Below are 53,846 nucleotides of genomic sequence, written 5' to 3'. Positions count from 1 at the left end.
CTGCTTGTGGTCGCCCTCGGGCAGGAGGTCGAACTCGTAGAGCTCAGTTTCACCACGGAAGACGCGGCCCTTCTGCCAGGTGACGCCCTTCTCCACCATCGCCTGCGCCAGTCCGAGCCGGTCGAAGATCTCTAGCGTGCGCTTGGCGAAGCAGATGGCGCGCGAGCCCTCGCCGATCCTGTCGGCATCGTCGATCAGCACAACCGGAACCTGCCGGCGCGCCAGGTCGAGCGCCAGCGTCAGCCCGACGGGGCCGGCACCGACGATGACCACCGGATGGCGGGCGGGGGTGGCCGCGTCCTGGTCCTGGCTGCGGCGATAGGCGAACTGGCGGAAGGGCTGCATCAAATCAGCTCCTTGACTGGTACGCGATACGTATCATAACTTAAGTTATGATCCTGGGCTTTGCCGACAGGGATACGGAGCGCTTGTTTCGCGGCGAAGCCTGCGCTGCCCGCTGGCGAGCGATCGAAAGGATCGCACTGCGCAAGCTCGATATGCTCGACGCCGCCGTGACAGTCAGCGATCTGCGCTCGCCGCCAGGCAACCGGCTGGAAGCGCTGAAAGGCGACCGCAAGGGGCAGTGGAGCATCCGGATCAACGACCAATGGCGGCTCTGCTTCCGCTGGAGCGGCGACGGCCCTGAGGCGGTCCAGATCGTCGACTATCATTGAGAGGAGATCGTCATGGCGCGAGTGAGGACCCATCCCGGCGAAATCCTGCGCGAGGAATACCTTGAGCCGCTCGGAATGAGCGCACGAGCGCTCGCCAAGGCGCTCGACGTGCCCGGCAACCGGATCAGTGACATCCTGCGCCAACGGCGTGACGTCTCCGCCGATACCGCAATCCGGCTCGGCCGCTTTTTCGGAACTGATCCGCGCTTCTGGCTCAACCTGCAAACCGCTCACGACCTGTCCAAAGCCGAGACCGAGCAGGACTATTCCGCGATCCATCCCCACGCTGCCTGACCCGCCTCAGCCGCGCAGGTCCAGCCACATCTGGCGGTCGCGCTCATCGGTCCAGATGCGCGGATGGTCGAGGCCGCCGGCTTCGTCATAGGCGCGGGTGACATTGAAGGGCAGGCAGTGCTCGAAGATCACCCAGTCGCCATAGGACGGCTTCAGCGTCTCATGGACACGCTCGAAGGTCTCGCGCAGCGAGCGGCCTTCGGCGACATGGCCCTTCACCGCCTCATAGAGATCCGAGAGGAAGGCGCGCGTGCCCTTGATGCCGTCAGCGACCATTCCCCGGTTGGTCAGCGCCGCGCCGCGCCCCGGCACCATCGCGGCGGGCGCGAAGGCGGCGAGCGCGTCGAGCGTCGTCGGCCAGTCGGTGAAGTGCGCGTCGCCGCAATAGGGCGTGGCGCCGTATTCGACGAGGTCGCCGGCGAAGATCACATTGGTGTCCGGCGTCCAGGCGACGATGTCGCCGGCGGTGTGGCCGCGGCCGAGCTTCATCAGCCTGACCTCGCGGCTGCCCAGCCAGATCGAGGCATTGTGCGAGAAGGTCGTGGTCGGCCAGGTCAGGCCAGGGCGGATGGAGTCGGCACCTTGAAAGAGCCGCGGAAAGCGGCCGATCTCGCTTGCCTTGTCCTCCTCGCCGCGCTCGACGATCATGGCGCGCGCCGCATCCGAGCAGACGATCTCTTTCGCGCCATAAGCCGGCGCGCCGAGCACGCGCACGGCATGGTAATGCGAGAGCACGACATGGCTGACCGGCTTGTCGGTGACCTCACGGACCCTCGCGATCACCCGCTCGGCCATGGTCGGCGTCGCCTGCGCATCGAAGACCAGGACGCTGTCGTCGCCGATGACGACGCCGCTATTGGGGTCGCCCTCGGCGGTATAGGCGTAGACGCCCTTGCCGACCTCCTCGAAGGAGACGGTCTTCTCGCCGAGATCGGCAGTGGAGGCGAAAGCGGGGGAGGACATGGAGCAACCTCGTAAACGTGTCGATACTGACGTCATGCTCGGGGCTTGACCCGAGCATCTCAGGCCGCGAGAGGCTCCGGTGGGTGCCCTACTCGTCCTGAGAATCTCGAGTCTGCGCTTCGCTTCGCCCGAGAATGACGGTGCGGCCTACGGCGCATAGGGCAGGATTTCCTGCTCGATCGCGCCGAAGATCGAATGGCCGGCGGCGTCCTTCATCTCGATGCGGACGCTGTCGCCGAAGCGCAGGAAGGGCGTCTGCGGCGAACCGTGCCGGATGGTCTCGACCATGCGCTGCTCGGCGATGCAGGCATAACCGAGCCCGCCCTCCGCAACCGGCCTGCCCGGCCCGCCATCGGCATCGCGGTTCGAGACCGTGCCAGAGCCGACGATTGTGCCGGCGACGAGCGGGCGGGTCTTGGCGGCATGGGCGATCAGCACGCCGAAGTCGAAGGTCATGTCGACGCCGGCCCCAGGCTTGCCGAAGGGCTTGCCGTTGATCTGGGCGAGCAATGGCAGGCTGAGCTTGCCGTCCTTCCAGGCGGGGCCGAGCTCATCCGGCGTCACTGCCGCCGGCGAGAAGGCGGAAGACGGCTTTGCTTGAAGGAAACCAAAGCCTTTCGCCAACTCGTTGGGAATCAGATTCCGCAAGCTCACATCGTTGACGAGCATGACGAGGCGGATCAGTCCGCGCGCCGCCTCGGGGCTGACGCCCATCGGCACGTCGCCAGTGACGACCGCGATCTCGGCTTCGAGATCGATGCCGTAATCCTCGCTGGCGAGCCTGACCGCCTCACGCGGGCCGAGGAAGGAATCGGAGCCGCCCTGGTACATCAGCGGGTCGGTCCAGAAGCTCTCGGGCATCTCGGCCCCCCGCGCCTTCCTGACCAGCTCGACATGGTTCACATAGGCCGAGCCGTCGACCCATTGATAGGCGCGCGGCAGAGGCGAGGCGCAGTGATGCTCGTGGAAGCGGAAGGACGGCACCGAGCCGTGCTCGAGGCTCTCGGCGAGGTCGGCGAGCCGCGGCGCGCAGCGGCTCCAGTCGTCGAGCGCGCCTTGCAGCGTCGCCACGACCGGAAAGGCGTCGGTCGCGCGGGTCAGGTCGTTCGAGACCACGACGAGGCGGCCATCCCGGCCATGCATGAGGGATGCGACTTTCATCTCTTTTCAATCCTCGCCGAACAGTGATGATGGCAGCAAATCCGTCCCGGGGAGGAAAGTCCATGCAACGCCGTACGTTTTTGAAGACGGGCGCGCTCGCCGCGGCCGCGGCGCCGATCGCGATGCCCGCGATCGCGCAGTCCAGCCCTGAGGTGAAATGGCGTCTGACCTCGAGCTTCCCGAAGCAGCTCGACACGATCTACGGCACCGCCCAGCAGTTCGCGAAGTTCATGTCGGACGCCACCGACGGCAGGTTCCAGATCCAGACCTTCTCGGCCGGCGAGATCGTGCCCGGCCTGCAGGCGCTCGACGCGGTCACCTCCGGCACGGTCGAATGCGCGCATACGCCGACCTATTTCTACGTCGGCAAGGAGCCGGCGCTCGGGCTCGGCACCGGCATTCCCTTCGGCCTCAACGCCCGCCAGCAGCACAGCTGGTGGTATTTCGGCGGCGGCGAGCAGATCGTCAACGAGGCGCTCGCCAAGTTCAACGCCTACTCGATCCCCTGCGGCAATTCCGGCTGCCAGATGGGCGGCTTCTTCCGCAAGGAATTGAAGACCCTCGACGACCTCAAGGGCCTGAAGTTCCGCATCGGCGGCATGGGCGGGGCGGTGCTGGCCAAGCTCGGCGTGGTGCCGACGCAGATCGCGGCGGGCGATGTCTACCCTGCGCTGGAGCGCGGCACGATCGACGCGGCCGAGTTCGTCGGTCCCTATGACGACGAGAAGCTCGGCTTCGTGAAGGTCGCGCCCTATTACTACTATCCCGGCTGGTGGGAGGGCGGCGCCATGCTGCACCTCGTCATCAACCAGGAGCAGTGGAACAAGCTGCCCAAGCACTACCAGGCGATCATGCAGAACGCCTGCGAAGCCGCCAACAACTGGATGCTGGCGAAGTACGACTTCGTCAATCCGGGCGGCCTGCGCAAGCTGATCGCCCAGGGCGCGCAGCTCAAGGCCTTCCCGCAGCCGATCATGGAAGCCTCGCTCAAGGCGGCCGAGGAGTACTACGCCGAGACTTCCGCCAAGAGCGAAGCCTTCAAGAAGGGCTATGAGTCGATGGTCGCCTTCCGCGGCGAGAACCTGCTCTGGTGGCAGGTCGCGGAACTCTCCTACGACGCCTTCATGAACCGGCTGCGGTCGCGCTGAGGCGCCCGACATCCAGACAAGCAGGCATGCGAGGCCGGCACCATCCGCGCGCTCTTCCTTCTCCCGAATGGGAGAAGGTGGCGCGGAGCGCCGGATGAGGGCCTGCCCTTTCCGGATAAGGCGAAGGTGGCGACGCTGCGACACCAATAGTCGATGGCGGGCCCTCATCCCTGCCCTTCTCCCATACGGGAGAAGGGTTCCCCGCGCCTGATCGACAGAATGCGCCTTCGGGAAGCCGGCCCGTGTGATCACGGCACGCAAGCGCGAGCGCCTCACCAGGCCTCGGGCTTGTTCGGGTCGAAGCGCTTCTTCAGCTCGCTCCAGCAGTCGCTGTAATTGTCCTGCAACTCGGGCAGGCCGGCGGCATAGCCGGTGACGCGCTGGGCGAATCTCGTCTCGAACATGAAGGCCATGGTGCCAGTGAGCTTGACCGGCTTCAGCTCGACCGTGCTGGCATGCTCGAAGGCCTGCGCGTCCGGGCCGTGCGGCAGCATCATGTTGTGCAGGCTGAAGCCGCCGGGCGTGAAGCCCTCGGGCTTGGCGTCGTAGACGCCGTAGATCAGCCCCATGAACTCCGACATGATGTTGCGATGGTACCAGGGCGGGCGGAAGGTGTTCTCCGCCACCAGCCAGCGCTCAGGGAAGATGACGAAGTCGATATTGGCGGTGCCGGGCGTCTCGGAAGGCGCCGTCAGCACGGTGAAGATCGACGGGTCGGGATGGTCGAAGGAGATGGCGCCGACCGGCGAATAATGGCGCAGATCGTATTTGTAGGGCGCGTAGTTGCCGTGCCAGGCGACGACGTCAAGCGGCGACTGGTCGACCCTGGTCGAGAACAGCTCCCCGCCCCATTTGGCATAAAGCGTCGAGGGTTCCTCGATGTCCTCATAGGCGGCCACAGGGGTGAGGAAATCGCGCGGATTGGCGAGGCAGTTGGCGCCGATCGGCCCGCGGTCGGGCAGCGTGAATGCGCCGCCATAGTTCTCGCAGACATAGGCGCGCGCCGGCCCGTCCATCAACTCGACGCGGAAGACGACGCCACGCGGGATGATGCAGATCTCGCCCGGCTCGATCTCGATGATGCCGAATTCGGTGAAGAAACGGAGCTTCCCCTCCTGCGCGACGACAAGATACTCGCCATCGGCGTTGAAGACGTATTCCTTCTCCATCGAGGCGGTGACGAAGAGCATATGGGCCGCCATGCCGGCCTGGCTGTCGGCATCGCCGGCCGTGGTCAGGGTGCGCAGGCCGGTCAGGAAGGTGAGTTTCTCCTCCGGGACCGGGATCGGACTCCAGCGCAACTGCCCGAGCGAAGGCTTCGTCTCGTCGCGGCAGGGCGCGGTCCGCATCAGCCCCTTGTCGACCAGCGTCCAGCGGCCGCCATGCTTGACGCTCGGGCGGATGCGATAGAGCCAGGAGCGCTCATTGGTGGAGCGCGGCGCCGTGAAGGGCGAACCGGAGAGCTGCTCGGCATAGAGGCCATAGGCTGCCTTCTGTGGCGAGTTGCGACCGACCGGCAGCGCGCCCGGCAGGCTCTCGGTCTCGAAGGAATTGCCGAAGCCGGACATGTAGCGGCGCCCGCCGCGGACCTGCTCGCCGAAGCTCGACTGAACCGTGGTCTGCACGTTCATGACTGGGCCTCCTCCTGATCCGATGCTAGCCGCTTTGACAGGCGCTGCCGTTGCGCAATGATCGCGGGCGCGGCCTTGAGCGGCCTTGGTCCCACCCTAATTAGTTACATGTGAAACTAATGTCAACGAAGCCGAAGCCGCCCTCCGCCGATCGCACCCTGCATCTCGAGCAGTTCCTGCCCTACAGGCTGAACGTGGTCGGCTTCTTCGCCAGCCGCGGGCTCGGCCGGGTCTATGGCACGCGCTTCGGCATCGGCATTCCGGAATGGCGGGTGATCGCGCAGCTCGGCGAGTTCGGGCAGTTGACCTCGCGCGACATCGGCGAGCTCTCGCAGATGCACAAGACCAAGGTCTCGCGCGCCGTGGCCGAGCTCGACAAGCGCGGCCTGGTGACGCGAGCCGAGAACCGGGCCGATCGGCGCGAGGCCTTCGTCGCCCTCAGCGCCGCCGGCCAACGCCTCTACGCCCAGATCGTGCCGCTCGCCCTCGCCTTCGAGGAGCGCTGGATCGAGGGGATCTCGCCGGAGGAGCTACGGGTGTTCGAGCGCGTGCTGGCGGTGCTGACCGAACGCGGCCGCCACCTCGCCGGCGCCTACCAGACCGAGGAGGCGTGACCTCAAAAGACCGTGATCGGCGTGGTTGCTGTCTCAGTTTGAACCTCGCGCCGTTGACGCGCTCGACGCCTGCCCGGCTCGCCAACGGCAAGACAAGGCCATGCAGGCGCAGGCGCGCCGAAACCATGAACGCCGAGCGCCGAATCGAGATTGCAACGGCAAAACCACCAAGGATTCTTAGCAAGCACGTTCGCTTTTGTTCCAATCGAATGCTTGCCTATCTGCCAGTAAGCATGATACCGCTCCTTGCCAGCAAGCAAGGAGTGATTCTGATGAATGACACCCCGCAGAGCCTTGGCGGAAAGAACCGCGCAAAGAACCTCTCGCCAGAGGAGCGAAGGAGCATTGCGCGGCGCGGCGCATTAGCGCGCTGGCAGAAGTTTGACGTGCCGGAAGGCACGGTAATCCCAAAAGCAATCGTGTCGGGCGTGTTGCCGCTCGGGGGAATACCGTGCGCTGTTCTAGACGATGCGGAGAACACACGTGTCCTCAGCCAAGCTGGGTTCCTGGAAGCCCTTGGTAGGACGCGAACACCGAACAGTGCTGGCGGGAACGAGGCGATCGCCAACTTACCGGTCTTTCTGCGCGCAAAGAACCTAGAGCCCTTTATTCCCAGCGACTTAGTGCGGTCGTCGTCTCCAATTATCTTCGAGACCGAGAAAGGCGGTGGACTAGGTGGCAGCCTTGGCTTTGGGTATCGCGCACAACTGCTTCCGGCCGTTTGCTGGGTGTATCACGAAGCTAAAATGGCGAGAAAGTTGCTGCCGTCTCAGGAGCATATAGCTGACGCGGCCACGCGGCTCCTAAAAGGTCTAACAAATGTAGCGATTGATGCGCTGGTTGATGAAGCGACTGGGTATCAAGATATTAGAGCAAAGAATGCACTTATTAAACTACTTGAGAAATACGTTTCTCAAGACGCATTGCCTTGGGTTAAGACATTCGATGACGATTTTTACAAAGAATTATTTCGACTTCATGGATATACATACGATCCGAAGAGTGTAAAACGCCCACTTATCTTCGCAAAAAGGACCGAGGACATATACGATCGGTTGGCGCCGGGCGTCAGGACCAAATTGCAGGAGGTTGTGCGGCGCGGGGCGTCTGGCCGCCCTAACGAAAAACTCTTCCAGCATCTTACCGAAAGCGAAGGCTACCGCCACATGCAGCAGCATCTTGCTGGCGTGAAGGCGATCATGAAACTGTCCACCGACGTGAAGGACTACCTGAGGAAGTTGGACAAGGTCTTTCCCCGCTTCGGTGACACGATGCAATTGCCTTACGACGATTGACTGAACTGTCATGCTTGACGCTACGCCGTGCGCTACAATTTCCTGCGCATCCACGAGACGCTTCGCATTACAGGGCATCACAGGCTGGCCATGGCAGCGAACCTGTCTGGCACGCTGTCGAACTGGACCGATATCGTAGAAGTGATGGACGCCGCCGTTCCGGCCAAAGCGCGGGCTTACAAAAAGGCGCAGGCTCAAATTTCAATCTGAGACACTACCTCCGCGTAGCGCGATTTGCCGCCCGCGGCGCGATATGCGATGCGCAAAGTCGTCCGGGCGATGCATCGAATCGGCTTTCGCGGACGGTTCGACACGCGCCTCCTTAGTTCCGTCGCGTTTCTAGCATGTGCTTTGCCGGTGCAGGCGGTCGCCGCTGGCATGGGATGAGTCACAGGGATAGCAACTCTGCCTTCGATGATTTTCGCTTCGCTCCGACGCGCGCTCGCTCCGGCGCTGGCTTTTGCCGCGCTCTCGGGCGCAGCCTTGGCGCAGTCGCCGGCTTGTGACAACTGGCGCGCCGAATATGCCAACCTGCAGGGCCAGCGCGGCGGCGATGCACGCGCCGCCCAGGCGGCGCAGCGCGTTGCCGGCCAGCTGGCGCAACTCTCCAACCAGTATCGCGCCATGGGCTGCGACCGCGGCGGCGGCTTTCTGTTCTTCGGCGAGGCGCCACCGCCGCAATGCGGCGGCATCCGCGCCCAGCTCGGAGCGCTGCAGTCGCAATATGGCCAGCTCCAGCAGCAGGCGCAGGGCGGCGGCGTCGAACAGCGGCGCGCCCAGCTCGCGGCGCTGATCAACAACAACTGCCGGACGCAGCAGCGCGGCTTCTTCGAGACGATCTTCGGGATCGAGCCGCGCCGCGGCGAGATCGATTCGACCCTGCCCGAGCTCGACCCCCGATCAGCCGACCGAGCCGACGGAAGGCGGAGCACGCCAGGGCGGACCCTATTCGGTCTGCGTGCGCAGCTGCGATGGCTACTTCTTCCCGCTCGCCAACAGCCCGGGCGGACGCGAGAGCCAGGACGAGATGTGCCAGTCGCTCTGCCCCGGCAGCGAGACGCTGGCCTATGGCATGAGCAGCGGTGGCGACATCCAGAACGCGGTTGCGCGCAGCAGCGGGCAGCCCTACTCGTCGCTGCCGAACGCGCTGAAATACACCCGCAGCTTCGACGCCGCCTGCACCTGCCGGGGACAGGGCCAGAGCTGGGCTCAGGCGCTGCAGAACGCCGAGCAGATGCTCGACCAGCGCAAGGGCGACATCATCGTCACCGAGCAGCGCTCGCAGGAAATGTCGCGGCCGAAGCCGGAGCAGCCGCAGCGCGGCAAGAAGGGCGCTGCCAATGTGCCGGAAGCCAAGCCGGCCACCCCGGCCGGCCCGGCGCCGACCGTGCTCCAGGCCGCGCCGGGCGACGAGCCGACGCCTGACACCAACGTGCCGACCGCCAGCACCGAATCCGCCGGCGTCGGCCCGCAGCGGATCGACGGCGAGAAGACACTGCAGCAGGGCGACGGGCTGAAGCGCGAGAGCAAGAGCGTCACCGGCGAGCGGCGCACGGTACGGATCGTCGCGCCGAACCTCGCGCCCAATCTCGGGGTCGGGGCGACGGCGCGGCCCTGAGCGCGCTCCAGATCACGCCGTCAGCTTGGCGAGCAACTGTCCGTAGTCGTCGAAGATCATGTCGGGCCCGTGCGCTCGCAGAGACGCACCGGTATTGTAGCCGAAGGTCACCGCGCCGGACGTGATGCCGGCTCGCCGCGCCGCATCGATGTCGCGGATCTCGTCTCCGATCGCTATGGTACGCTGCCTGGGAGCACCGGCCCGCCGGATGACGGCCTTGAACTTGGCACTCTTGCCCCAGAGCGATGCGCCGCAGCTGAAATGGCTCACATGAGCTGCGGCTTGGCCAAGTGTGCGGCGGATGACCTCTTCGCTGTTCGAGCTGACGATCGCAATCGCGACGTCGCTGGCGGCCAGGCCGGCGAGCATCGGCTCGGCACCCGGAAAGAGCGCCACCGTATCTCCGGCCTCGGCGCTCAGCTTGCGCATATGCATCGCGATTGCCGGCATCTTCCATAAGGGAACGCCAAGGCGGGCGATGATCTGGCGCGAATCAAGCCCGCGAAGCTCATCGGCCTCGCCTTCCGCAACCTCGCGGAAGCCAAACTGCCGCGCGGTCTGGTTGAGCACCGAGCAGAACCACGGAAAGCTGTCAGCCAGCGTGCCGTCGTAGTCGAATATCGCAAGAGAGAAGGCAGGCATCGCAGTGACCGGTCTCGTGGGCTGCGGTGATTGCCGCACGCTCATGCAGCCGTCAACGCGGGGCGGGAGCGATGCACGGCCGTAGGCGCGCCTGTCATGCGCCAGAAGCAACTCCGACCAAATCTCTCCTCGCTGACTGGCCCGGAACGCAAGGCGTAAACCTGCGTATAGCTGCCGGCGCTGGCCTCTCCCGCGTCGCATCGATGCGCGGAGCGAGCCATGTCGGATCCAGCAATCTCCACCCCCGCCCCCATGGCATGGACGTCGCCGATACGGCGCGGCGCCTGAAGGCGATCTTCATCGGCTCGGTCGGCAATCTGGTCGAGTGGTACGATTTTTACGCCTACACTGCCTTCGCGCTCTATTTCGCGCCCAAGTTCTTCCCCTCGCATGATCCGGTGGTGGTGCAGCTCAACGCGGCGACCCTGTTCGCCGCCGGCTTCATCGTGCGCCCGATCGGCGGCTGGCTGTTCGGCCATATCGCCGACCGCTATGGGCGGCGGCTGTCATTGACGGTCTCGGTGCTGATGATGTGCTTCGGCTCGCTGATCATCGCAGTGACGCCGACCTATGAAACAATCGGCTTCGCTGCCCCGATCCTGCTGGCGGTCGCACGGATCATCGAGGGCCTGAGCCTCGGCGGCGAATACGGGGCGAGCGCGACCTATCTCACCGAGATCGCCCATCCCGACCATCGCGGCTTCTATTCGAGCTTCCAGTATGTGACGCTGATCGGCGGGCAGCTCACCGCGATCCTGGTGCTGCTTTTGCTGCAGAACGTCTTCCTGACGCATGAGCAGCTGGTCGACTGGGGCTGGCGCATCCCCTTCGTGATCGGCGCGATGCTGGCGGTCACCGCCATGTTCATGCGCCGGAACATGCACGAGACCGATGCCTTCAACGAAGCCAAGAAGGCCGGCCCAGCGAAGGAAAGCTCGCTACGCGGCCTGCTGAAATACCCGCGCGAGGTCGCCATCGTGGTCGGCCTGACGGCGGGCGGCACTGCCGCCTTCTACACCTTCACCACCTACATGCAGACCTTCGTGAAGCAGACGGTCGGCCTCTCCGACATCACCACCACCTATGTCATCGCCGGCTCGCTGATCTTCGCCTCGATCCTGCAGCCGCTCTACGGCATGCTGTCCGACCGGATCGGCCGCAAGCCCTTGCTGATCTTCTTCGGCGTCGCCGGGACGCTGCTGACCGTGCCGATCCTGTCGGCGCTGGAGCAGACCAAGTCGCCCTGGGTCGCCTTCCTGTTGATCTCCGGCGCCTGGATCTTCGTCGCCGGCTACACCTCGATCAACGCCGTGGTGAAGGCCGAACTGTTCCCGACCTCGATCCGTGCCACCGGCGTCGCCGTGCCCTATGCTCTGACCGTCTCGATCTTCGGCGGCACGGCCCCGGCGATCGCCCTGTTCTTCAAGCAGCAGGGCCACGAACAGTGGTTCTATTACTACCTCTCGGGCGTGATCTTCATCTCGCTGCTGGTCTATTCGACCATGCGCGACACCAAGCACGACTCGGCGATGCACCGGCACGAGTGAAGGGGAACCGTCCTGGCCGGGCCTGACCCGGACATCTCGGAAACCAGCGGCCCTTTCGTCAGGAGATTCCCGGGTCTGCGCTTCGCTTCGCCCGAGAATGACGCCGTACCGCTCACGCCGCCTCGCCGTTCAGCCGCCTGAGCGCCTTCTCCCGCCCGATCAGCGGCAGCAGCGCTGCCAGCTCAGGCCCGTGGTCGAGGCCGGTCAGCGCCTGGCGCAACGGCATGAACAAGGCCTTGCCCTTCGCCCCCGTCGCGGCCGCCACGCTTTGCGTCCAGCTCTTCCAGGTCGTCTGGTCGAATGGCTCGGCCGGCAAGAGCTCCGCCGCCTGTGCCATGAAGGCCTTGTCGGCGACGTGCGGCTCAAGCGGCCCCTCGATCACCGTCCACCAGTCCTTCGCGCCCGAGAGCCGGGCGAGATTGCCGCGCACGGCGAGCCAGAACGGCTCGCTCGCCGGAATGCCGAGCTGCTTCAGTCGCTCCTCGACCGCCGCGAAATCCAGCTGGTGCAGGGTGCGGGCCGAGAGCGTCTCCAGCTCGTGCTCGTCGAACTTGGCCGGAGCGCGCGAGACATGGGCGAGATCGACCAGCCCGGCGAGTTCGTCGAGGCTCGAAACCGGCCGCACAGCGTCGGATGATCCGGTCAGAACGGCGAGCGACGCGACCGCCAGCGACTCGATGCCGGATTCGCGCAGGCCCCGGAGCGAGAGATGGCCTAGGCGCTTCGACAGCCCCTCGCCGCTCGCGGTGGTCAGGAGGTTGTGATGGCCGAAGGTGGGCAGCGTGCCGCCGAGCGCCTGCATGATCTGGATCTGCACGGCGGTGTTGGTGACGTGGTCCTCGCCGCGGATGACATGGGTGATGCCCATGTCGAGATCGTCGACCACCGAGGGCAGCGTATAGGGATAGGTGCCGTCCTCGCGCACCAGCACCGTGTCGGAGAGCGAGGCGCAGTCGACGTGCGACGGGCCGCGGACGAGATCGTCCCAGCCGATCTCCTCCCAGTCGAGCAGGAAGCGCCAATGCGGCTTGCGGCCTTCCGCTTCCAGCTTGGCGCGCTCCTCGGCCGTCAGCTTCAGGCCGGCACGGTCATAGACCGGCGGCAGACCGCGGGCGAGCTGGCGCTTGCGCTTGCGGTCGAGCTCGTCGGCACTCTCATAGCAGGGATAGAGACGGCCCGCGGCGCGCAGCTTGTCGGCCGCCGCATCGTAAAGCGCGATCCGCTCCGACTGCTTGATGCTGGCGTCAGGCAGGACGCCGAGCCAGCCGAGGTCCTCGGCGATGGCATCGGCGAATTCCGGCTTCGAGCGCGCCTGGTCGGTGTCGTCATAACGCAGCAGGAAGCGTCCGCCATGCCGCCTGGCGAAGAGCCAGTTGAACATCAGCGAGCGGGCATTGCCGATGTGGAGATAGCCGGTCGGCGACGGGGCGGTGCGGACGAAGGGTGTGGTCATGACCGGCCGCTTGTCGCGCGGGAACGGCGCGAGGGCAAGGGCATCGCACGGGCCTCGCGGAAGGAGATCGACAACAGCCCAGATTGACGCAAGGTTAGAAGGCGACGGGGATGTCGATATCTACGCTCGGAGGCGAGGATGAGCATCACGGCTTCAGTCGGTCTCGGCGGCAAGAACACGGTTCCGGACACCCGCCTGATCCAGGCGAGCATCAACCCCCATGTCAAAGCGCTGGGTGTCGACCTGCTCGAGGTCGACGGGCTCTGCGGGCCGCTGACCCGTAGCGCGATAAAGCGCTACCAGCAGGTCTTCCTGAAGATGACCAGCCCGGATTCGCGGGTTGACCCGGGCGGCAAGACCGTCCAGCACATTGCCAGCAATCCGGCGCCGGCCGACGCGGTCTTCACCGCCTCGCGCAGCCCCAGCAAGCTCAAGATCGGCGACTTCACGCAGGTGCCGGTGGTCATGGATCCCGCCGATGGCACCGTGCAGGACGCCTACACCGCCTTCGCCTTCGATATCCCCGACCATGGCGTGCGCATGGCCGGCACCGACTATGCGCTCGGGGTCCCCAACGAGATCGACATCTGGCCAGCCGCGCAACTCAAGATCGGCGTGACGCTGACGCCGGCGCTGCTGGCCCATGAGCAGTTCCACTACGATGTCGGCTTCGTCATCGCCCGCCAGCTGGCGCGTGAGCTGACGGCGCTGCGGGCCGCCAGCATCGCCGCGCTGGTCCAGGCCTATGTCGCCCTCGCCGACTTGCATTTCCAGCGGCGCGCCGGGCTGATCCAAGCGCGCTACGACAAGGACACCCAGCACAGCGCCAACGCGAAATACCAGCGCATCTGGCTCGACCGGATGACCGCCTGCCTCGGCAATGAGAAGGCGAACCAGATCGGCGGATTCTGGCTGTAGGCGACGACGCCACCGTCGCCTACAGCCTCATCCTGAGGAGCCGCGTCAGCGGCGTCTCGGATGCTTCAGGAGGCTCCGGAACCAACTGGAATCCTTCGAGACGCGGGCTGTGCCCGCTGCTCAGGATGAGGGCTGCGCGGGGACGCAACCTTCAAAAATCGAAGCTCTCGCCGCCGGCCTTGCCGACGCCCTTGACCAGAGCGCGGTCCGGCTCATGCGCCGGCGCGCCGGAATCGCGGAAGCGGTTGACGATCGGGTAGCGCCGGTCGCGGCCGAAGTTCTTGCGGGTGACCTTGACGCCCGGCGCCGCCTGCCGGCGCTTGTACTCGGCGAGATAGAGCAGGCGCTCGACCTTCTGCACCGTCTCGAGATCGTGGCCGCGGGCGACGATGTCGGCGAGGCGCATCTCATGCTCGATCAGGCAAGCGAGGATGTCGTCGAGCACCTCATAGGCCGGCAGCGAATCCTGGTCCTTCTGGTTTTCGCGCAATTCGGCTGAAGGCGGCTTGACGATGATGTTCTCGGGGATGACCTCGCCGTCCGGCCCGAGTGCACCGGCCGGCTTCCAACGGTTGCGCAGGGCCGAGAGCCGGAAGACCTCGGTCTTGTAGAGATCCTTGATCGGGTTGTAGCCGCCGTTCATGTCGCCATAAAGCGTGGCGTAGCCGCAGGACATCTCGGACTTGTTGCCGGTCGTCACCACCATCGGCCCGAACTTGTTCGAGATCGACATCAGCAGCGTGCCGCGCACCCGGCTCTGCAGGTTCTCCTCGGTGATGCCGCGATTGGTGCCGGCGAAGAGCTCGGCCAAAGCGTGCTCGAAGCCCTCGACCGGCTCGGCGATCGGCACGATCTCGTAGCGTACGCCGAGGGCATCGGCGCACCGCTTCGCGTCGTCGAGGCTCTCCTGCGAGGTGAAGCGGTAGGGCATCATCACGCAGCGCACGCGTTCCGAGCCCAGCGCATCGACCGCGATCGCAGCGCAGATGGCGGAATCGATGCCGCCGGAGAGGCCGAGCACGACGCCGGGGAAGCGGTTCTTTTCGACATAGTCACGCAAGCCCAGCACACAGGCTGCATAGTCGGCGTCATCGCCGCTCTCGACCGGGGCGACCTCACCCGGCAGGCAGCGCCAGCCATCGGGCCCGCGCTCCCAGTGCGTGATCGCGATCGCCTCACGGAAGGCTGGCAGCTGGTGCGCGAAGCTGCGGTCGGCATTGAGGACGAAGGAGGCGCCCTCGAAGACGAGCTCATCCTGGCCGCCGAGCTGGTTGAGGTAGACGATCGGCAGACCGCTCTCGACGACGCGGGCAACGGCGACGTTGAGCCGCTCCTCGATCACGCCGCGGCGGAAGGGCGAGCCGTTCGGAACGAGCAGGATCTCGCCGCCGGTCTCGGCGATGCACTCGACGACCTCCTCGCCCCAGATGTCCTCGCAGATCGGAATGCCGAGGCGAACATGATTGCGGAAGACGACCGGGCCGGGCAGCGGGCCGGGCTCGAACACCCGCTTCTCGTCGAAGACGCCGTAATTCGGCAGGTCGACCTTGAAGCGCACCGACTGGATCAGCCCGCCGTCGAGCAGGGCATAGGCGTTGTAGAGCTTGCCGTCCTCGAGCCAGGGCAGGCCGACGAGCACGGCCGGGCCGCCATCGGCGGTCTCGCGGGCGAGCTCCTCGCAGGCCTTGCGGCAGGCGTCCTGGAAGGCCGGCTTCAGCACCAGGTCCTCCGGCGGATAGGCCGAGAGGAAGAGCTCCGGGAACATGACGAGCTCGGCGCCGCCGGCTGCCGCCTCGCGGCGAGCCGCGCGCACCTTGTCGGCATTGCCGGCGACGTCGCCGACGATCGGGTTGAGCTGGGCGAGCGCCAGGCGGAGAGAGGTCGCGGTCATGATCTGGATGTAGCTTGCGGCCCGCGCGCCAGCAACGGGCCGGTGTCCCGCCCGCCCCTGCGTTTTCGCAAGGACAGGTCAGCGCAGTGACGAGCGGAAGTCGGCCGAGTAGCGCAATTCGCGCAAGGGGCGCACCGCTTGCGTCGTCTCGTCATAGATCGGATGAGCCTTCCAGGCGGCGAGCGCGGCCTCATCGGCGAACTCGCCGTAGACGACGATATCGATCTCATTTCCGATCGGATCGATCCTGGCGTTGGCGGCGACCTCGAAGGCGAGCGCGTGCGGGATCTCGCCGAGCCGGCCGAGCAGGCGCTGGACCATGCCGACATCCTCGGCACGCTTGACCGTGAAGAATACGATGTGCCGGATCATGCGCCCTCTCCTCGCAGCCGGGAATCGCGCGTCCTGACCACGGGCGGATGTCTGATCGAGGATGATCGGACCGGCAATCCATTAACCCGACATTAGGGTTAACCCGGCATGAATCATCTTCGGGCCGGCTCAACCAATGCCCTGGCTTTCGTTCGGAGAGACACGCGATGCGTGCTGGATCTATCGCCGCCCTCGCCCCCGTCGTCGGGATGGCCTGCGCGCTGGCGCTGCCTCAGGCCGCGCAGGGCGCCGACTACCTCCGGGGATCGCAGATCGAGCAACCGATGGAGCCGCCACCGATGTTCGGAGGTGGGCGCTTCGACTGGTCCGGCTTCTATTTCGGCGGCGGCGCCGGGGTGAGCGAAACCAAGTTCAAGCCGGGCGAAGGCCTGCGGGCCTTGGCCAACTCCGCCTTCCGCAATACCGACCTGGCCGCCGAGCGTGACATGGGCTCGTTCATCAATGACCTGCCGGACAAGCGCGATAGCGGCACGCAGTTCTTCGGCATCGCCGGTTACAATTATCTGTTCGATGACGTCGTGCTCGGCCTGGAAGCGGACTATACCCGCGCCGGCCACGAATACAGGGTGAGCGACTTCATCGCCCGTCGTAGCGCCCTGTCGACTGGCAATGTCTACGACTGGTCGATGGCGACCAACCAGGCCGCGAAGCTCGACGATTATGCGACACTGCGCCTGCGCATGGGTTGGGCTTACGGCCGGATCATGCCTTTCGCGACGATCGGTGCCGCGCTCGGGCGCTTCAACACGACCTCGACGATCGATGCCGACGCATTGATCGTCACCAATGCTGGTCAGGCCAGTGAAACCCGCATGCGTGCGAACGGCTACCCGCTCCAGGTCGGCACGATACGCAAGAACACCTATGCCTTCGGCCTCAGCGCCGGCGCCGGCGTCGATTGGGCCCTGACCGACAACCTGTTCCTGCGCGCCGAGTACCAGATCATCCGCTTCGCGGAGATCGAAGGCACCACGACGACGGTCAATACCGGCCGTGTCGCCGCCGCGCTGAAATTCTGATCCGCCTCCCGGTCAGCGCTCGAAGCGCTGGCCGATCAGTTCCGATTTCGCCCGGCTGATCATCCACAGCGTGTCGGCAGCGCCGCTGCGGTCCCAGGCAATGCCCTGCCCCTCGCCCTCGATCGGATAGGTCGCGACCAGCTCCAGCACCGAGCCCATTTTCGGCAGGCGCAGAGCGTAGACCTCCTTGTGATCGTGCCCGGTGGCGTAGAGCAGCCCATCCTTGCCCCAGCTGCCGCCCGACATGCTCATCGGCTCGGCCCGCTTGATCACGGCAGCTGGGAAGGTCCAGCCCTGGACCGGCTTCCAGGCTTCGTCGAACTTTACCAGCGTCGTCCAGTAGGAATTGCCATAGGGCTGCTGGCTCTGGCCGAAGACGCGGCTGTAATTGGCGAAGACGCCCCACCAGGCGCCGTCATGCCGGTCGAGCCAGGTCAGCGAGCCCAGCAGAATGCCGAAGCTGTGCGAGCCGACATGCTCCAGCGTCTGCGCGTCCCAGATCTCGACCGAGCTGGTCATCGGCGAGGCCGGGTAGTTGGAATGGGCGGCGTAGAGCTTGCCGTCGATCACCGCGCCGCTGTCGAGATGGATGATCGGGCCGTCCTCGGCCCCCTTCCATTCCTTGACCAGCGCGCCTGTCGTCTTGTCGTGCTTGGCGATGGCGCGGTCGGTGATCGCGTAGACGAACTTGTCATCGACGGCGGCGGCCTGGCGCGCCGCTGGCGCTTTGAACCGGGCGATCTCGACGAAGCGCTCCGCGGGCGGTGCCGGCTTCTTCGCAGCCTCTTGTGCGACAACCGGTGCGGCGAGCACCATGGCGGCCAGAGCGAGTGCAAACCCGAACTTCATACCAACCTCCCGCGACTTCTTATGGCCTAGACCATGAGAAGCGCGGGTTAGGCGGTCAAGACGACGGATCGATGAAGCGACCCGTCATCTCGTCATGTCACTCCGCCGCTTCGACCTCCGGCCGCGCCCGGCCGGCGCGCTCGCGCTTGACCAGCTCGGCGACGAGGAAGGCCATCTCCAGCGCCTGCTCGGCATTGAGACGCGGATCGCAGAAGGTGTGGTAGCGGTCGTTGAGGTCCGCATCCGTCATACCGCGCGCGCCACCGGTGCATTCGGTGACGTTCTTGCCGGTCATTTCGAGATGCAGGCCGCCGGCATGCGTCCCCTCGGCCTGATGCACGGCGAAGAAGTTCTTCACCTCGGTCAGGATCAGGTCGAACGGGCGGGTCTTGTAACCGCTCGCCGCCTTGACCGTGTTGCCGTGCATCGGATCGCAGGACCAGACAACATTGCGCCCTTCCCGCTTGGTGGCGCGCACCAGGGCGGGCAGATGGTCGAAGACCTTGTCGGCGCCGAAGCGGCCGATCAGCGTCAGGCGGCCGGCCTGGTTCTGCGGATCGAGCGCCTCGATCAGCTTCAACAGCTCGTCCGGCTTCATCGACGGGCCGCATTTCAGACCGATCGGGTTCTTGATGCCGCGGAAGAACTCGACATGGGCGTGATCGAGCTGACGCGTACGATCACCGATCCAGACCATGTGGCCGGAGGTGTCGTACCACTCGCCGCTGGTCGAATCCGTGCGCGTCATCGCCTGCTCGTAGCCAAGCAGCAGCGCCTCGTGGCTGGTGTAGAAATCCGTGGTCCGCATCTCGGGATGCGTTTCGGGATCGATGCCGATGGCGCGCATGAAGTCGAGCGCCTCGGTGATTCGTTCGGCCACCTCCTGGTAGCGATGCGATGCCGGCGAATCCTTGACGAAGCCGAGCATCCAGCGATGCGCCTGGTCGAGATTGGCGTAGCCGCCGGTGGCGAAGGCGCGGATCAGATTCAGCGTCGCCGCCGACTGGCGATAGGCCTCGAGCTGGCGGCGCGGGTCCGGAATCCGGGACTCGGGCGTGAACTCGTTGTCGTTGATGATGTCGCCCTTGTAGCTCGGCAGCTCGACGCCACCGATCGTCTCGGTCGGGGCCGAGCGCGGCTTGGCGAACTGGCCGGCGATACGCCCGACCTTCACCACCGGCGAGCCGCCGGCAAAGGTCAGCACCACCGCCATCTGCAGGAACAGACGGAAGAAATCGCGGATGTTGTCGGCCGAGTGCTCGGCGAAGCTTTCGGCGCAATCGCCGCCCTGGAGGAGGAAGGCCTCACCGGCTGCGACTTTGCTCAACGCCCGTTTGAGCTTGCGCGCCTCGCCTGCAAAAACGAGCGGCGGAAAGCCGGCGAGCTGCTGCTCCACCGCCTTCAAGGCTGCCTGGTCCGGATATTCCGGCAATTGCTGGACGGGCTTTGCCCTCCAGCTCTCGGGCGTCCACCGCTCGGACATCGTCTTGCTCCTGATTTCACATGTCGCGCCTGCGTTAACCTCATCTTGGCGCGAAGGGCGGCCTATACACCCGCAAGTGGCCGCTGGCCACCGCTACGGCAAGAGTGACGAGCCTCAGCGCGAAAGCACGAATCCCGTCAAGCGGTTGGCGCGATCCGCTGCCAGATGGATTCCGGGCTTTGCCACATGGATTCAAGACGCTGTGGCGCGGATTCAGCCGGCTCAGATTTTGAATCATGCGAAACTGGCAGAGACTGGCTCGCCGTCAGGCAGGCGTGATGTCGGTTCGGCCAAAGTCGTCGCCCTTGAACAGCAGGGCGGCGCCAAGATGCTTCGCCGTGGCATAGGAGAAGCAGTCACCGAGATTGAGGATGCCGGGATAGCCGGAGCCGTTTCCGTAGCGCTCGGCGGCTTCGATGGCGAGCGCTGTGATCGCCATGTCAGGCGCGACAGGCTCGATGCCAGTCACTCCGAGAAATTCGTTCAGTTCGCCAAGCGCTGAGATACGGTCAATCCGCCAGATCCGGGCTAAGGCGCAAGCCGCCTCCCAAAGACTCACCGTCGAGACGAAGCGCCGACCGGACCCGGCCGGCAATGCGGCGAGACGCTGTGAAAAAGCCTCGCTGTCGCTTTCCTCAGCCAGTATCGCGACAAGCACCGAGGCATCGGCGACGATCATCGCTCGTATTCACCATTCAACTCATCATAGAATGCCTTATCGGCTTCCAACCCGGTCTTACCGGCTTGGCGGAGTCGCTCGCGGATGGGCGCGAGCTTCTCCCACAAGGACGGCTCGGCCGCTTCCCGCTCCGCCTTCTCCTTCAGCGCGCGGTGGATGATCTCGGTAACGCCTGTGCCATGCCGGCGGGCGAGATCGCGCGCCAGCGCCTCGACAGTGTCGTTCTTGATGCTCAGGCCCATTGCGCTCTCGGTTCGCAAACCGCCCCCATTCTAGAATTACGGCCAGTCATTCTAGAATTTAAGCCTCGCGCCTCCTCTCCGCAAGCCGCGCGCGCGGTTTGATACGTTACCTGCATCAATCGCTCCGGCATTTGCATTTCACAGCTGCCGGCAAAGACCATTGTCTCCCCCGCGCGGCGCGGCCGAAGATGGCCGCGCATCAATAACGCCCATCGCGGCGACGGGAGGGACCATGAAGCGTCATTTTCTGGCGGCCGCTTTCGGCCTGGCATGCAGCCTCGGCCCGGCACAGGCCCAGCAGGCGCAGGAGCCGATCTCCCTGCGCGGGATGGGCTCCTTCCATGTCGGCGGCAAGCTGGTCGAGCTCTCCGGCCGGCCGGTCAAGGACGTGGTGTTCACCCCGGGTGGCACGCCGGCCCGCGTCGACCCGAACGGCACCTACCAGACCGGGCAGATGTATGTGCAGTACTTCCTGCCGCAGAACGAGCGTGGCACCGTCCCGCTCCTGCTCTGGCATGGCGGCGGCATGACCGGCGTCAACTACGAGACGACCCCTGACGGGCGCCAGGGCTGGCTCGAATTCTTCCTGCGCAAGGGCTGGTCGGTCTACAATTCCGATGCGGTCGAGCGCGGGCGCTCGGGCTGGGCGATGTATCCCGACGTGATCCCCGGCGAGCCGGTCTTCCTGACCACGGCGAACCCGTTCGAGCGCTTCCGCATCGGCGCGAGCGGCGGCTATGATGGCGATCCGGCCAAGCGCAAATACCTGCCGGGCAGCCAGTTCCCGGCCGAAGGCTACGACAACTTCGTCAAGCAGATCGTGCCGCGCTGGACCTCGACCGACCAGATGATCATCGACGCCTATATCGCCGAGGTCGACAAGGTCTGCCCCTGCGTGATCGCCTTCCACAGCCAGTCCGGCCAGTTCGGCTTCAAGGTGGCGCAGGCGCGGCCGGACAAGGTCAAGGCGCTGATCGCGGTCGAGCCGGCAGGCATCGGCGACCCGGCCAAGGCGGCGGCACTGAAGGATATCCCCGTGCTGATGGTCTTCGGCGACCATATCGAGCAGGACGCGCGCTGGCCGACGATCCGCAAGACCGCGACCGATTTCGGCGACAAGATCACCGCGGCCGGTGGCTCGGTCGAGGTCGTCAACCTGCCCACCGTCGGCATCACCGGCAATTCGCACATGATCATGCTGGACAAGAATAATCTTTCTGTCGCGCAGCTGATCCAGGACTGGCTGGCGAAGAAGGGGCTGACGAAATAGCCGGCACCTCGCTCGCCTGCTGCAGCAGCCAATCGCGGAACAGGCTGATCTTGCGCGCGGTCCGGCGTCGCGCCGGGTAGGTCAGCCAATAATCGTGGCCGCCGGCGAGCATCAGGTCGAAGGGCTGGATCAACAGCCCGGCGCAGAGCTCGTTCCGGAAGAAGATCGGCGAGCTCATGGCCGCGCCATTGCTGGCGAGCGCGGCCGTGACTTCGAGCTGTTGCACACTGAGATCGAACGGCATCTCCCCGGGCGTGGCATCGGAGTCGACACCCGCAGCGGCAAACCAGCGGTCCCAGGCCTCGGTCTTGCCGATGCGCTTCACCCGCAGCAGATCGGAGGGCTGCGGCGGACGGCCGAGATCGCGGAACAGGTTCGACCCGCATAAAGGGGTGAACTCGCTCTTCATCAGCCAATGTGCCTCCAGCCCCGGCCATTGACCGGTTCCGCGATGGATCGCGACATCGCAGCCGTCGGCTTGCGGATCGTGCAGCCCGACCTGCGTGACCATCCGCACCGCCAGTCCCGGATTCTCGCACTGGAACAGGCCAAGGCGAGGCACCAGCCAGTTCGAGGCGAAGGTCGGCAAAGCCTGGATCGAGAGCACGCCCTCGGCCGTTTCGGTCACTGCGGCGAAGGCCGCACGCAGCCCGTCGAAGGAATCCATCACCGATGACGCCAGGCGCTCGCCGGCCTCGGTCAATGCGACGCGGCGCGACAAACGCTGGAACAGCGGTAGGCCGAGGCGCTCCTCCAGCAGCTTGATCTGATAGCTCACCGCTGCCTGCGTCATGCCGAGCTCGACGGCGGCGCGGGTGAAGCTGCCATGCGCGCCGCGGCCTCGAAGGCACGGACCGCGCTGAGCGGCGGCAGACCGGTGACCAGATCACTCATCAGCTGACCTTATGTATCAGATGGGAAATCCAGTTTGTCCGCAGCACCTGTCATTGGCATCCATAAGCGCAATAGAAGCACGCTTGGGAGCCGCGTCATGACGGCCGAATCTAGCACGAAAAACGGATATGTCAGCCTTATGCCAGCCTTGAAAATACTGGCGACGCGCTGGCGCCAGTTTCAACGCGAGCGCCTGGTCAGACTCGACGATCGCCTCGATCAGGAAGAGCTGTCTCGTCACATGGCGCGCGATATCGGCCTGAACGACACGGGCGTGATCCACGACGGCCGCCACTGCGACCGCGGACCCTGATGCCTCTCAGAGGGCGCTCTTGCGCGGCGTTCGCATCGTGACGAGTTCCTCGGCCGCGCTCGGATGCAGCGCGACAGTCCGATCGAAATCGGCCTTGGTCGCCCCCATGGTGACGGCGATCGCGACCGACTGGACGATCTCGCCGGCATCGTGACCGAGGATGTGGACGCCGACGACCCGGTCGGTCTCGGCGTCGACGACGAGCTTCATGTAGATGCGCTCGTCCCGGCCCGAGATCGTCGCCTTCATCGGCCGGAAGCCGGTCTCGAAGATGCGCAGCTGGCGGCCCGTCGCCAGCGCCTGCTGCTCGGTGAGCCCGACACTGCCGAGCTCGGGGGTGGTGAACACGGCCGAGGCGACGAGGGTGTGCTCAACCGTCCACGGCTTGTTGCCGAAGGTCGAGTCGGCGAAGGCATGGCCCTCGCGGATCGCCACGGGTGTCAGGTTGACGCGATCGGTGACGTCACCGACCGCGGCGATCGACGGGACGTTGGAAAGCGAGGCGGCATCGACCAGGACCTGGCCGGTCGGGCCGAGCTTGACGCCTGCAGCCTCGAGGCCGAGCCCGGCGGTGTTCGGGCGGCGGCCGGTGGCGACGAGAACGACATCCGCGTCGATGGGCGCGCCATGGGCGCAATGGGCCCGGCGCGAGCCGTCCGGCAAAAGCTCGATGCGGTCGACGGTGCAGCCGAGGCGCAGGGTGATGCCGGCATGGCCGAGGGCGTCGCGCAGGCGCAGCCGCAAATCCTCGTCGAAGCCGCGCAGGACATTGTCGCCACGATGCAGCAGCGTGACCGCGACGCCGAGCCGGGCGAAGACGCTGGCGAATTCGAGGGCGATATAGCCGCCGCCGACCACGAGCATGCGCTTGGGCAGGCTCGGCAGATGGAAGATCTCGTTCGAGGAGATGGCGAGCTCGCCGCCCGGGATCGGCGGCTCGAAGGCCGGATGGCCGCCAGTGGCGACCAGGATATGGCGGGCGCGGATCGTCTCGCCGCTCTTCTGAAGCCGGACCGCATGCGGCCCTTCGACGACGGCGCGCTCCTCGCGGATCTCGACCATCGCGGCGTCGAGCCCCTTGCGATAGAGGCCGGAGAGCCGTGTCACCTCATTGGCGACGGCATCGCGCAGCGTCGGCCAGTTGAATTCGGGCTTGCCGACGTTCCAGCCGAAGCCGGCGGCATCCTCGAACTCGTCGGCAAAGCGACTGGCATAGACGAACAGCTTCTTCGGAACACAGCCACGGATGACGCAGGTGCCACCGATGCGGTCCTCCTCGGCGATCATCACGCTGGCGCCATGGCCGGCGGCGATGCGGGCGGCGCGCGTGCCGCCCGATCCGGCACCGATGACAAAGAGATCGACGTCGAACTCAGCCATGAGCGTCTCCCTGCCGCGGCGCGGCATCCATAGCGAACCAGAGAATGGCGGCGCCGAGCCCGGCGATCCACCAGCCTTGCCAGGCTCCATGCCCGACGGTGGCGATCGAGAAGGCGGCCGCGAACAAAGCGAGACGCGGCGCCAGCTCCGCCGCAGGCAAGCGCCGCAGCCGGGCCAGCAGCAAAAGGCCGGCGAGCGTCAGCAGGCCGGCGCCGACGACGCCGGTCTCCGCCCAGGCCTGCAGCGGCATGTCATGGGGGTGGCCCACTCCGAGCAACGTCCTGCTTCCCGGCAAGACCTCGGTAGCCACCGGATGTTCGTGCATCGCAGCCGAGGTGCCGAAGCCGGCGCCGCCGACCGGCCGCGCCCGCGCCACCTCGCCGAAGCTGTGCCAGATGTCGATCCGCGCCCGGGCGCTGAGTACGTCGAGACGGTTGAGCACGGCGGATGGCATCAGCCTGTCCACCGTAAGACCGAGCACCGGGGCCAGCGCCATGGTCAGGACGAACGCCAGCGCGGTTGCCGCCAGAGCGAGGCGCGGCGCAATGGCCGAGAAGGCCCAGCACAGGATCAACACGACCGCGCCGAGCTTGGCGGCCTCGCTCTCGGAGCGGAAGACGAAGACGACGACGACAATCGCCAGCAGAGCGGCCAGCGCACGGTCAGGCCAGCCAGCGGGGCGCGACCAGAGTGCGTGGACGGCCGGGGCGGCGAGCAGGAGGAGGACGATGGCGGGGCGGTTGAAGACGAAGGCCATCATTTTGCCGGTACCGAGCGCGGCGCGCTGCGACAGGCCGGAATCGAGCTCGATCATCAGCAGCGCTGCCGCGACGATGATCGCCAAAGCGAGCGCACGCATCATGGCCGGGCTGCGCCGCCATTGTCCCGAGGCCGCGATCACCAATGCGAACACGATCGGCAGAACCAGCTCTCCCCACGCCTGCAGGGACGCTGACGGCTTATGACTCCAGCCGATCGAAACCAGCGCCCAGGCGAGGAAGGCGGCGATCGCCAATGCCACCGGCACCATCAGCAGGCGGCGCAGACGCGCGATGCTCACAGCGACCGGCTCCGACAGCAGCGCTGCACCGAGGAAGGCCGCGGCGGCGAGGCCGAGCATCAACGGCGCAGAGCGGTTCGCCAGCCACATGGCGAGCGGCATCAGCAGGAGGCAGGCCACGCCGGAGAGGCGAAGGGCCCGGCTTGCCGCCGACTCGCCTGCGCGCCCTGGCGAGGCACCCGAATGGGCTGACGAAGAGGTCTCACTCATGTGCTGGGGCTTACGCGATGGGGCATGCCGCGCCTAGAGCATGTTCCGCAGATGTGGGCACCGCTTTTGCGGGAGATCGGAATCAGCCGAGCGGCACGTGCGGCCGAGGCTTACGACCTTTGGCGACGTCAGCGGCGGTTACTTGTCGAATTTTCGTGCGCTTGCAGGCCTCTCAGGCGAAACATCTTGACTTGTGATTATGCAATCAGGCGCAATTGATCCGCGGTCCGATGCGGTGCCACAGGCGAGCGTCGACAATCGGTGCGCCTGAAGCGTGCCACCAGGGAGGTAACTATGCTGACGTCCTTCATCAAGCGCGGGGCCGTGGCGGCCGTCGCGCTCGCAGGCCTCACGACCGCCGCCTTCGCGCAGATGGAACTGAAGATCATGGCTCCGGCCGCCCCCGGCGGCGGCTGGGACGGCACGGCGCGTTCGATGCAGCAGGCGCTGACGGCGGCCGGCATCGCCAAGAGCGTCCAGGTGACCAACGTCACCGGCGCCGGCGGCACGATCGGCCTCGCCCAGCTGATCGGCGCCAAGGGCGACGGCCACCAGTTGATGGTCAACGGCTTCGTCATGGTCGGCGCGATCCTGCTCAACAAGTCGCCGGTGAACCTGACGCAGACCACGCCGATCGCGCGGCTGACCGCCGAGGCGCTGGTCATCGTCGTGCCGACGGATTCGCCGATCAAGAACGCCAAGGACCTCGCCGACCGCGTCAAGGCCGACCCGGCCAAGGTGACCTGGGCCGGCGGCTCGGCCGGCGGCGCCGACCACATCCTCGCTGCGCTCTTCGCCGAGGCCGCCGGCGGCGACCCGAAGAAGATCAACTACATCCCGTTCTCGGGTGGTGGCGAGGCACTCGCCGCGATGCTCGGCGGCCGCGTCACCGCCGGCATCTCGGGCTATGGCGAGTTCGAGGGCCAGATCAAGGCCGGCAAGCTGCGCGTCATCGGCGTCAGCGCCAGCAAGCGCCTGGAGAATGCCCCTGATGCTCCGACCCTCAAGGAAGGCGGCGTCAACCTCGAACTGCTCAACTGGCGCTCGGTCGTCGCTCCTCCGGGCCTCAGCGACGCGCAGAAGAAGGACCTCTCCGGCGCGGTCGAAAAACTGGTCAAGTCGAAGGAATGGGCCGAGATCCTCAAGGCCCGCGGCTGGGACGACGCCTATCTCGGCGCGGCCGAGTTCGACAGCTTCCTGAAGACCGAGACGGCCCGCGTCAGCAAGGTGATGACGGATGTCGGCCTGGTGAAGTAAGGCCCTCCTGAGACCTCAATCGAGGGCGGGCTGCCGCAAGGCCGCCCGCCCTTCGTCACCTTCGCTCCAGACAGACGGTCGCGCCCATGTCCCGCACCATCGACCGCCCCGCCCTCGTCGTCGGGTTCCTGCTTCTGGCGGTAGCGGCGATCGTCGCCTTCGACGCCTCGCGCCAGACCATCACCTCCAACTACGGCGTCGGCCCGACTGCGATGCCCTATGTCGTCTGCGCCGGGATGGTGCTGCTCGGCCTCGCGCATCTCTTCGTCGCCTTCAGGGACGGGCTGCCGAAGCCGGAAGTCGCCGATGGGCGGGCGCTGCTCTGGATCGTCGGCGGGCTCGTCGGGCTGATCGCCTGCATTGCGCTGGGCGGCGGCTTCATCGTCGCCACCGCAATCCTGTTCTCCTGTACGGCGCGCGGCTTCGGGCGCGATGCGCTGCTCGTCGACATCGTCATCGGCCTCGTGCTCGGCACCGCGATTTATCTGCTCTTCCTCAAGCTCCTGACCCTGTCGCTACCGACCGGGCCGCTCGAAGCGCTGCTGAGCTGAAGGAGCTAAGCACATGGAAACCCTGCTCTCGCTCGCCAACGGCTTCTCCGTCGCCCTCGAGCCCTCGAAATTGCTGTTCTGCCTGATCGGCGTCTTCCTCGGCACCGCCGTCGGCGTGCTGCCCGGCATCGGCCCGGCGCTCACCGTGGCGCTCTTGCTGCCGGTGACCTTCAAGCTCGACCCCGCGGGTTCGCTGATCATGTTCGCCGGCATCTATTATGGCGGCATGTATGGCGGCTCGACCACCGCGATCCTGCTCAATGCGCCAGGCGAAAGCGCGTCTCTGGCGACCGCGCTCGAAGGCTCAAAGATGGCCAAGGCCGGCCGCGGCGGCCCGGCGCTGGCGACGGCGGCGATCGGTTCCTTCGTCGCCGGCCTGATCGCCACGATCGGCCTCGCCTTCCTGGCGCCCTGGCTGGTCGAGATCGCGGTCAAGTTCGGACCGTGGGACTATTTCGCGCTGATGATCGTCGCCTTCGTCACGGTCTCGGCGACCTTCGGCGACTCCCCGCTGCGCGGCCTGACCAGCCTGTTCCTTGGCATGATGCTCGGGCTCGTCGGCATCGACAAATTGACCGGCCAGGCCCGCCTGACCTTCGGCGTGCCCGAACTACTCAACGGCGTCGAGGTGACGACGCTGGCGGTCGGCCTGTTCGCCGTCGGCGAGGCGCTCTATGTCGCGTCCAAGCGCTGGCGCGAGCCGGAGGAGATCATCCCGATCAAGGGCTCGCTCTGGATGACCAAGCAGGACTGGAAGCGCTCCTGGGCGCCGTGGCTGCGCGGCACGGCGTTTGGCTTTCCGATCGGCGCACTGCCGGCGGGCGGTGCCGAGGTGCCGACCTTCCTCTCCTATTCGACCGAGAAGAAGCTCTGCAAATACCCGGAGGAATTCGGCAAGGGCGCGATCGAGGGCGTCGCCGGGCCGGAGGCGGCCAACAACGCCTCGGCGGCCGGCACGCTCGTGCCGCTCCTGACGCTCGGCCTGCCGACCTCGGCAACCGCGGCGATCATGCTCGCTGGCTTCCAGCAATACGGGCTCAACCCGGGGCCGCTGCTCTTCGCCGAGAAGCCGGACCTGGTCTGGGGCCTGATCGCCTCGCTCTTCATCGCCAACGTCATGCTGGTCGTCCTGAACCTGCCGCTGATCGGGCTCTGGGTGCGGCTGCTGGCGATCCCGCAGCCCTGGCTCTATGCCGGCATCCTGGTCTTCGCGACCATGGGCACGCTCGCGGTCAACCCCTCCCCGGTCGAGCTCGGCATGCTCTTCGGTTTCGGCTATCTCGGCTATCTGATGCGGCGCTTCGACTACCCGGTCGCGCCGATGGTAGTCGGGCTGATCCTAGGGCCGATGGCGGAGGCGCAGTTGCGGCGGGCCCTGCAGATCAGCCTCGGCGACCCGATGATCCTGCTTGAGAACCCCATCTCGGCGACGCTGCTCGGCATTGCCTTCATCGCGCTGGTCGCGCCCTTCGTGATGCAGGGGCTGAACAAGTTCAAGGCGGCCGAAGACTAGACTGACCGCGCGATGTGCGACCGGGGCAGCACGCCCCGGTTGCGCTTGAACAAATATGGCGTGACTGTGTTCTCCTCTTCACCGGCCTTGCGGCCCGTCGAGCGAGGAAGAACCATGAGCGACACGACGCTACCTCCGTCCGCCGTCCCAACAGAAGGCGCCGAGCCGAGCCTCCATCGCGTGATGGGGCCATGGCTGCTGCTGCTCTTCATCGTCGGCGACATTCTCGGCACCGGCATCTACGCGCTCACCGGCCAGGTGGCGAAACAGGTCGGCGGTATCGTCTGGCTGCCCTTCCTGGTTGCCTTCGTCGTCGCGATGATCACCGCCTTCAGCTATCTTGAACTGGTCACCAAGTATCCGCGTGCCGCCGGCGCCGCGCTCTATGCGCACAAGGCGTTCGGCATCCATTTCATCACCTTCATCGTTGCCTTCGCGGTGATGTGTTCCGGCATTACCTCGGCCTCGACGGCCTCGCGCGCCTTCGCGGCCAACATGTCACACGCCTTCGGGCTCAACCTCACCGGCGGCATCGGCATCACCCTCCTCGGCCTCGCCTTCATGGCGATCGTCGCGGCAGTGAACTTCCGTGGCGTCGGCGAGAGCGTGAAGGCCAATGTCGTGCTGACCTGCGTCGAGCTGACCGGCCTCCTGATCGTGATCTTTGTCGGCTTGTGGGCCATCGCCGCCGGCCAGGGCGACGTCTCCCGGATCACCCAGTTCAAGCCGGCCGGCGATGGCGGCATGTTCTGGCCGGTGATCGCAGCGACCACCCTCGCCTTCTTCGCCATGGTCGGCTTCGAGGACTCGGTCAACATGGCCGAGGAGACCAAGGACCCGACGCGGATCTTTCCGAAGATCCTGCTCGCCGGCCTCGTCATTACCGGCGTGATCTATGTGCTGGTCTCGATCTCGGCGATCACGCTGGTCTCGCCGGAAGAGCTGGGCGAGGGCGAGACGCCGCTGCTCAAGGTGGTGGCCGCCGGCGCGCCGAACTTCCCGATCTGGATCTTCGGCTTCATCACCATGTTCGCCGTCGCCAACAGCGCGCTGATCAACATGCTGATGGCGAGCCGGCTGGTCTACGGCATGAGCCGCGAGAATGTGCTGCCGCAGGCGCTCGGCAAGGTCCATCCGACACGGCGCAGCCCCTACATCGCGATCGGCTTCACCACGCTGCTCGCCTTCGCCCTGATCACCTTCGTCGGCGAGGTGCCGGCGCTGGGCGGCACGACGGCGCTGCTGCTGCTCTGCGTCTTCACCGTCGTCAACATCGCCGTGCTGATGCTGCGCAAGGACACGGTCGAGCACGAGCATTTCCGCACGCCGACGATCCTGCCGATTATCGGAGCGATCTCCTGCGCCTTCTTCGCCGGTCCCTGGACCGGGCGCGACCCGGTCCAGTACAAGATCGCCGGCATTCTGATCGGGATCGGCATCGTGCTCTGGTTCGTCACCGTGATGGTCAACCGCGCTACCGGCGTGCGGCCGAGCGATCCGACGATGGAGGACCTTGGCGGCGGCGGGCCGGTGAACTGAGACTCAGCCCGAACGAAAAGGACCGCCGGTTTTGCCGGCGGCCTTTTCCTATCGAGAGCCAGACTTGCAGCTCAGAGCTGGTGGCCGCGCTTGCGCATCTCGGCCTGGAAGAGATCGTAGAGCCGGTTGCTGGTCGCCGTGCTCCAGGGCTGCAGCACAGTGAATATCTCGTCGAGCGCCTGCGTACGGAAGGAATTGTAGCGCTGACCGACCGACGAGGCGAAGAAGGCGGCGACCTCCTTGAGATCGGCTTCCGTCATCTTGCTGGCGAAGATCCGAGCCGAAGAGTCGATCATCTCGTCGCGGCGCAGATCCGCCTCCGGCTTGAGCGCGGCGAGGACCTCCTCCGTGTCCTTCCTCAACTCGGGCCGGGTCGTCAAATTCTGCCGGACACCTGCGACGAACTCGGAGTAGAGCGACTCGATGGATTGCGACAGGCCGGAGGAAATCACGACCTCGCGGGCGACCTTGAGATGCTCCGGCGTCGGCGCCGGCTGCGCGAGCGCGGGCACCATAAACAACGCCAGCGAAAGAAACGCGCCTGCCAGGCTGTGACGGATCATGCGGTTACCCCTTCGTCGATCGCCCGGATGCGGCGATTTCATTCTCTTGACGCGGCAACGACCCTGACGGGACGCAGCCGCCGGCCGCTCTTAGAACATGTCCAGCCAAAGTGGAAACCACTTTTGCGGCCGGATCAGGTCGTCAAGCTAGTCTCAACGGCGCTCGGCGGCAGGATCGCCGAGGACGCGCACCCCGTCGGCCCCGGCGAGGAACGCCGCTGTTGCGAGTCCAAGAAACAGACCGTGCTCGACCACGCCGGGAACCTGGTTGAGCGCCAGGCCCAGCACCTCGGGCAGTTCGATCCGGCCAAGATGCGCGTCGAGGATGTAGTGGCCGCCATCGGTCAGCAGCACGCCGCCATCGGGGCGCTTGCGCAGAACGAGCTCGCCTCTTGCGCCAGCCGACGCGATCGCCGCGGCGACCGCGCGGCGCGTCGCTTCGAGCCCGAAGGGCACGACCTCGATCGGCAGCGGGAAGCGGCCGAGCGTCTCGACCTGCTTGCCGGTATCGGCGATCACGATCATGCGCTTCGAAGCGGCGGCGACGATCTTCTCGCGCAGATGCGCGGCACCGCCGCCTTTGATCAGGCGCAAGGCGCTGTCGAGCTCGTCGGCACCGTCGATGGTCAGGTCGAGTTCGGGCGTCTCGTCGAGGGTCGACATCGGGATACCGAGACCGAGCGCCTGCGCCTGCGTTGCTTCCGAGGTCGCGACACAAAGCACCTCAAGGCCGGCGGCGACCTTCGCCCCGAGCCCGTCGACGAAGAGTTTCGCGGTCGAGCCGGTGCCGAGGCCGAGGCGCATGCCCGGCCGCACCAGCTCCAGCGCCGCCAGCGCGGCGGCCTTCTTCAGATCCTCGCTCACGCGCCGAGCCCACCCATCAGCATGTACTTGATCTCGACGAACTCCTCGATGCCGTGGAGCGAACCCTCCCGGCCGAGGCCGGATTCCTTGACGCCGCCGAAGGGCGCGACCTCGGTGCCGAGGATGGCCGAGTTGACGCCGACCATGCCGTATTCGAGCTCCTCCGCGACGCGGAAGGCGCGGCCGAGATCTTTCGTGTAGAAATAGGCGGCAAGGCCGAAGGGCGTATCGTTCGCCATCGCGACGACCTCGTCCTCGCTCTTGAAGCGATAGACCGGCGCGATCGGCCCGAAGGTCTCCTCGCGGGTGACCAGCATCTTGGTGGTGACGCCAGAGATCACCGTCGGCTCGTAGAAGGTGCGGCCGAGCGCATGGCGCTTGCCGCCGACCATCACCTTGGCGCCGCCTGCGACCGCGTCGGCGACATGGCGCTCGACCTTCTCGATCGCGCGCTCGTTGATCAGCGGCCCCTGCACGACGCCGACCTCGACGCCGTTGCCGACCTTCATCTTCGCGACCTCGCCGGCGAACTTCGCGACGAAATCGTCATGGATGCCGTCCTGGACGAAGAGGCGGTTGGTGCAGACGCAGGTCTGCCCCATGTTGCGGAACTTGGCGATGATGGCGCCCTCGACCGCCTTGTCGAGATCGGCGTCGTCGAAGACGATGAAGGGCGCGTTGCCGCCGAGCTCGAGCCCGACCTTCTTCACAGTCGTGGCCGCCTGCTGCATCAAGAGCTTGCCGACCGGGGTCGAGCCGGTGAAGCCGATGAAGCGCACCGCCGGATGGCTGGTCATCACGCCGCCGATCGCGACCGCATCGCCCGTGACGATGTTGATGACGCCCTTGGGGAAGCCGGCCTGCTCGGCGAGCGCGACCAGCGCCAGCGCGGTCAGCGGGGTGTCGGGAGCAGGCTTGACCACGAAGGTGCAGCCCGCCGCCAGGCCCGGCGCGCATTTGCGGGTGATCATCGCCGCCGGGAAGTTCCACGGCGTGATCGCAGCGCAGACGCCGACCGGCTGCTTGGCGACGATGATGCGTGAATTCGGGAAGGGCGAGGGAATGGTCTCGCCATAGATGCGCTTGGCTTCCTCGGCATAGAACTCGACGAAGGAGGCGGCATAGGCGACCTCGCCGCGGGCTTCGCTCAGCGGCTTGCCCTGCTCGGCCGTCATGATCTGCGCCAGGTCCTCCTGGTTCGCCATGATCAGATCGAACCATTTGCGCAGGATGACCGAGCGCTCCTTGGCTGATTTCTTGGCCCAGGGCTTGAAGGCGCGCGAGGCGGCCTCGACGGCAGCGGTGGTCTCGTCAGCGCCGAAGCGCGGCACCTTGGCCAGCACCTCGCCCGTCGCCGGATTGTCGACAACATCGACGCCCTCGCCGATCCAGGCGCCGTCGACATGGCACTGCGCGCGCAGCAGCGAGGGATCCTTGAGCGTGAGCATGCGAGCCTCCGGCGTCATGAACGGGTTGCCCGGGCTCTAGCACGCTCGGAGAGCGCTTGCCGATAGCAAAACGCCGCATGCAGGCGGTGGGCAGATTGCAGTTACTGTTCGGCCACCAGCCCGGCCGCAGCCGCTATTTCACCATCGGCGTGCAGACGACCTTGTCGTCGAAGACGTAGCAGACGCTGAGCTCACCGGTGCGGACATTGGCGCGGAAGATGCCGCCCTCGCGCTCATGGCGCGAAGGGATGAGCAAATAGTCGCTCGGCGCCTGCGGGCCGGCCCCCTCGCCCGCCGGGAAGCAGACGGTGACGCCGACGCCGCCCTCCTTGAGCTGGAACTGGCAGGCGCCGACCTCGCCTGTCGCCTTGTCGATGCGATAGACACGATTGAGGTCGGTCTGCGGCGCGGGCGCGAACTCGAACGGCGCAGCCAACGCCGCGCCGAAAGCCGGCAAGACGAACAGGCCGGCGCTCAGCGCCCGGGCAAAGGAGCGGCTAAGGGAGCTTCTGGAACAGCTCGACAGTTTCGGCACCGCTGCGACCCCTTTTGACGATTCGCCCGAACCCTATCATGCCGGGCAAGCCGTATCACCGCGATTGCGGCAGGGTCACGACGAGATGAAGCGGCTGTGGCCGAAGCGCCCTTGCCAACCGGCATATCCCTGCCTTTATGCGGGTACCACGTCACAGGATCGCTCATGTCCCTGCCCCCGATCGTCGTCTTCGATCTCGACGGCACCCTCGCCGAGACCGCTCCCGACATCATGCACACGCTCAATGTCATTCTCGAAAGGGAGGGGCTGCCGGCGCTGCCGATCGAGCGGGCGCGCGAACTGGTTGGCGCCGGTGCGCGGGCGCTCATCGAGCGCGGCTTCAAGGTCAGCGGCAAGCCGCTCGATACCGAAAAGCTCGAGCAATTGTTCGAGGACTTCCTGGTGATCTATGCCGGCGCCGTCGCGAAGGACTCTTACGTCCATGACGGCGTGACCGCCGCGCTTGATGCGCTCGCGGCCGATGGCTTCGTCTTCGCCGTCTGCACCAACAAGCCGATCCTGCACACGCGGCTCATCCTCGACCATTTCGGCATTACCGGACGTTTCGCGGCGATCGCAGGGCGCGACAGCTTCCCCTTCTTCAAGCCCGATCCACGCCATCTGACCCAGACCATCGCCGAGGCCGGCGCCGATCCGGCACGCGCGGTGATGGTCGGCGATTCGCGTACCGATGTGAGCACGGCGCGCGCTGCGGGGATCCCGGTGGTGTGCGTGCCGTTCGGCTATACCGACGTGCCGGTGGAGAGTCTGGAGCCCGATCTGGTGATCCAGCACTTCAATGAACTTCCGGACGCAGTGCGCCGGCTGACCAACCGCGAGCCGGCGCTCGCCGCGCATTCTTGACGGCGCAAGCTGTCCCCACTAGGAACAGCGCGGTCCGGGCGGCTAGCTCAGCGGTAGAGCACTCCCTTCACACGGGAGGGGTCACAGGTTCGATCCCTGTGCCGCCCACCATTTCCTCCAGAATCTCGTTGCAGCCGGACCGCGTCGCCGCACGCTGAGAGGGCTTTGCGCCAGCATCTGCACGCGGCTCATGTCCGAAGCGGAAGCTGCGCCCTTCTCGGCCCATGGGTGCATCGGCTCGCCAGCGATGGCGGCAATGCTCGGACAATGAGGACTGGCGAGACGTTCTTCGCTCGCCAAGCACCAGGAGAATCGGTGTCGCGCAGCGGAGAGTGCGCGACATGGCCCTTGCTCCAACGCACAGGTCAGCCCCAACCAACCTGCTGCTTCGGCGCGCCGCTGCCACGCTCGTCCTGTTCGCCCTGCTCGCAATCTGCCTCGTCGCTTGCGCCAGCCCTGCCAACAGGCCCTCGAACCTGCGCCGCGTTCTCGCGCCGACGTCTGCCCGGTCGTTCTCGTCGATCAGCGAGGGCAGCGCGACCGGGCTCATCGTCGCCCTGTCCGGCGGCGGGGCGCGTTCAGCTGCCTTTGGCTATGGCGTGCTGTCGGAGTTGTCGGAGCAACAGGCCCCAGGACATGCTGGCCGCTCGCTGGCCGATGAGGTCGTCGCGATTGCGGGAGTGTCCGGCGGCGGCATTCTCGCGGCGCATTTCGCCTTGCATGGGCCACGAGGCCTGCCCGCATTTCGGCGCGATTTCCTCGACCAGGATCCCGAAGGAGCACTTCGCACCGCATTCACGCCGGAAAATCTGCTGCGCGGCTATCGCGGGGGCGTCAACGATCTTTCCGGATTGGCCGACTGGCTCGACACGCACCTCTATCATGGCGCGACGCTCGGCGACCTCGACCACGCCGGACGGCCAAAGCTGCTCCTGCATGCGACAGAGCTCTACAACCGCGCACCCTTCTCCTTCGATCGCGACAGCTTTCAGGCGATATGCAGCGAGTACGATGCCTTTCCACTCGCGCATGCGGTAGCGGCCTCGTCGGCAGTGCCGGTCCTGTTCGCGCCCGTAGTGCTGGAGAATTTCAGCCCGACCTGCCCTTTCCCAGGCAACGCCGCCTCCCTTCAGCCGAGCGCTCGGCTTTCGGCCGGCACATCACAGCGTCCCAGGCGCGCTATGCGAGCGAGCCTGAGCTGCACTATCTCAAACTGCTCGACGGCGGCCTCGTCGACAATCTCGCTGTCCGCAACCTCATCCGATCGATGAACCGGCCGCCGCCAGCGCTCATACCGGCCGAGGTTGCACGGCAACTGCGCCGCGTCGTCATCATCGTAGCCGACGCATCGATGCGCGTCGGCGGGGGCATGTCAAAAGCCGCGAGCGGCCCGGACGCACCGGACACGGTCACGGCTTCGGTCGACGCAATGGTTGACAATGCAAGCCGTGCCAGCCTCGACGCGCTCGAGCAGGAAACGGCACTTTGGCGTGAGCGGCTGGTCGGCTGGCGCTGCCACATCGTAGCGCCGAGTTGCAGCCAGCTGCAGGTCACGGTGGTACGCCTATCGTTGTCCGACGTGCTGGCTCCCGAAGACCGGAGCCGCATTCTGCAACTGCACAATAAGCTGACGTTGAAGGCCGAGGAGGTGGACTTTCTTGCGAGCCTCGGCCGCCACCTGTTATCGGCGAATCCTGCCTATCGCCGGGTTATCAGACCTCGCCGCCGCCGCTCTCGATCTTGAGGCTGCCTGCACATCGGGAAGTGCAGGCACCGTTCCCGAAGCGGCCGCTTCAGAGCGTCCGGTTCCAGAACAAGCGACACACGCTGATCTGCCCCCTCCAGCCGCCCTGACGTGCAAAAACCGCCGAGCATCGGCTCGGCGGTCTCTGGAAGGCGCTGGTTGCGGTCGTCGATCAGGCTGCGGCGTAGCCGACCGTGCCCTTGATCTCGAGGAATTCCTCGAGGCCGAAATCGGCATATTCGCGGCCGTTGCCGGACTGCTTGTAGCCGCCGAACGGGGCACCCGCGTCCCAGGCGGGGTAGTTGATATAGACGTTGCCGGAACGCATCTGCGCCGCGACCTTGCGCGCCCGCTCGAGCGAGCCGGACTGGACGTAGGAGGCAAGCCCGTAAGGCGTGTCGTTCGCCCGCGCGACCACTTCGTCCTCGCTCTCGTAAGGCAGGATCGAGAGCACGGGCCCGAAAATCTCCTCGCGCGCGATCGTCATGTCGTCCGTGACGTTGGCGAAGACGGTCGGCCGGACATAGTAGCCGCGGTTGAGATGTTCCGGCCGGCCGGGACCGCCCACGACCAGCGTCGCACCTTCGCTGACGCCGCTCTCGATGAGACGCTGGATCTTGTCGAACTGGATTTCGCTGACGACCGGGCCGAGGAAGGTATCCGCCTCGGACGGCGTCCCGACCTTGAGCGGCTCGGCCGTCGACCTGGCGATGGCGATCGCCTCATCGTGCAGCCTGGCCGGCACGAACATCCGCGTCGGCGCGTTGCAGGACTGGCCGGAGTTGCGCATGACGCTCTCCACGCCGAGCTTCACGGCCCGCTTCAGGTCGACGTCGTCGAGCAGGATGTTGGCCGACTTGCCGCCGAGCTCCTGATGCACGCGCTTGACCGTGTCGGCTGCTGCCTTGGCGACCAGGATGCCGGCGCGGGTCGAACCGGTGAAGGAGACCATGTCGACGCCGGGATGGCGCGAGATCGCCTCGCCGACGGTCGGGCCGTCGCCGTTGACCAGGTTGAACACGCCCTTGGGCACGCCGGCCTCGTGCATCACCTCGGCGAAGATGATCGCATTCATCGGGGCGATCTCGCTTGGCTTCAACACCATGGTGCAGCCGGCGGCGAGAGCCGGCGCGACCTTGCACATGATCTGGTTCAGCGGCCAGTTCCAGGGCGTGATCATGCCCACCACACCGATCGGCTCCTTGGCGATCAGGGTGGTGCCGCGCAGCTCCTCGAACTCGAAATTCTCCAGCGTCTCGATCATCTTGGCGAGATGCCCGGTGCCCATCGCGGCCTGTGCCCGGTGAGCCAGCTCCTTCGGTGCGCCCATCTCCTGCGACAGCGCGTTCGCGATATCGGCATAGCGCGCCTTGTAGGCTTCGAGCAGGCGCCGCATCAGCGCCAGGCGCTCCTGCTTCGAGGTCGCGGCGAAGGCCGGAAAGGCGGCGCGCGCCGCCGCGACGGCCTTGTCGACATCCGCCTCGCTGCCGAGCGCGATCTGCGCAAAGGCCTCCTCGGTCGAAGGATCGATCACATCCAGGGTCTTCAACCCGGCGGCGGGGTCGACCCACACGCCGTCGATGTAAAACTGGAGAGCATGAGACATGGGAGCTTCCTTCCTGTTGAACGTGTCTGCGCGACGCTCGGCCGGCCCCGCGGCCCCGCCGGCGTCTGCGCTGTGTCTTGTCAGATACAACGTAGCAGCCCGGATGCGCCTGTCATCGCGCGGTAGGCGAATAGCGGGAATACCCTGCGCGGGAGCGGCGCAGGGTGAATTGCGGTAACTGCGCACCTCTCCGGTGCCACGGAAGCAGTCGGAATGCCAGTGAGAAGCGGGCCGCACTTTTCCTGCAATGTTGCCACCGAATCCTGGGCGGAGGGCGCGGGCGCGGCACCGTCGAGTCGCGAACTCCTGCGCCGCTTCAGGTGAATGGGTGACAGATAACATGTTCGGATTACAGCAGCGCGCCTCGCGCGCGCTCGGCGCCCTCGCGATGGCCTTGTGCCTCGCCGCCCGGCCGGCTTGGGCCGAAACGGCGGTTACGGTCAGGGGCGGCGAGACCGTCACGATCAGGGGGTCCGCAGCATCCTCATCCGCGCTCCAAACCCCAAGGGCAGCGTGATCGTCCTGACCGGCGGCGACGGCCGCCTCGAGGTCGGAAGCGGCGCGCGTTTCGGGAAAGCAGGAGACAACGTCCTGATCCGCAACCGGGATGCGTTCGTGGCGCAGGGCTACAATGTGCTTCTCGCCGAGCTCGGGACGAACCTCTCCGCTGCGGTCGATCACATGGCGGCGATCAAGCGCCCGGTCATCGTGATCGCCACCAGCAAGGGCACGCAGCGTGCCGCCCATGGGCTCGTGGACGGCGCCACACCGGACAGGCTCGTCCTGACCTCTGGCTTCCTCAGCAAGGCGTCCGGGCCCGACGACACCGTCCAGAGCATTCTGGGGACGCCGAACCGGCTGCCGCGAACGCTCGCTCTGCACCATCGCGAAGATCGCTGCCGCTGGACCCTGCCTGCCGGCGTCGCGCCCTTCAAGGCCTGGGCCGGCGGCCGCGCTCAGGTCGAGTGGATCAGCGGCGGGCAGGCAGACGAGGGCAATCCTTGCCATGCCAGCGCTCATCACGGCTTTGCCGGGCAGGACGAGGCGTTCGTCGCCCGTATCGTCAAGTTCATGATGCGCTGACGTTTTTTGATTCTGCGCGGGTTCTTTTCGTTCGATCGACACCGATCGAACGAAACGCGCGCGGCGGCCGCAGGGCCGCGCAATGTTCGAGCAAGCCGACGCAACGACCACTCCCCCGGGGCCACCGTGGAGTTCGGATCATGCGATTCGGCAATGGGCAATCTGCGGCGCTCGCCGGCCGCGCCTTGCACGCCTATCTCGATTTCGTCCAGCGAACGACCCGCTTCAAGCCGGCTATCCCGGGCGCCAGGCCGTGGGAGCGCAGCCGTGAGCCTTTCATCGCGCTGACCTGGCACGGCCAGCAGATGCTGAGCCTGGCGGCGCTGGACGGGGCATCGCAGGTCGCGATCCTGGCCTCGCTGCATTTCGACGGATCGGTGGTGGCCTCGGTGGTGGGGCGGGCCGGTTTCCAGGTCATCCGCGGTTCGGGCACGCAGAGCCCCGCGAAGATCCAGGCCAAGCGCGCCATTCCCGCCTTCTTCGAGATGCGTGAGGCACTGCGCGGCGGCACCAGCCTCCTCCTCACCGCCGACGTTCCGAAGGTCGCGCGCGTCGCCGGAGCGGGCGCGGTCCAGCTCGCACGCGCCACGGGCCGGCCGATCTATCTCTTCGCCGCGGTGACCAGCGCACGTGTCGAGCTCGACAACTGGGACAAGGCCAGCATCGCCCTGCCCTTCGGTCGTGGCTGCATCCTCTGGTCGGAGCCGCTCTATGTCCGCAGGACGGCCGATGAGCGCGAGATGGGCCTGATCGCGCTCGATATTTCGAGTCAGCTCGACGAGCTGCATGCGACGGCGCATCGCCTCCTCGACCGGCGCTAGGACCGGGACCCTGCTTACCCCGAACTTGTCAGCGGCCCGGCGGTGGGCAGTCGGCCGGCGTGGCGCAGATCCGGCCAGGCGGACGCAGCTGTTCCTGCGCTCCTGCCGGCTCGATGACAATGCGGCTGAGATCGCCGGAAAAGCGCAGGCCGAGGCCGGAGGAGATCAGGACGATCCGGGCACGCGTCGAAGCGAGAATGGTGGCGTTGGCGCCGGCGAGGAAATGGGCGCTGCCGCCGAGGCTGGCATAGGTGCCGAACACGTCCTCGTACCGGTCGAGCCCGTAGACCAGCATGATGACCCGGCCATAGTCGGCGCCAAGGCCGATGCCGACAGAGAGCGCCGACCAATTCACCGAGATCGGAATCCCGTCCGAGAAGCGCAACTCGCCGCTGCCATGGCGGCCGCCGATCACGAAGGAGCCGCTGAGCTCGCCGCCGACGATATAGGCGTTCGGCTCGCCAAAGAGCGCGAGCGAACGCTCGATCGGGATGCTGACCGTCTTGGAGGTGGTATCGAACACACCTTCGACGAACCGGAAGATATCCTGTCGCGGAGCCGTCGGCAGCTGGCCGGGCCTGATGTCGCCCTTCACCGGCGCGTTTTGGGCGAAGACAACGCTCGACATGCCCGCCGACAGCACGACCAGCGCCAGACGCAGCCAGGACCATCTCGCCAGGACATGCAGAACATGCATCAGGTTGGCCGTACCGGGAGAGAGTTGAACGGCAATGGCGATACGGTCCATGCAGGAAGAGGAAGGCAGGAGCGCCCGGTTCCGCAAGCCATATCCGCATCGAGGTTCCGTGACGACCCGTAACACCCAGTTCGCCCTGGCCCCTCACCCGGCAGTCCGTAACCGCGGAGATCGACGGTGACCTCGCTCTCGCGCGCCCTCACCATTCGGCTGTCGCTGCTCGGCATCGTCCTGTTCACCGCCTTCATCGGCGCCGTCATCGTCTTCACCTTTGTCACCGAGGACCCCGGTGCCCTGCGCAACGATGTCACCTCGCAGGTCATCCAGCAAAGCGTGCGCTCGCCGTCCGGAAACCCGTTGCAGGTCGACAAGACCGCCGGGCTGACCCGGATCGAGCGCGCCAGTCCCCAGCTCTGGTACCTCGTCTCGGATGGACGTTCCGTCGTTGAGTATGCGCCAGAATTGCGGCCGGGCCTGCCGATCGACATCAGGCTCGACGGCCCGACCATCGCCGCGCAGATGCGGGTCGGTGGCGACAATGCGCTCGCCTTCGACGTGATCGAGAAGGACGGCAGCCGCGTCATCGTGGCGACCGGCGGCGGCCGGCCGGGCTGGGATCTGATTCTCGGCTACTACTTGCGCGGCATCGCGGGCTCCGCACTGGCGATCTCGGTGGTCTTCGGCCTGCTGATCGCGGCGGCGATCGCGATGTCGGTCTCCTATATCGGCGAGCGGCTGCGAAGCGCTGCCGAGGCCGCGGCCAGGATCGACCCGAGGGCGCCGCGCGGCCTACTGCCGACCGAGGAGACCCCGGTCGAGCTGATGCCGCTGACCACTGCCCTCAATGGGGCGCTCGACCAGATCGCCAAGAACATGGAGGTGCAGCAGCGCTTCATGAACAATGTCGCGCATGAGCTGCGTACCCCGCTGACCGTGATGCACGGCCGGATCGACGCGCTGCCGAACGATCAGATGCGGCTGGCGCTCACCACCGATGTCAGCCGGTTGACCACCATCGTCTCGTCGATGCTGCAGCTCGCGCGCCTGCACAGCACGGAACTCCCCTTCGAGCCGCTGCAGCTCAACGCCACTGCCCGCGCGGTGCTGGCCGATCTCGCTCCGTTGATCCTGAGCAACGGAGCCGATATCGCGCTGGACGAGGAAGGCGATCGCCGCTCGCTGATCCAGGCCAACGAGCCGACGGTTCGGGCGGCTATCGCCAATCTGGTCGACAATGCGCTGCGCCATGCCCAGGCGAAATCGATGATCCTGGTCAAGGTGATTGACGGTGCCGTGGTTGAAATCGCCGATGACGGGGTCGGCATCGCCCCCTCCGACCGCTCGCAGGTGACCGAGCCGTTCAACCGGATGTCACCGAATTCGACTGGCGCAGGGCTCGGCCTGACGATCGTGCGCGACATCATGGCTGCCCATGGCGGAACACTCACCATTCTCGGCCGACCCGGCGGCGGCACCCTGGTGCGGCTGGTCTTCCCGCCGCCCGAATGACCACCGAGCCGCAGCACTACTGCGCCAGCTCCACAGTTCTCAGCATATAGCCGATGCCGCGCAGCGAGGTGATCTCGACCCGGGCGCCGGCATCCTTGAGCTTGCGCCGCAGCCGCGAGATCTGCGCCTCCAGCGTATTCGACTCGATCATGTCGTCGAAGCCGTAGACGGCCTCGATCAGGACGTCGCGGGTGACGACGCGGCCGGCCCGCTGGACGAGCGCTTCCAGGATCAGGGCCTCACGCCGGCGCAGGTCGAGCAGTTCCGAGCCGACGGAGGCACAGCGTCCCTCAAGATCGAGCGACAGGTTGCCGGCGGTGATCACCAGCGAGCGCTTGGGATTGCGCCGGCGCATGATGACCCGCAGGCGCGCCAGCAACTCCTCCGGCTCGAAAGGCTTGATCAGATAGTCGTCCGCCCCGCCGTTCAAGCCCTCGATCACGTCGGCCTTGGCGTCGCGGGCAGTCAGGATCAGGAAGGCGGGCCGCGTATCGGAGTTGCTCAGCGCCTTGACAATCGACAGGCCGTCGCCGTCGGGCAGGCGTCGATCGACGATGACGATGTCGAAAGGGGTCGAGCGCAGGGCGGCCAGCGCCGCATCGATCGTGGTCGTGCGATCGGCGATAAGCCCGGCATTGGTGAGGAGCGAGGACAGGAAAGCCATCAGCTGTGGCTCGTCCTCGACGATCAGTGCGCGCATTAAGGGATCGATTCAGGGTGCACGGATGGAACGTGATGCCGGAATAGGGGCGAAGTATCCAGACACATCACGCTCCATCCATGCCTTGGCGCGGCCCCTGATGCCCGATCCGATCAGGTTGAGCCAACCTGACCGGAACGGACTCCAGGGCCGCAAGGTGATCCGGGCCGGTCAACCGGCCCGGGATTTCAGGACTAGAACCGGTAGTTCAGGCCGGTCTTGACGATATGCTCGCTGACGCCGACGCGGGCCCGGCCAGTGGTGAACTGAAAGTTCTGCTTGCCGAGCGAGACATAGTTGTACTCGACCTTGGCGGAGAGATTGTCGGTGATGCCGTATTCGGCGCCGGCGCCGACGACATAGCCGATCTTGCTCTTTTCCTTCGAGACGAGCCCGTCGCTCGCCTTCAGGCTGCCATAGGCGACACCGCCGAGGCCGTAGACCAGGAGGCGGTCGAAGGCGACGCCGGCGCGGGCCTTCAGCGTGCCGGCATAGCGCATGTCGGCGCTGGTGCCGCCGGTGCGCTTGGCGCCCCTGCCAAAGCCGTTCATCGACATGTCGGCTTCCAGACCGGTGACGAGGCTGCCCATCTGGTGGTTGTAGCCGACCTGGCCGCCGAGCAGGATTTCGTTGCGGCTTTTCTTGGCGGCTCCGTCGAAACGATCGAAGGCGGCGCCTGCATGCACGCCGGCATAGATGCCGTTCCAGTTATAGGGGCGCGGCTGCGAATAGGCCGGCTGGTATTGCTGCACGCGCGCGGGACGATCGGCCGCCATGGCCGGGACCGCGAGCAGGGCCAGCAGGCCGAGGCCGGCGATCGGGATAAGACGCTTCATCAAAGACTCCTTGCGGCGGCCTTGGTCGCCGCCGACGCATCTGCCTTGCGACCGCAGGTCCGTTCATCGGACCGGGTCAGCACGGTGCAGATTGCGGGCGAAGATTACGGCAACGTTGCCCGCCATGCGGGCACCGGCCTGAATCAGGTCTGTTGGAGATGTAAGGGTCGCCGCGGGCCGCGCTCAGCCGTGGCCGATGCGCTCAGGGCGCCGCGGCGCGCCTTGCGCGCTGCTCGCCCATTCGGCCAGGGGCGAGGTCGCCTGGAACTGCTCGATCGCGAGCAGCGTAATGTCGCCGGAATGGCCGGAACGACGCAGGCCGAGAATCAGGCGCGCGAGCCATTCGCGATGAGGATTCTCGAACGGTCCAGCGATCGGGCCGACATGCCGCCACGCCTCGTGAAAGGCTGTCCCGAGGGCAGCGAGTTCATCTGGTCCGGCATTGAGTTGGCACGCAGGCATGGCGAACCTCCCGGCGTTTCGCAGAAGCGGACCAGAGCCGGCCCGGCTTTGCAATCGGAAGTTGCCCCTTCATCTGAAGATTAGGCGAACGGTCCGTTAACGGCAATCGGACAGGTCTTCACGAGCGACGCACGATCCCGCGAGGGTACAGGCCTACTCGAACTTCGTCGCCATCCCAGGGGGCGGCTTGTCCAGCGCCTCCAGCCCTCCCAGCGGCACCAAGCGCTCTGCATCGCGCGCCTCCTTCGATGTCGGATAGGTCGCCATCAGCACGCGAAGCGCAATGCGTGCCTCCACATAGAGCTTCTTGTCGATGTACTGCTTCTGGATCCGCCTGAACTCGCGGCCAGCCTCCTCGTCTGCGGAAGAAGGATCCCACCAGCGCTGCCCCGGCTTCTCGGCGTAGAACTTGCCGGCAGGAGAAATGGTGACGGTGACACCGCTATAGCTCCAGCCGTCCCAGGGGCCTTGCGAGTCCACCCCACCGGTGACGGGAACGTTGAAGGTTCGCGCCACAGCATAAAGGAAGAGCAGGCCGCGTCCTTTCGGATCACCCGTATACTGGCCGACCTCGACCTTTCGCTGCGTCTGAGGATCGCGCACAGTACGCAGATCCTTTTCGCTGGCGCAGCCGCAGCCGTGGATCTCGATCCTGGCCAGAGGCGCGAATGCGCCCCGCAGCCCGCCATATTCCCGCGCGATAGACGAACGTCCCTTCAGACCAGGAAAATTGAACTCGCCAGCATCGCCATGCGCGAGGAGGCGCAGGATTTTGATCCGGTTCCCGCCCGCCACATTCGCTGAGTATAGAATCTCGTCGACAGCCTTCCGAGGCGAAAAGCTTTCCCGTATGCCGGCGTGCCCGGTCTCCAATCCGTCGGGCCCGATCCGTTTCAAGTTGAATTCATGGATCATGGTGGAGTCCTCGAGGTAGACGGCGTGGACTGCGACTGCCTTGGCCATGCGCGTCTTCCCTGAGGCAATGCCTGGCCTCGACCTCGCCGAACTTGGCGACGAAGCAGGATCTTCGGATTTCGTAGCCCTCCTCGAAGCGCGCCGCGTCCTTCATTCGGGGGAGCCGCTGTCCGCCGCGCTTCCGCCCGAAAACCGCCCAGATCAGGCCAAGCAGCCTCCAGACGCCTGCGCCTGTTGCACACCGGCAACGGGCGCCTTCAAAGCTCGGAAGGTCGCGCCGATGTGAACGCCGGTCGATTGAATGGCAGCCTTCGCTCTGCCAGAGATTTGGGGAATTGTTGACGTTTTTCCGTCACCTTTCTTCGCGCCCGCCACCCCGTAATCCACCGAGGCCGCAATGCTCCGCTTCTTCCGTTTGGCCCTGATCGCCGGCACGGCCGTCGCGGCCACGGCGACCGCCGCTGTCGCCGAGATCGACCCGCTCACCCGCCAGCCGCTCGTCACCTATGTCGACCCTGCCAAGGCGCAGGCGACCGCGATCCCGCGCGAGGTCGTCTCCTTCAGCGGCACCTATCGCCCCGGCACGATCGTGATCAACACGAGCGAGCGTCGCCTCTATTTCGTGCTGCCCGATGGCAAGGCCGTCCGCTACGGCGTCGGCGTCGGCCGCCCCGGCTTCGACTGGGCCGGCTCGCAGACCGTCACCCGCAAGGCCGAGTGGCCGGGCTGGACCCCGCCGGCGCAGATGCTGAAGCGCCGCCCCGATCTGCCGCGCTTCATGCCCGGCGGACCGGAGAACCCGCTCGGCGCCCGCGCCATGTATCTCGGCTCGACCCTCTACCGCATCCACGGCTCGAACGAGCCGGAGACGATCGGCCAGGCGGTCTCCTCGGGCTGCATCCGCATGCTGAACGAGGATGTGATCGACCTCTACGAGCGCGCCAAAGTCGGCACCCGCGTCGTCGTCGCCCGCTGAGCGAACGCCGCATTCGAGGATTGCGAAAGGCCGGCTTCACGCCGGCCTTTTTTGTTGCGGCGGCGATGATGGGGACAGCGCGGGCGATCGGATCTGCTTTCGGCCCGGCGAGTATCGATGTCCGGCCCGGAACAGAATTGCCGCACCCAGGCCTCTTACCGACGGTCTTTGACCTATGACCGATTGGAGGTTCGGGCTTCTGGTCGGCGTTGCACCGTCTTTCCCGGGCTTTGCGATAGCAAAGAGCCCGGAACCCAGAACCGATGTCGCTGCCGGAAAGGCGCTGTCAGCGCCGCGCCTCGACGATGGCCGGCATCGGCTCTGGGTTCCGGGCTCAGCCCTGCAGGCTGCCTCGGAATGACGGCAAGCCGCTCGCCCTATCGGTCAAAACTAAGGGCCGTTGGAGAGATCCAAACTCGCCGCGGCATCGCCACAGGAGCCCGGTCGGGGCGCGACAGAAACCCTCTGTCCAACCTTTGCATTCCCCGCATCCAGAGAGACCTCGGCTCGGCAGAGAATTGGTTCACCGTTCTGATATCTCGTAAACTCAATCAGGGCGCGCGCGCCCCTGCCGTGCGGAAACGAAACGATCGTGCCGGGGACATGCGGCTCTGTTGCAAGACGATTTTAATGGCGCTGTTCTCGCCAAATCAAGCCTCCGATCACTGTTCCTACACCTGCTAACATAATGCAGGGGTAGATGAACGCGGTCTTCTTGTCGAAATCCATAAGTGATTGATTCCCTGTTCATTTCAGCTATAAACAATCTATATACATGAAGCTTTACAGGCAGTTCATGGACTGCTTGTCATGCATCACTGACATTCGCAGTCGGTCGCATCTCCCCGAACAGCCATGCCCACCTTACCCGCGCCGAACCCGCTCCCGCGACAGCCCTTTCGCCGCCAGCTCGTCGAGATAGGCTTGCAGCTTCGCCTCGCCGTCGCGGCCGAGCTCGCGCAGATAGTCCCAGCCATAGATGCCGGTGTCGTGCATGTCGTCGAAGGTCAGGCGGACGGCGTAGTGGCCGACCGGCTCGACCTTGAGGATCTCGACCTCGTGCTTGCCCGGCACCGTCTGCTTCTGCGTCGGGCCATGGCCCTGGACCTCGGCCGAAGGGCTCTCGACGCGCAGAAGTTCGGCGGAAAGCGCATGGCTCTCACCGCTCTCGAAGGTCACGTGCAGAGTGCGACGATCCTTCGACAGACGGATCTCGCTCGGCCAATCTGACATCTTCGTGTTTCTCCAGAACCGCTTGCGACCATCAGCCTGCTTGACCGCAGCCCTGTCGCCGACAATGCTCGCTTCCTATATCAGAGCAACGGCAGGCGCACCGCGCCGCAAGACCGCGACCGCCCGAGGATTTCAGCCGCCGTGCTGCACGACCCCATCAAGCCCTTGATGCGTGCGCCGCTGACCGACCCGTTCGGCCGCGACATCTCCTACTTACGCATCTCGGTGACGGATCGCTGCGATTTCCGCTGCGTCTACTGCATGTCCGAGGACATGGCCTTCCTGCCGAAGCGCGACCTGTTGACGCTCGAAGAGGTCGACCGCGTCGCCACCGCCTTCGTCTCGCGCGGGACGCGGAAGCTCCGCATCACCGGCGGCGAGCCGCTGGTCAGGCGCGACATCATGAACCTGTTCCGCTCGCTCTCGCGCCATCTCGCCTCGGGCGCGCTCGACGAATTGACCCTAACTACCAACGGTTCTCAGCTCGGCCGCTATGCGCAGGAGCTGGCCGATTGCGGCGTGCGCCGCGTCAATGTCTCGCTCGACACGCTCGATCCGGAAAAATTCCGCAAGATCACGCGCTGGGGCGACCTCTCCAAGGTGCTCGCCGGCATCGAGGCGGCGCGGGCGGCGGGGCTGCGCGTCAAGATCAATGCGGTGGCGCTGAAGGGCGTCAACGAAGACGAGATCGAAGGGTTGATGCACTGGGCCCATGGGCTCGGCATGGACCTGACGTTGATCGAGGTGATGCCGCTTGGCGAGATCGAGCCTGCCCGGCTCGACCAGTTCCTGCCGCTCTCGATGGTGCGGGCCAGGCTGATGGACCGCTACACGCTCGACGACGATCCGTACCGCACCGGCGGTCCGGCGCGCTATGTCCGGGTGCGCGAGACTGGTGGATTGATCGGCTTCATCACGCCGATGACCCATAATTTCTGCGAGAGCTGCAACCGGGTGCGCCTGACCTGCACCGGCACGCTCTTTATGTGCCTCGGCCAGGAGGATGCGGCGGATCTGCGCGCCCCGATCCGCGCTTCCAGTGACGACGCCCTGCTCTACCGGGCGATGGAAGAGGCGATCTCGCGCAAGCCCAAGGGCCATGATTTCGTCATCGATCGCCGCCAGCCCCGTGCCGCCGTCGGCCGGCACATGAGCGTGACCGGCGGCTGAGGACTGGGCGGGCCTCGAACGCTCAGCGGGCGCGCAAACCGCGGACGATGTTCGTGGCCCGCCTGAGAGCGGTCACTGCGGCCCCCACCGTGATCAGCCAGAGCGCGATGACCAGCACCTGGTTCTGGCCTCGCCAAAGCGGCTCCAGCAGCGCCAGGAGCGCCGCCGCCGTGATCGTCGCCATGCGGTGCTGCTTCGCCATCGGGCCGGAGAAGTCGGCCGGCAGCCCGCAATTGCGTCCAAGCTCGCGGGTATAGGCCGTCAGCACGGCAAGGCCGGCAGCCGCCCACCCCAAGGCCGGCACGCCGGCGCCGTAGCCCGCGCCAGTGAGAATGAGGATATCGGCGACGCGATCGGGAAACTCGTTCCAGAACGGCCCGTCCGCAGCCTGCTTGCCGCCCTCGATCGCCACCATTCCATCGAAGAGATTGCAGAGCAATCTGAACTGGCAGAACAGGGCTGCGGCGAGAAGCAGCGCGGCACGCGGGCCGGGAGCCGCCGTGCCTGCGAGCCAGAAGGCGGTGCCGGCGAAAGCCGCCATCACCATGCTCGCCATCGAGATCTGGTTGGGCGTGATACCGGTGGCGCTCAGCCGGCGCGCAATGCCCCGGGCCCAGCCGGAATCGCGGCTCGCGAGCGGCCGCCGATCGTCATCCTGCGCCATGGTTCATCGCCTTCCTGCTGCGCCACAGCGAGAAATTGTAGAGCGCCGCATAGCTCGTCGCGACGGTCAGCGGTACGGCGATCGTCCTGCCGATTTCCGGCGTGCCGCCGAGCGTGTGGATGATGGTCAGCACGCTCGCGGAGACCAGCCCGGCGATCGCTGGCGGAGCCAGAAGCGCGGTCAGCCCGGAGAAGCGCCTGGCCAGCTCTTCGATACCCCGTTTCAGGACGAGGGTGATGCCGGCCGACAGCGTGCCCTGAATCAGCCCGGCGATGAGCGGTGCCGGCATCGGATGGGCACGGTTGGCGAAAATCGCCCAGCTCCCCATGGCGATGAAGGCGAAGGCGACATGCACGATGCTGCTTCGCATCAGGCGCGCGAGTGGCGCGCTCACGTGGTCGACCAGCCGTAGCGGACGAGGTGGAAGAAGATCGGAGCGGAGAACACCACCGAATCGAGCCGGTCGAGGAAGCCGCCATGGCCGGCGATCAGGTGGCCCCAATCCTTGATGCCGCGATCGCGCTTGATCGCCGACATGACGAGCCCGCCGAAGAAGCCCATCACGACGATGACCAGGGCCAGGAAAGCGGCCTGCAGCGGCGTGAACGGCGTCATCCAGGACAATCCGGCACCGACGGCGGTGGCGCTGAGCGCACCGCCAACGAAACCCTCGACCGTCTTGGACGGCGACAGCCTGGGCGCGATCTTGGTGCGGCCGAGAAGCTTGCCCCACACGTACTGCAGCACATCGCTCATCTGCACGACGATGACGAGAAAGGCGATCAGGAGCACATTGCGCCCCTGATAGCCGGGAATGTCGAGGCTGAGCAGCGCCGGCACATGCGAGGTGCAGAAGACGCAGATCATCAGCGCCCACTGAACTTCGGCGATGCGCACCAGAAAATGCTCGGTGTCGCCGCGCGCCGCCGCGATGATCGGCATGAGCAGGAACGCGTAGACGGGGATGAAGATCGAATAGAGCCCGTACCACTCGATCCAGATCAGGTAATACTGCACCGGCAGCATGATGAAGAAGCCGGCCGCCAGCGCCCAATGGTCGGCACGGCGCGTATTCGTCAGCGTGATGAACTCACGCAGGGCTGCGAAGGAGCAGAAGGCGAAGAGCAGGGTCACGCCGGTCTTGCCGCCGATCAGCGCGAGCCCCATCAGCACGACCATGATCCACCAGGCGCGGATGCGGTCGTTGAGGTTCTCGACCACGGCGTTCGAGCCATCCGGCGACAGCCTGCGCTGCAGAGCGTAGCCGATCGCGGACGCGGCGATCAGGACGGCGAGCAGGCCTGCCAGCACGGCCACGAGATCGGGATGCGGCATCGTCATGGCGTGCTCGCCTTTGGTGACAGAGCGAGCAGCGCCGCCTCTGCCCTGGCCAGGAAATCCTGCTTCGTCTCGGCCTCGGTGAGGGAAAGCGCGGCGCCAAAGGTGACCGTGCAGATCAGCGGCACCGGCACGAACTCGCCCTTGGGCATGACGCGGTTGAGATTGTCGATCCACACCGGCACGAGGGCCACGTTCGGCCGCGCCTGCGCCAGATGGAACAGACCGCTCTTGAACGGCAGGAGCCGCGCATCGGTGGTGTTGCGCGTGCCTTCCGGGAACACGATGAGAGAGGAGCCGGCATCGAGCGCCCCGGTCATCTGGACGACCGGGTCACTCGTTCGAGTCGCTGGATCGCGATCGATCAGAACGGCATTGAAGACATCGCGGCCGATGAAGCGCCGAAGGCTGCCCTTCAGCCAGTAATCGCTCCCGGCGACCGGCCGGGTCGCAAATCGCATGCGGCGCGGCAACACGGTCCAGATCAGGACGAAATCGCCGTGGCTGGCATGATTGGCGAAATAAATTCGTTGCTCGTCGGTCGGCGCGACGCCGTCCCATCGTCCGCGGACCGCCGTGATGAAGCGGGCAAAGAACACAATGAGCGTACCAGCCAGGCTGATCCCTGCTTCGCGCATTCCCATACCCGGTTGCCGCCCCTGTGATGACGTAGCGTTCATCTCGAACGCTGTCGACATTGCAGGGGTCTGTGGCAAATTCGAAAGCTGCCACGATGTGCCGGCCCGCGCCGCGGTCGGCCGGCATATGAGCATGAGGGGCGGCTGAGGATGGGGCTGCGGCTGACGGCATCGCGCAGCTTGTCCGAAACCGAGGGCGTTGCGCGACCTTGGCTAGAGTCGCAACTGTTCGTGGCCCATTCCGGGTCTTCCAGATGTCCGCTTCACGTGCGCGGGTGCCTGGTTAGGCCGCGGCCGATCATGGCCGGACATAGGTCCAGCCTTTCTCTTGCAACTCGATGACTCGGACGACGCCGGATTTCACCACCGACGCCTCGGGAATGAGCGCGATCTCCTTGTTCTCGGCCTTGCTCATGTTGCCTTGTGTGTTGCCGCAGGCCTTGAAAGAGATCGCCGGCGTGCTTGCCGTCATCGCCTTGATCCGCGCCTTCACCGGTGAGGTGTCGTCGCGCAGCATGTGCAGGCCGGGGCCGAAGGTGACGACCTCGATCTCCACCTTCTCGCCGAGGTCCTGGTAGTACTGCGCCACGTTCGCCGCGTTGTTGAGCGCGAGGTTCATCATCGCAGCTTCGTTCGTGTTCACCTGCAGGATGAGGCGATGCGGCTTGCGTTCGACCATGGGCGGCTTCGGCGCCTGCACCGAACTCTGCTTCGTGCCCTGTGCCGCCGAAGGCGAAACGGCGATGGACAGCGCGGCGCCAGTCGCCAAGGCGGCGCAGACGAAGTCTTTGAGCCTGATCGTCATCACATTCCACCCATGAGTTCGAGGTCTATTCGCTACGTGGTTTGGCGACGGTGCGCGGCCATTTGCAGGCTGCTGCGACCCTGTCCCGCGCTGCCTTCAGGCCGGCGAGGGAAAAATGCCCATCATGGACGGCGCCGGTTCGCGCCGAGAGGCGGATGGAGATACTGCCGTCCGCCGGGAGCGACAGCAGCAGGCCCACGACATCGCCCCTGAATGCCACGCCGCTTCCGAACGAAGGCCGGCCGGCTGCGACCTGCACGGGCGGGCTGTCATCGAGGCGGTAGGACAGGGCGTAGTCGACGCCGCCATCGGAGACGGCTGGTCCACCGACCACCATCTCGGTCCGGCCACCGCGGCAGTGAACTGAGAGCTGCTTCAGAGGGCTGTCGGCACTGCCGCGGGAAAACGCGGTGGCGGTGACAATCGGCGTATAGTCGACCGGCGAGGTGGTCTCGCTGATCACCCAGGCTTCGCCGCTGCCCGCCGGTCGATCAGGTACCTTCACCGGCTGCGGCAGCTTGTTCAAACAGGCCTGGCGATCCGCCGGGTCGAGCAGCGAGCAGGCGCGAAGCTGCGCCATTGGATCGGGCGCGCCCTGCGCGAAGGCGATCCTGCTCGCGATCTCGAAGGCGACGGAGAGCATGATCAGTTTCATCGGCTCGCACGTTGCGTCTGCCCCTTGCGATCCAGCCATTCCTGCGCCGCCGGGAAGCGGTCGAGGCCGGGGACGGTCGCAGCGAGATTGATCGACTTCCATTTCGCGTCGAAGCCAGGGGACTGCAGCTTCTCGATACGGCTGAACAGGGTGTCGACGAAGCGGGCGACACGCTCATAACGATTGGTCTGGGGAGCCCAGTTGAATGCGACCAAAGCAGTCGGCACCGCGATCGTCGACACACGCTCGCCCGCCTTGATGAGACCGGGATACTCGCCGGCCTCCAGCACCGCCGGCAGGTAGTAGTCCTCGAACTTGCTGTCGTACGGCACCGAAAGGAACTTGAAGCCGGGCTCGAAGCGCCCGCGCACGAATGCGTCGACCGGTTTCGAGGTGATGAAGACGACGGCCGCCATCTCGCCCTTGCGCATCTGCTCGAGCGCGACCTGATGCGGAATGAAGGTGTTTTCGGCGTTGACGCCGAGACGGCTGAAGATCAGCGGCCCCGAATAGGCGGCAGCCGTGCCGAGCGTGTTGAAGTTCACCTTCTTGCCGGCGAGGTCCTGAAGGCTCTGGATCTCGGGCCGGACGAAGACATGCAGTTCCGAGGGGAAGAGATTGAGCACATAGGTGATCTTGCGCCGAATCTGCGGCATCTGGGCCTTGTACTCTTCCAGCGCATCGGAGTTGATGATCGCCGCGTCGATGCCGCGCAGATAGAGCAGCGAGTTCAGGTTCTCTGTGGCCCCGCGGGTGACGATCGGCAGCACATGCAGGTTCGGCCCATCGTCGACGACGCGGGCCATCTCCGCCCCCAGACGCAGCGGCGCACCTTCGAGCAGCCCCGCGGCAAGGCCGACCGTCCAGGCGTTGATCTTGTCCTGTTCCGTCGCGGCCGGACGGGCGCGCCGCGGCGGGGCGGCGCTCGCAGCGCTCATCTGGGGTGTCTGTGCCTGCAGACCAGCCGGCTCGAGCGCTGGAACAAGCCCGGCCAGTCCGATCAACAGCAGCAGATGCCGTCCCGAAGGCGTGTTCATCCGCTCATCTCCTTTTGGCCTGACCATTGGCCCGCCGGTCGGCGGCCTCAGGCGTCACTGCGGCAAGGCATCGACGCGCTCCTTGGCCTCGCGGATGCCGCCGATCTGCGCCTTCGCATAGAGTTCGCGCGCCCTCGTCACCTCGCCGCGTGTGCCATAGGTGCCCCAGGCGGACAGGATGC

General features: G+C 65.9%; 59 protein-coding genes and 1 tRNA gene (2 of these 60 only partly in view). 25 read left to right on the top strand and 35 right to left on the bottom strand.

Going from position 1 to position 53,846, the window contains the following annotated elements:
• A protein-coding gene (locus QO058_RS26235; protein ID WP_284169152.1) for an FAD-dependent oxidoreductase crosses the window boundary here: on the bottom strand, nucleotides 1–345 show its 5' portion. It extends 1,224 nt beyond the left edge of the window; the window shows 345 of its 1,569 coding nt (coding positions 1–345); its start codon is at nucleotides 343–345; its stop codon lies beyond the left edge, outside the window.
• 47 nt (nucleotides 346–392) lie between these two features.
• On the opposite strand from QO058_RS26235, the gene QO058_RS26230 reads away from it, so the two are divergent.
• Together QO058_RS26230 and QO058_RS26225 are read left to right on the top strand one after the other, a co-directional pair.
• Nucleotides 393–674 (top strand): type II toxin-antitoxin system RelE/ParE family toxin, encoded by a 282-nt coding sequence (locus tag QO058_RS26230; RefSeq protein WP_284169151.1) that lies wholly within the window; start codon nucleotides 393–395, stop codon nucleotides 672–674.
• Nucleotides 675–686: 12 nt separating this feature from the next.
• Complete coding sequence (locus QO058_RS26225) at nucleotides 687–968, top strand: HigA family addiction module antitoxin (RefSeq protein ID WP_152017440.1); 282 nt, start codon at nucleotides 687–689, stop codon at nucleotides 966–968.
• A gap of 6 nt (nucleotides 969–974) precedes the next feature.
• Here QO058_RS26225 and QO058_RS26220 read toward each other — a convergent pair whose 3' ends face one another.
• A complete protein-coding gene (locus tag QO058_RS26220; protein WP_284169149.1) occupies nucleotides 975–1,931 on the bottom strand; it encodes an MBL fold metallo-hydrolase in 957 nt (318 codons plus the stop codon).
• 147 nt (nucleotides 1,932–2,078) lie between these two features.
• A complete protein-coding gene (locus QO058_RS26215) occupies nucleotides 2,079–3,092 on the bottom strand; it encodes a fumarylacetoacetate hydrolase family protein (RefSeq protein ID WP_284169147.1) in 1,014 nt (337 codons plus the stop codon).
• Between the two features lie 62 nt (nucleotides 3,093–3,154).
• On the opposite strand from QO058_RS26215, the gene QO058_RS26210 reads away from it, so the two are divergent.
• Nucleotides 3,155–4,240 carry a TRAP transporter substrate-binding protein gene (locus QO058_RS26210; RefSeq protein ID WP_284169146.1) on the top strand — a complete coding sequence of 362 codons (1,086 nt, stop codon included), beginning with the start codon at nucleotides 3,155–3,157 and terminating at the stop codon, nucleotides 4,238–4,240.
• A 272-nt stretch (nucleotides 4,241–4,512) separates the two neighbouring features.
• Here QO058_RS26210 and hmgA read toward each other — a convergent pair whose 3' ends face one another.
• Complete coding sequence (gene hmgA, locus QO058_RS26205) at nucleotides 4,513–5,871, bottom strand: homogentisate 1,2-dioxygenase (protein ID WP_284169145.1); 1,359 nt, start codon at nucleotides 5,869–5,871, stop codon at nucleotides 4,513–4,515.
• 119 nt (nucleotides 5,872–5,990) lie between these two features.
• On the opposite strand from hmgA, the gene QO058_RS26200 reads away from it, so the two are divergent.
• The 3 genes from QO058_RS26200 to QO058_RS26190 all read left to right on the top strand — a co-directional run bounded on the left by QO058_RS26200 (nucleotide 5,991) and on the right by QO058_RS26190 (nucleotide 7,990).
• Nucleotides 5,991–6,485, top strand: a complete 495-nt coding sequence (locus tag QO058_RS26200) for a MarR family winged helix-turn-helix transcriptional regulator (RefSeq protein ID WP_284169144.1) — start codon at nucleotides 5,991–5,993, stop codon at nucleotides 6,483–6,485.
• Between the two features lie 125 nt (nucleotides 6,486–6,610).
• Entirely contained in the window at nucleotides 6,611–7,780 is a 1,170-nt protein-coding gene (locus QO058_RS26195; protein WP_284169143.1) for a P63C domain-containing protein, read from the top strand.
• A gap of 27 nt (nucleotides 7,781–7,807) precedes the next feature.
• The gene (locus tag QO058_RS26190) at nucleotides 7,808–7,990 is read left to right on the top strand and encodes a hypothetical protein (protein WP_284169142.1); all 183 of its coding nucleotides are present in this window, start codon (nucleotides 7,808–7,810) and stop codon (nucleotides 7,988–7,990) included.
• 129 nt (nucleotides 7,991–8,119) lie between these two features.
• Here QO058_RS26190 and QO058_RS26185 read toward each other — a convergent pair whose 3' ends face one another.
• Nucleotides 8,120–8,503: a hypothetical protein gene (locus QO058_RS26185; RefSeq protein ID WP_284169141.1), complete on the bottom strand. Its 384-nt coding sequence runs from the start codon at nucleotides 8,501–8,503 to the stop codon at nucleotides 8,120–8,122.
• A 235-nt stretch (nucleotides 8,504–8,738) separates the two neighbouring features.
• Here QO058_RS26185 and QO058_RS26180 point away from each other — a divergent pair, with 235 nt between their 5' ends.
• Nucleotides 8,739–9,398 (top strand): DUF2865 domain-containing protein, encoded by a 660-nt coding sequence (locus QO058_RS26180; protein WP_284169140.1) that lies wholly within the window; start codon nucleotides 8,739–8,741, stop codon nucleotides 9,396–9,398.
• Between the two features lie 12 nt (nucleotides 9,399–9,410).
• Here the strand turns inward: QO058_RS26180 and QO058_RS26175 are convergent, their stop codons facing one another.
• Entirely contained in the window at nucleotides 9,411–10,151 is a 741-nt protein-coding gene (locus tag QO058_RS26175) for an HAD hydrolase-like protein (RefSeq protein ID WP_347975523.1), read from the bottom strand.
• A 146-nt stretch (nucleotides 10,152–10,297) separates the two neighbouring features.
• Between QO058_RS26175 and QO058_RS26170 the strand changes: the two genes are divergently transcribed.
• Entirely contained in the window at nucleotides 10,298–11,587 is a 1,290-nt protein-coding gene (locus QO058_RS26170) for an MFS transporter (RefSeq protein WP_284173027.1), read from the top strand.
• Nucleotides 11,588–11,699: 112 nt separating this feature from the next.
• Here QO058_RS26170 and gltX read toward each other — a convergent pair whose 3' ends face one another.
• Nucleotides 11,700–13,040: a glutamate--tRNA ligase gene (gene gltX, locus QO058_RS26165; RefSeq protein WP_284169139.1), complete on the bottom strand. Its 1,341-nt coding sequence runs from the start codon at nucleotides 13,038–13,040 to the stop codon at nucleotides 11,700–11,702.
• 138 nt (nucleotides 13,041–13,178) lie between these two features.
• Between gltX and QO058_RS26160 the strand changes: the two genes are divergently transcribed.
• The gene (locus QO058_RS26160) at nucleotides 13,179–13,958 is read left to right on the top strand and encodes a hypothetical protein (protein ID WP_284169138.1); all 780 of its coding nucleotides are present in this window, start codon (nucleotides 13,179–13,181) and stop codon (nucleotides 13,956–13,958) included.
• Between the two features lie 151 nt (nucleotides 13,959–14,109).
• Here the strand turns inward: QO058_RS26160 and QO058_RS26155 are convergent, their stop codons facing one another.
• Together QO058_RS26155 and QO058_RS26150 are read right to left on the bottom strand one after the other, a co-directional pair.
• Entirely contained in the window at nucleotides 14,110–15,849 is a 1,740-nt protein-coding gene (locus tag QO058_RS26155) for an NAD+ synthase (protein ID WP_284169137.1), read from the bottom strand.
• A 78-nt stretch (nucleotides 15,850–15,927) separates the two neighbouring features.
• Entirely contained in the window at nucleotides 15,928–16,221 is a 294-nt protein-coding gene (locus tag QO058_RS26150) for a Dabb family protein (RefSeq protein ID WP_284169136.1), read from the bottom strand.
• A gap of 167 nt (nucleotides 16,222–16,388) precedes the next feature.
• Between QO058_RS26150 and QO058_RS26145 the strand changes: the two genes are divergently transcribed.
• Nucleotides 16,389–17,261 carry an outer membrane protein gene (locus QO058_RS26145; protein WP_284169135.1) on the top strand — a complete coding sequence of 291 codons (873 nt, stop codon included), beginning with the start codon at nucleotides 16,389–16,391 and terminating at the stop codon, nucleotides 17,259–17,261.
• A gap of 12 nt (nucleotides 17,262–17,273) precedes the next feature.
• Here the strand turns inward: QO058_RS26145 and QO058_RS26140 are convergent, their stop codons facing one another.
• The 4 genes from QO058_RS26140 to QO058_RS26125 form a co-directional block, all read right to left on the bottom strand.
• Nucleotides 17,274–18,110 carry a cycloisomerase gene (locus tag QO058_RS26140; RefSeq protein ID WP_284169134.1) on the bottom strand — a complete coding sequence of 279 codons (837 nt, stop codon included), beginning with the start codon at nucleotides 18,108–18,110 and terminating at the stop codon, nucleotides 17,274–17,276.
• Nucleotides 18,111–18,207: 97 nt separating this feature from the next.
• The gene (locus QO058_RS26135; RefSeq protein WP_284169133.1) at nucleotides 18,208–19,593 is read right to left on the bottom strand and encodes a class II 3-deoxy-7-phosphoheptulonate synthase; all 1,386 of its coding nucleotides are present in this window, start codon (nucleotides 19,591–19,593) and stop codon (nucleotides 18,208–18,210) included.
• 265 nt (nucleotides 19,594–19,858) lie between these two features.
• A complete protein-coding gene (locus QO058_RS26130) occupies nucleotides 19,859–20,272 on the bottom strand; it encodes a type II toxin-antitoxin system VapC family toxin (RefSeq protein ID WP_284169132.1) in 414 nt (137 codons plus the stop codon).
• On the bottom strand, nucleotides 20,269–20,514 hold the full coding sequence (locus QO058_RS26125; RefSeq protein ID WP_284169131.1) for a type II toxin-antitoxin system VapB family antitoxin: 246 nt from the start codon (nucleotides 20,512–20,514) through the stop codon (nucleotides 20,269–20,271). The genes QO058_RS26130 and QO058_RS26125 overlap by 4 nt, the downstream gene beginning before the upstream one ends.
• 232 nt (nucleotides 20,515–20,746) lie before the next feature.
• Here QO058_RS26125 and QO058_RS26120 point away from each other — a divergent pair, with 232 nt between their 5' ends.
• Nucleotides 20,747–21,784, top strand: a complete 1,038-nt coding sequence (locus QO058_RS26120; RefSeq protein WP_284169130.1) for an alpha/beta hydrolase — start codon at nucleotides 20,747–20,749, stop codon at nucleotides 21,782–21,784.
• Here the strand turns inward: QO058_RS26120 and QO058_RS26115 are convergent.
• The gene (locus tag QO058_RS26115) at nucleotides 21,708–22,577 is read right to left on the bottom strand and encodes a LysR substrate-binding domain-containing protein (RefSeq protein WP_284169129.1); all 870 of its coding nucleotides are present in this window, start codon (nucleotides 22,575–22,577) and stop codon (nucleotides 21,708–21,710) included. The genes QO058_RS26120 and QO058_RS26115 overlap by 77 nt on opposite strands.
• 198 nt (nucleotides 22,578–22,775) lie before the next feature.
• Here QO058_RS26115 and QO058_RS26110 point away from each other — a divergent pair, with 198 nt between their 5' ends.
• The gene (locus QO058_RS26110) at nucleotides 22,776–22,991 is read left to right on the top strand and encodes a hypothetical protein (RefSeq protein ID WP_284169128.1); all 216 of its coding nucleotides are present in this window, start codon (nucleotides 22,776–22,778) and stop codon (nucleotides 22,989–22,991) included.
• Between the two features lie 6 nt (nucleotides 22,992–22,997).
• Here QO058_RS26110 and gor read toward each other — a convergent pair whose 3' ends face one another.
• Complete coding sequence (gene gor / locus QO058_RS26105; RefSeq protein WP_284169127.1) at nucleotides 22,998–24,371, bottom strand: glutathione-disulfide reductase; 1,374 nt, start codon at nucleotides 24,369–24,371, stop codon at nucleotides 22,998–23,000.
• The gene (locus QO058_RS26100; RefSeq protein ID WP_284169126.1) at nucleotides 24,364–25,641 is read right to left on the bottom strand and encodes an O-antigen ligase family protein; all 1,278 of its coding nucleotides are present in this window, start codon (nucleotides 25,639–25,641) and stop codon (nucleotides 24,364–24,366) included. The genes gor and QO058_RS26100 overlap by 8 nt, the downstream gene beginning before the upstream one ends.
• Nucleotides 25,642–25,935: 294 nt before the next feature.
• Between QO058_RS26100 and QO058_RS26095 the strand changes: the two genes are divergently transcribed.
• The 4 genes from QO058_RS26095 (at nucleotide 25,936) to QO058_RS26080 (ending at nucleotide 30,501) form a co-directional block, all read left to right on the top strand.
• Nucleotides 25,936–26,898 carry a Bug family tripartite tricarboxylate transporter substrate binding protein gene (locus QO058_RS26095; RefSeq protein WP_284169125.1) on the top strand — a complete coding sequence of 321 codons (963 nt, stop codon included), beginning with the start codon at nucleotides 25,936–25,938 and terminating at the stop codon, nucleotides 26,896–26,898.
• A gap of 86 nt (nucleotides 26,899–26,984) precedes the next feature.
• Nucleotides 26,985–27,449: a tripartite tricarboxylate transporter TctB family protein gene (locus QO058_RS26090; protein WP_284169124.1), complete on the top strand. Its 465-nt coding sequence runs from the start codon at nucleotides 26,985–26,987 to the stop codon at nucleotides 27,447–27,449.
• Between the two features lie 13 nt (nucleotides 27,450–27,462).
• Nucleotides 27,463–28,962: a tripartite tricarboxylate transporter permease gene (locus QO058_RS26085; RefSeq protein ID WP_284169123.1), complete on the top strand. Its 1,500-nt coding sequence runs from the start codon at nucleotides 27,463–27,465 to the stop codon at nucleotides 28,960–28,962.
• A 114-nt stretch (nucleotides 28,963–29,076) separates the two neighbouring features.
• Complete coding sequence (locus tag QO058_RS26080) at nucleotides 29,077–30,501, top strand: APC family permease (protein ID WP_284169122.1); 1,425 nt, start codon at nucleotides 29,077–29,079, stop codon at nucleotides 30,499–30,501.
• 71 nt (nucleotides 30,502–30,572) lie between these two features.
• Here the strand turns inward: QO058_RS26080 and QO058_RS26075 are convergent, their stop codons facing one another.
• The 4 genes from QO058_RS26075 to QO058_RS26060 all read right to left on the bottom strand — a co-directional run bounded on the left by QO058_RS26075 (nucleotide 30,573) and on the right by QO058_RS26060 (nucleotide 33,911).
• Nucleotides 30,573–31,064 (bottom strand): DUF2059 domain-containing protein, encoded by a 492-nt coding sequence (locus QO058_RS26075; protein ID WP_284169121.1) that lies wholly within the window; start codon nucleotides 31,062–31,064, stop codon nucleotides 30,573–30,575.
• Nucleotides 31,065–31,217: 153 nt separating this feature from the next.
• Nucleotides 31,218–31,928, bottom strand: coding sequence for a ribose-5-phosphate isomerase RpiA (gene rpiA / locus QO058_RS26070; RefSeq protein ID WP_284169120.1), 711 nt, complete (start codon nucleotides 31,926–31,928; stop codon nucleotides 31,218–31,220).
• Nucleotides 31,925–33,376 carry an NAD-dependent succinate-semialdehyde dehydrogenase gene (locus tag QO058_RS26065; protein WP_284169119.1) on the bottom strand — a complete coding sequence of 484 codons (1,452 nt, stop codon included), beginning with the start codon at nucleotides 33,374–33,376 and terminating at the stop codon, nucleotides 31,925–31,927. Before QO058_RS26065 ends, rpiA begins: the two co-directional genes overlap by 4 nt.
• Nucleotides 33,377–33,509: 133 nt before the next feature.
• Entirely contained in the window at nucleotides 33,510–33,911 is a 402-nt protein-coding gene (locus tag QO058_RS26060; protein WP_432211980.1) for a hypothetical protein, read from the bottom strand.
• Between the two features lie 165 nt (nucleotides 33,912–34,076).
• On the opposite strand from QO058_RS26060, the gene gph reads away from it, so the two are divergent.
• From gph to QO058_RS26040, 4 genes are all read left to right on the top strand, one after another.
• The gene (gene gph, locus QO058_RS26055; RefSeq protein ID WP_284169118.1) at nucleotides 34,077–34,775 is read left to right on the top strand and encodes a phosphoglycolate phosphatase; all 699 of its coding nucleotides are present in this window, start codon (nucleotides 34,077–34,079) and stop codon (nucleotides 34,773–34,775) included.
• A 36-nt stretch (nucleotides 34,776–34,811) separates the two neighbouring features.
• Nucleotides 34,812–34,886 (top strand) — tRNA-Val (locus QO058_RS26050).
• Nucleotides 34,887–34,999: 113 nt separating this feature from the next.
• Nucleotides 35,000–36,046 carry a patatin-like phospholipase family protein gene (locus tag QO058_RS26045; protein WP_347975522.1) on the top strand — a complete coding sequence of 349 codons (1,047 nt, stop codon included), beginning with the start codon at nucleotides 35,000–35,002 and terminating at the stop codon, nucleotides 36,044–36,046.
• A complete protein-coding gene (locus QO058_RS26040; RefSeq protein ID WP_284169116.1) occupies nucleotides 36,043–36,519 on the top strand; it encodes a hypothetical protein in 477 nt (158 codons plus the stop codon). Before QO058_RS26045 ends, QO058_RS26040 begins: the two co-directional genes overlap by 4 nt.
• A gap of 172 nt (nucleotides 36,520–36,691) precedes the next feature.
• Here the strand turns inward: QO058_RS26040 and QO058_RS26035 are convergent, their stop codons facing one another.
• A complete protein-coding gene (locus QO058_RS26035; RefSeq protein WP_284169115.1) occupies nucleotides 36,692–38,125 on the bottom strand; it encodes an aldehyde dehydrogenase family protein in 1,434 nt (477 codons plus the stop codon).
• A gap of 513 nt (nucleotides 38,126–38,638) precedes the next feature.
• Here QO058_RS26035 and QO058_RS26030 point away from each other — a divergent pair.
• Complete coding sequence (locus QO058_RS26030) at nucleotides 38,639–39,208, top strand: alpha/beta hydrolase (RefSeq protein WP_284169114.1); 570 nt, start codon at nucleotides 38,639–38,641, stop codon at nucleotides 39,206–39,208.
• A gap of 140 nt (nucleotides 39,209–39,348) precedes the next feature.
• On the top strand, nucleotides 39,349–40,029 hold the full coding sequence (locus QO058_RS26025; protein ID WP_284169113.1) for a lysophospholipid acyltransferase family protein: 681 nt from the start codon (nucleotides 39,349–39,351) through the stop codon (nucleotides 40,027–40,029).
• A 28-nt stretch (nucleotides 40,030–40,057) separates the two neighbouring features.
• On the opposite strand, the gene QO058_RS26020 is transcribed toward QO058_RS26025, so the two are convergent.
• Nucleotides 40,058–40,726: an EipA family protein gene (locus QO058_RS26020; RefSeq protein ID WP_284169112.1), complete on the bottom strand. Its 669-nt coding sequence runs from the start codon at nucleotides 40,724–40,726 to the stop codon at nucleotides 40,058–40,060.
• Between the two features lie 177 nt (nucleotides 40,727–40,903).
• On the opposite strand from QO058_RS26020, the gene QO058_RS26015 reads away from it, so the two are divergent.
• The gene (locus QO058_RS26015; protein ID WP_284169111.1) at nucleotides 40,904–42,235 is read left to right on the top strand and encodes a sensor histidine kinase; all 1,332 of its coding nucleotides are present in this window, start codon (nucleotides 40,904–40,906) and stop codon (nucleotides 42,233–42,235) included.
• A 16-nt stretch (nucleotides 42,236–42,251) separates the two neighbouring features.
• Here the strand turns inward: QO058_RS26015 and QO058_RS26010 are convergent, their stop codons facing one another.
• The 4 genes from QO058_RS26010 to QO058_RS25995 form a co-directional block, all read right to left on the bottom strand.
• Complete coding sequence (locus QO058_RS26010) at nucleotides 42,252–42,935, bottom strand: response regulator transcription factor (protein WP_284169110.1); 684 nt, start codon at nucleotides 42,933–42,935, stop codon at nucleotides 42,252–42,254.
• Nucleotides 42,936–43,129: 194 nt separating this feature from the next.
• The gene (locus QO058_RS26005) at nucleotides 43,130–43,771 is read right to left on the bottom strand and encodes an outer membrane protein (RefSeq protein WP_284169109.1); all 642 of its coding nucleotides are present in this window, start codon (nucleotides 43,769–43,771) and stop codon (nucleotides 43,130–43,132) included.
• Between the two features lie 183 nt (nucleotides 43,772–43,954).
• On the bottom strand, nucleotides 43,955–44,233 hold the full coding sequence (locus tag QO058_RS26000; RefSeq protein WP_284169108.1) for a hypothetical protein: 279 nt from the start codon (nucleotides 44,231–44,233) through the stop codon (nucleotides 43,955–43,957).
• Between the two features lie 153 nt (nucleotides 44,234–44,386).
• The gene (locus tag QO058_RS25995) at nucleotides 44,387–45,196 is read right to left on the bottom strand and encodes a hypothetical protein (protein ID WP_284169107.1); all 810 of its coding nucleotides are present in this window, start codon (nucleotides 45,194–45,196) and stop codon (nucleotides 44,387–44,389) included.
• Nucleotides 45,197–45,545: 349 nt separating this feature from the next.
• Between QO058_RS25995 and QO058_RS25990 the strand changes: the two genes are divergently transcribed.
• Nucleotides 45,546–46,124, top strand: a complete 579-nt coding sequence (locus QO058_RS25990) for a L,D-transpeptidase (RefSeq protein ID WP_284169105.1) — start codon at nucleotides 45,546–45,548, stop codon at nucleotides 46,122–46,124.
• An 864-nt stretch (nucleotides 46,125–46,988) separates the two neighbouring features.
• Here QO058_RS25990 and QO058_RS25985 read toward each other — a convergent pair.
• Nucleotides 46,989–47,357: a gamma-butyrobetaine hydroxylase family protein gene (locus tag QO058_RS25985; RefSeq protein WP_284169103.1), complete on the bottom strand. Its 369-nt coding sequence runs from the start codon at nucleotides 47,355–47,357 to the stop codon at nucleotides 46,989–46,991.
• A gap of 168 nt (nucleotides 47,358–47,525) precedes the next feature.
• On the opposite strand from QO058_RS25985, the gene moaA reads away from it, so the two are divergent.
• The gene (gene moaA, locus QO058_RS25980) at nucleotides 47,526–48,527 is read left to right on the top strand and encodes a GTP 3',8-cyclase MoaA (RefSeq protein ID WP_284173025.1); all 1,002 of its coding nucleotides are present in this window, start codon (nucleotides 47,526–47,528) and stop codon (nucleotides 48,525–48,527) included.
• Nucleotides 48,528–48,549: 22 nt separating this feature from the next.
• Here the strand turns inward: moaA and QO058_RS25975 are convergent, their stop codons facing one another.
• From QO058_RS25975 to QO058_RS25940, 8 genes are all read right to left on the bottom strand, one after another.
• Nucleotides 48,550–49,191, bottom strand: a complete 642-nt coding sequence (locus QO058_RS25975) for a CDP-alcohol phosphatidyltransferase family protein (protein WP_284169102.1) — start codon at nucleotides 49,189–49,191, stop codon at nucleotides 48,550–48,552.
• The gene (locus QO058_RS25970; RefSeq protein ID WP_284169100.1) at nucleotides 49,178–49,585 is read right to left on the bottom strand and encodes a hypothetical protein; all 408 of its coding nucleotides are present in this window, start codon (nucleotides 49,583–49,585) and stop codon (nucleotides 49,178–49,180) included. Before QO058_RS25970 ends, QO058_RS25975 begins: the two co-directional genes overlap by 14 nt.
• Nucleotides 49,582–50,532: a phosphatidate cytidylyltransferase gene (locus QO058_RS25965; RefSeq protein ID WP_284169099.1), complete on the bottom strand. Its 951-nt coding sequence runs from the start codon at nucleotides 50,530–50,532 to the stop codon at nucleotides 49,582–49,584. Before QO058_RS25965 ends, QO058_RS25970 begins: the two co-directional genes overlap by 4 nt.
• Nucleotides 50,529–51,167 (bottom strand): lysophospholipid acyltransferase family protein, encoded by a 639-nt coding sequence (locus QO058_RS25960; RefSeq protein ID WP_284169098.1) that lies wholly within the window; start codon nucleotides 51,165–51,167, stop codon nucleotides 50,529–50,531. The genes QO058_RS25965 and QO058_RS25960 overlap by 4 nt, the downstream gene beginning before the upstream one ends.
• Before the next feature lie 298 nt (nucleotides 51,168–51,465).
• Nucleotides 51,466–51,972, bottom strand: coding sequence for a DsrE family protein (locus QO058_RS25955; RefSeq protein WP_284169097.1), 507 nt, complete (start codon nucleotides 51,970–51,972; stop codon nucleotides 51,466–51,468).
• Between the two features lie 25 nt (nucleotides 51,973–51,997).
• The gene (locus QO058_RS25950; protein WP_284169096.1) at nucleotides 51,998–52,627 is read right to left on the bottom strand and encodes a hypothetical protein; all 630 of its coding nucleotides are present in this window, start codon (nucleotides 52,625–52,627) and stop codon (nucleotides 51,998–52,000) included.
• On the bottom strand, nucleotides 52,624–53,664 hold the full coding sequence (locus QO058_RS25945) for a TAXI family TRAP transporter solute-binding subunit (RefSeq protein ID WP_284169095.1): 1,041 nt from the start codon (nucleotides 53,662–53,664) through the stop codon (nucleotides 52,624–52,626). The genes QO058_RS25950 and QO058_RS25945 overlap by 4 nt, the downstream gene beginning before the upstream one ends.
• A 54-nt stretch (nucleotides 53,665–53,718) precedes the next feature.
• Nucleotides 53,719–53,846 carry the final stretch of a coiled-coil domain-containing protein gene (locus QO058_RS25940; protein WP_284169094.1) on the bottom strand. 1,585 nt of this gene lie beyond the right edge of the window, so 128 of the gene's 1,713 nt are visible here — the last part of the coding sequence; its start codon lies beyond the right edge, outside the window — the gene reads right to left on this strand; the stop codon is at nucleotides 53,719–53,721.

Source organism: Bosea vestrisii, from assembly GCF_030144325.1.
GTDB lineage: Bacteria > Pseudomonadota > Alphaproteobacteria > Rhizobiales > Beijerinckiaceae > Allobosea > Allobosea vestrisii_A.
Note: the sequence above shows the minus strand (reverse complement) of the source record. Positions and strands in the feature narration are given on the sequence as shown.

Coding starts and splice junctions, on each gene's coding strand:
- QO058_RS26230 (WP_284169151.1), top strand. CDS start 393: ATGATCCTGGGCTTTGCCGACAGGGATACGGAGCGCTTGTTTCGCGGC.
- QO058_RS26225 (WP_152017440.1), top strand. CDS start 687: ATGGCGCGAGTGAGGACCCATCCCGGCGAAATCCTGCGCGAGGAATAC.
- QO058_RS26220 (WP_284169149.1), bottom strand. CDS start 1,931: ATGTCCTCCCCCGCTTTCGCCTCCACTGCCGATCTCGGCGAGAAGACC.
- QO058_RS26215 (WP_284169147.1), bottom strand. CDS start 3,092: ATGAAAGTCGCATCCCTCATGCATGGCCGGGATGGCCGCCTCGTCGTG.
- QO058_RS26210 (WP_284169146.1), top strand. CDS start 3,155: ATGCAACGCCGTACGTTTTTGAAGACGGGCGCGCTCGCCGCGGCCGCG.
- hmgA (WP_284169145.1), bottom strand. CDS start 5,871: ATGAACGTGCAGACCACGGTTCAGTCGAGCTTCGGCGAGCAGGTCCGC.
- QO058_RS26200 (WP_284169144.1), top strand. CDS start 5,991: ATGTCAACGAAGCCGAAGCCGCCCTCCGCCGATCGCACCCTGCATCTC.
- QO058_RS26195 (WP_284169143.1), top strand. CDS start 6,611: ATGAACGCCGAGCGCCGAATCGAGATTGCAACGGCAAAACCACCAAGG.
- QO058_RS26170 (WP_284173027.1), top strand. CDS start 10,298: ATGGACGTCGCCGATACGGCGCGGCGCCTGAAGGCGATCTTCATCGGC.
- gltX (WP_284169139.1), bottom strand. CDS start 13,040: ATGACCACACCCTTCGTCCGCACCGCCCCGTCGCCGACCGGCTATCTC.
- QO058_RS26160 (WP_284169138.1), top strand. CDS start 13,179: ATGAGCATCACGGCTTCAGTCGGTCTCGGCGGCAAGAACACGGTTCCG.
- QO058_RS26155 (WP_284169137.1), bottom strand. CDS start 15,849: ATGACCGCGACCTCTCTCCGCCTGGCGCTCGCCCAGCTCAACCCGATC.
- QO058_RS26150 (WP_284169136.1), bottom strand. CDS start 16,221: ATGATCCGGCACATCGTATTCTTCACGGTCAAGCGTGCCGAGGATGTC.
- QO058_RS26145 (WP_284169135.1), top strand. CDS start 16,389: ATGCGTGCTGGATCTATCGCCGCCCTCGCCCCCGTCGTCGGGATGGCC.
- QO058_RS26140 (WP_284169134.1), bottom strand. CDS start 18,110: ATGAAGTTCGGGTTTGCACTCGCTCTGGCCGCCATGGTGCTCGCCGCA.
- QO058_RS26135 (WP_284169133.1), bottom strand. CDS start 19,593: ATGTCCGAGCGGTGGACGCCCGAGAGCTGGAGGGCAAAGCCCGTCCAG.
- QO058_RS26130 (WP_284169132.1), bottom strand. CDS start 20,272: ATGATCGTCGCCGATGCCTCGGTGCTTGTCGCGATACTGGCTGAGGAA.
- QO058_RS26125 (WP_284169131.1), bottom strand. CDS start 20,514: ATGGGCCTGAGCATCAAGAACGACACTGTCGAGGCGCTGGCGCGCGAT.
- QO058_RS26120 (WP_284169130.1), top strand. CDS start 20,747: ATGAAGCGTCATTTTCTGGCGGCCGCTTTCGGCCTGGCATGCAGCCTC.
- QO058_RS26115 (WP_284169129.1), bottom strand. CDS start 22,577: ATGACGCAGGCAGCGGTGAGCTATCAGATCAAGCTGCTGGAGGAGCGC.
- QO058_RS26110 (WP_284169128.1), top strand. CDS start 22,776: ATGACGGCCGAATCTAGCACGAAAAACGGATATGTCAGCCTTATGCCA.
- gor (WP_284169127.1), bottom strand. CDS start 24,371: ATGGCTGAGTTCGACGTCGATCTCTTTGTCATCGGTGCCGGATCGGGC.
- QO058_RS26100 (WP_284169126.1), bottom strand. CDS start 25,641: ATGAGTGAGACCTCTTCGTCAGCCCATTCGGGTGCCTCGCCAGGGCGC.
- QO058_RS26095 (WP_284169125.1), top strand. CDS start 25,936: ATGCTGACGTCCTTCATCAAGCGCGGGGCCGTGGCGGCCGTCGCGCTC.
- QO058_RS26090 (WP_284169124.1), top strand. CDS start 26,985: ATGTCCCGCACCATCGACCGCCCCGCCCTCGTCGTCGGGTTCCTGCTT.
- QO058_RS26085 (WP_284169123.1), top strand. CDS start 27,463: ATGGAAACCCTGCTCTCGCTCGCCAACGGCTTCTCCGTCGCCCTCGAG.
- QO058_RS26080 (WP_284169122.1), top strand. CDS start 29,077: ATGAGCGACACGACGCTACCTCCGTCCGCCGTCCCAACAGAAGGCGCC.
- QO058_RS26075 (WP_284169121.1), bottom strand. CDS start 31,064: ATGATCCGTCACAGCCTGGCAGGCGCGTTTCTTTCGCTGGCGTTGTTT.
- QO058_RS26065 (WP_284169119.1), bottom strand. CDS start 33,376: ATGCTCACGCTCAAGGATCCCTCGCTGCTGCGCGCGCAGTGCCATGTC.
- gph (WP_284169118.1), top strand. CDS start 34,077: ATGTCCCTGCCCCCGATCGTCGTCTTCGATCTCGACGGCACCCTCGCC.
- QO058_RS26045 (WP_347975522.1), top strand. CDS start 35,000: ATGGGTGCATCGGCTCGCCAGCGATGGCGGCAATGCTCGGACAATGAG.
- QO058_RS26040 (WP_284169116.1), top strand. CDS start 36,043: ATGAACCGGCCGCCGCCAGCGCTCATACCGGCCGAGGTTGCACGGCAA.
- QO058_RS26035 (WP_284169115.1), bottom strand. CDS start 38,125: ATGTCTCATGCTCTCCAGTTTTACATCGACGGCGTGTGGGTCGACCCC.
- QO058_RS26025 (WP_284169113.1), top strand. CDS start 39,349: ATGCGATTCGGCAATGGGCAATCTGCGGCGCTCGCCGGCCGCGCCTTG.
- QO058_RS26020 (WP_284169112.1), bottom strand. CDS start 40,726: ATGCATGTTCTGCATGTCCTGGCGAGATGGTCCTGGCTGCGTCTGGCG.
- QO058_RS26010 (WP_284169110.1), bottom strand. CDS start 42,935: ATGCGCGCACTGATCGTCGAGGACGAGCCACAGCTGATGGCTTTCCTG.
- QO058_RS26005 (WP_284169109.1), bottom strand. CDS start 43,771: ATGAAGCGTCTTATCCCGATCGCCGGCCTCGGCCTGCTGGCCCTGCTC.
- QO058_RS26000 (WP_284169108.1), bottom strand. CDS start 44,233: ATGCCTGCGTGCCAACTCAATGCCGGACCAGATGAACTCGCTGCCCTC.
- QO058_RS25995 (WP_284169107.1), bottom strand. CDS start 45,196: ATGGCCAAGGCAGTCGCAGTCCACGCCGTCTACCTCGAGGACTCCACC.
- QO058_RS25990 (WP_284169105.1), top strand. CDS start 45,546: ATGCTCCGCTTCTTCCGTTTGGCCCTGATCGCCGGCACGGCCGTCGCG.
- QO058_RS25985 (WP_284169103.1), bottom strand. CDS start 47,357: ATGTCAGATTGGCCGAGCGAGATCCGTCTGTCGAAGGATCGTCGCACT.
- moaA (WP_284173025.1), top strand. CDS start 47,526: ATGCGTGCGCCGCTGACCGACCCGTTCGGCCGCGACATCTCCTACTTA.
- QO058_RS25975 (WP_284169102.1), bottom strand. CDS start 49,191: ATGGCGCAGGATGACGATCGGCGGCCGCTCGCGAGCCGCGATTCCGGC.
- QO058_RS25965 (WP_284169099.1), bottom strand. CDS start 50,532: ATGACGATGCCGCATCCCGATCTCGTGGCCGTGCTGGCAGGCCTGCTC.
- QO058_RS25960 (WP_284169098.1), bottom strand. CDS start 51,167: ATGCGCGAAGCAGGGATCAGCCTGGCTGGTACGCTCATTGTGTTCTTT.
- QO058_RS25955 (WP_284169097.1), bottom strand. CDS start 51,972: ATGACGATCAGGCTCAAAGACTTCGTCTGCGCCGCCTTGGCGACTGGC.
- QO058_RS25950 (WP_284169096.1), bottom strand. CDS start 52,627: ATGAAACTGATCATGCTCTCCGTCGCCTTCGAGATCGCGAGCAGGATC.
- QO058_RS25945 (WP_284169095.1), bottom strand. CDS start 53,664: ATGAACACGCCTTCGGGACGGCATCTGCTGCTGTTGATCGGACTGGCC.